This is a genomic window from Mycobacterium sp. KBS0706 (genome assembly GCF_005938675.2).
Lineage (GTDB): Bacteria > Pseudomonadota > Alphaproteobacteria > DSM-16000 > Inquilinaceae > Inquilinus.
Genome location: NZ_VCCH02000071.1, coordinates 1 through 43,170 on the forward strand (window position 1 = coordinate 1; position 43,170 = coordinate 43,170).

The 43,170-nt window shown below is 69.6% G+C and carries 41 protein-coding genes; 17 read left to right on the forward strand and 24 right to left on the reverse strand.

From position 1 onward, the window contains the following. Both FFK22_RS29605 and FFK22_RS29610 read right to left on the reverse strand, forming a co-directional pair. A partial coding sequence (locus tag FFK22_RS29605) for a helix-turn-helix domain-containing protein (RefSeq protein ID WP_143956890.1) occupies positions 1 to 289 on the reverse strand: 289 nt, incomplete at its 3' end. A 41-nt stretch (positions 290 to 330) separates the two neighbouring features. Continuing rightward, on the reverse strand, positions 331 to 1,194 hold the full coding sequence (locus FFK22_RS29610; RefSeq protein WP_138886851.1) for a hypothetical protein: 864 nt from the start codon (positions 1,192 to 1,194) through the stop codon (positions 331 to 333). A gap of 166 nt (positions 1,195 to 1,360) precedes the next feature. Here FFK22_RS29610 and FFK22_RS29615 point away from each other — a divergent pair, with 166 nt between their 5' ends. Then, entirely contained in the window at positions 1,361 to 2,497 is a 1,137-nt protein-coding gene (locus FFK22_RS29615; RefSeq protein ID WP_138886850.1) for a serine hydrolase, read from the forward strand. Here FFK22_RS29615 and FFK22_RS29620 read toward each other — a convergent pair. After that, the gene (locus tag FFK22_RS29620; RefSeq protein ID WP_221938954.1) at positions 2,494 to 3,993 is read right to left on the reverse strand and encodes a S10 family peptidase; all 1,500 of its coding nucleotides are present in this window, start codon (positions 3,991 to 3,993) and stop codon (positions 2,494 to 2,496) included. The two genes, FFK22_RS29615 and FFK22_RS29620, sit on opposite strands and share 4 nt — an antisense overlap. 213 nt (positions 3,994 to 4,206) lie before the next feature. On the opposite strand from FFK22_RS29620, the gene FFK22_RS29625 reads away from it, so the two are divergent. Next, positions 4,207 to 4,953, forward strand: coding sequence for a murein L,D-transpeptidase (locus tag FFK22_RS29625; protein ID WP_221938955.1), 747 nt, complete (start codon positions 4,207 to 4,209; stop codon positions 4,951 to 4,953). A gap of 4 nt (positions 4,954 to 4,957) precedes the next feature. On the opposite strand, the gene pseH is transcribed toward FFK22_RS29625, so the two are convergent. The 3 genes from pseH to FFK22_RS29640 all read right to left on the reverse strand — a co-directional run bounded on the left by pseH (position 4,958) and on the right by FFK22_RS29640 (position 9,055). Next, positions 4,958 to 5,512: a UDP-4-amino-4,6-dideoxy-N-acetyl-beta-L-altrosamine N-acetyltransferase gene (pseH, locus tag FFK22_RS29630; RefSeq protein WP_138886848.1), complete on the reverse strand. Its 555-nt coding sequence runs from the start codon at positions 5,510 to 5,512 to the stop codon at positions 4,958 to 4,960. 98 nt (positions 5,513 to 5,610) lie between these two features. After that, positions 5,611 to 7,647 (reverse strand): elongation factor G, encoded by a 2,037-nt coding sequence (locus FFK22_RS29635; protein WP_138886847.1) that lies wholly within the window; start codon positions 7,645 to 7,647, stop codon positions 5,611 to 5,613. Between the two features lie 121 nt (positions 7,648 to 7,768). After that, positions 7,769 to 9,055: an amidohydrolase family protein gene (locus tag FFK22_RS29640; protein ID WP_186002724.1), complete on the reverse strand. Its 1,287-nt coding sequence runs from the start codon at positions 9,053 to 9,055 to the stop codon at positions 7,769 to 7,771. 89 nt (positions 9,056 to 9,144) lie between these two features. Between FFK22_RS29640 and FFK22_RS29645 the strand changes: the two genes are divergently transcribed. Beyond that, entirely contained in the window at positions 9,145 to 9,615 is a 471-nt protein-coding gene (locus tag FFK22_RS29645; protein ID WP_138886845.1) for a GNAT family N-acetyltransferase, read from the forward strand. Between the two features lie 13 nt (positions 9,616 to 9,628). Here FFK22_RS29645 and FFK22_RS29650 read toward each other — a convergent pair whose 3' ends face one another. From FFK22_RS29650 to FFK22_RS29660, 3 genes are all read right to left on the reverse strand, one after another. Beyond that, positions 9,629 to 12,709: a calcium-binding protein gene (locus tag FFK22_RS29650; protein ID WP_186002725.1), complete on the reverse strand. Its 3,081-nt coding sequence runs from the start codon at positions 12,707 to 12,709 to the stop codon at positions 9,629 to 9,631. Positions 12,710 to 12,830: 121 nt separating this feature from the next. Then, complete coding sequence (locus tag FFK22_RS29655; RefSeq protein WP_138886843.1) at positions 12,831 to 13,661, reverse strand: helix-turn-helix transcriptional regulator; 831 nt, start codon at positions 13,659 to 13,661, stop codon at positions 12,831 to 12,833. Between the two features lie 151 nt (positions 13,662 to 13,812). Beyond that, positions 13,813 to 15,150, reverse strand: coding sequence for a PAS domain S-box protein (locus FFK22_RS29660; RefSeq protein WP_138886842.1), 1,338 nt, complete (start codon positions 15,148 to 15,150; stop codon positions 13,813 to 13,815). A 104-nt stretch (positions 15,151 to 15,254) separates the two neighbouring features. On the opposite strand from FFK22_RS29660, the gene FFK22_RS29665 reads away from it, so the two are divergent. Further along, positions 15,255 to 15,689 (forward strand): GNAT family N-acetyltransferase, encoded by a 435-nt coding sequence (locus FFK22_RS29665; RefSeq protein WP_306770191.1) that lies wholly within the window; start codon positions 15,255 to 15,257, stop codon positions 15,687 to 15,689. A 1-nt stretch (position 15,690) separates the two neighbouring features. Here the strand turns inward: FFK22_RS29665 and FFK22_RS29670 are convergent, their stop codons facing one another. The 4 genes from FFK22_RS29670 to FFK22_RS29685 form a co-directional block, all read right to left on the reverse strand. Continuing rightward, entirely contained in the window at positions 15,691 to 16,461 is a 771-nt protein-coding gene (locus tag FFK22_RS29670; RefSeq protein WP_138886841.1) for an anti-sigma factor, read from the reverse strand. Beyond that, complete coding sequence (locus FFK22_RS29675) at positions 16,458 to 17,009, reverse strand: sigma-70 family RNA polymerase sigma factor (RefSeq protein WP_138886840.1); 552 nt, start codon at positions 17,007 to 17,009, stop codon at positions 16,458 to 16,460. Before FFK22_RS29675 ends, FFK22_RS29670 begins: the two co-directional genes overlap by 4 nt. Positions 17,010 to 17,113: 104 nt before the next feature. Beyond that, positions 17,114 to 17,449, reverse strand: a complete 336-nt coding sequence (locus FFK22_RS29680; protein ID WP_138886839.1) for a cupredoxin family copper-binding protein — start codon at positions 17,447 to 17,449, stop codon at positions 17,114 to 17,116. A gap of 23 nt (positions 17,450 to 17,472) precedes the next feature. Further along, a complete protein-coding gene (locus FFK22_RS29685; RefSeq protein ID WP_138886838.1) occupies positions 17,473 to 18,414 on the reverse strand; it encodes a metallophosphoesterase in 942 nt (313 codons plus the stop codon). A 117-nt stretch (positions 18,415 to 18,531) separates the two neighbouring features. Between FFK22_RS29685 and FFK22_RS29690 the strand changes: the two genes are divergently transcribed. The 4 genes from FFK22_RS29690 (at position 18,532) to FFK22_RS29705 (ending at position 24,275) form a co-directional block, all read left to right on the forward strand. Continuing rightward, the gene (locus tag FFK22_RS29690; protein ID WP_138886837.1) at positions 18,532 to 18,966 is read left to right on the forward strand and encodes a VOC family protein; all 435 of its coding nucleotides are present in this window, start codon (positions 18,532 to 18,534) and stop codon (positions 18,964 to 18,966) included. Next, the gene (locus tag FFK22_RS29695) at positions 18,966 to 19,562 is read left to right on the forward strand and encodes an ASCH domain-containing protein (protein WP_138886836.1); all 597 of its coding nucleotides are present in this window, start codon (positions 18,966 to 18,968) and stop codon (positions 19,560 to 19,562) included. The genes FFK22_RS29690 and FFK22_RS29695 overlap by 1 nt, the downstream gene beginning before the upstream one ends. Positions 19,563 to 19,635: 73 nt before the next feature. Then, a complete protein-coding gene (locus tag FFK22_RS29700; RefSeq protein ID WP_186002726.1) occupies positions 19,636 to 20,100 on the forward strand; it encodes a GNAT family N-acetyltransferase in 465 nt (154 codons plus the stop codon). A gap of 464 nt (positions 20,101 to 20,564) precedes the next feature. Next, entirely contained in the window at positions 20,565 to 24,275 is a 3,711-nt protein-coding gene (locus FFK22_RS29705) for a vitamin B12-dependent ribonucleotide reductase (RefSeq protein ID WP_138886834.1), read from the forward strand. Between the two features lie 77 nt (positions 24,276 to 24,352). Here FFK22_RS29705 and FFK22_RS29710 read toward each other — a convergent pair whose 3' ends face one another. The 4 genes from FFK22_RS29710 to FFK22_RS29725 form a co-directional block, all read right to left on the reverse strand. Beyond that, positions 24,353 to 25,072, reverse strand: coding sequence for a class I SAM-dependent methyltransferase (locus tag FFK22_RS29710; RefSeq protein ID WP_138886833.1), 720 nt, complete (start codon positions 25,070 to 25,072; stop codon positions 24,353 to 24,355). A gap of 80 nt (positions 25,073 to 25,152) precedes the next feature. Continuing rightward, positions 25,153 to 27,327, reverse strand: a complete 2,175-nt coding sequence (locus tag FFK22_RS29715; RefSeq protein WP_221938956.1) for an amylo-alpha-1,6-glucosidase — start codon at positions 27,325 to 27,327, stop codon at positions 25,153 to 25,155. Continuing rightward, positions 27,324 to 28,388, reverse strand: coding sequence for a glycosyltransferase family 4 protein (locus tag FFK22_RS29720; RefSeq protein ID WP_221938957.1), 1,065 nt, complete (start codon positions 28,386 to 28,388; stop codon positions 27,324 to 27,326). The genes FFK22_RS29715 and FFK22_RS29720 overlap by 4 nt, the downstream gene beginning before the upstream one ends. Before the next feature lie 11 nt (positions 28,389 to 28,399). Continuing rightward, on the reverse strand, positions 28,400 to 28,684 hold the full coding sequence (locus FFK22_RS29725; protein ID WP_138886832.1) for a hypothetical protein: 285 nt from the start codon (positions 28,682 to 28,684) through the stop codon (positions 28,400 to 28,402). A gap of 300 nt (positions 28,685 to 28,984) precedes the next feature. On the opposite strand from FFK22_RS29725, the gene FFK22_RS29730 reads away from it, so the two are divergent. The 3 genes from FFK22_RS29730 to FFK22_RS29740 all read left to right on the forward strand — a co-directional run bounded on the left by FFK22_RS29730 (position 28,985) and on the right by FFK22_RS29740 (position 31,733). Continuing rightward, positions 28,985 to 29,449: a VOC family protein gene (locus FFK22_RS29730; protein WP_138886831.1), complete on the forward strand. Its 465-nt coding sequence runs from the start codon at positions 28,985 to 28,987 to the stop codon at positions 29,447 to 29,449. A 210-nt stretch (positions 29,450 to 29,659) separates the two neighbouring features. Beyond that, positions 29,660 to 29,947 (forward strand): hypothetical protein, encoded by a 288-nt coding sequence (locus tag FFK22_RS29735; protein WP_138886830.1) that lies wholly within the window; start codon positions 29,660 to 29,662, stop codon positions 29,945 to 29,947. 88 nt (positions 29,948 to 30,035) lie between these two features. After that, positions 30,036 to 31,733, forward strand: a complete 1,698-nt coding sequence (locus tag FFK22_RS29740) for an AMP-binding protein (protein WP_138886829.1) — start codon at positions 30,036 to 30,038, stop codon at positions 31,731 to 31,733. A gap of 136 nt (positions 31,734 to 31,869) precedes the next feature. Here FFK22_RS29740 and FFK22_RS29745 read toward each other — a convergent pair whose 3' ends face one another. Beyond that, positions 31,870 to 32,880: an aldo/keto reductase gene (locus FFK22_RS29745; RefSeq protein WP_138886828.1), complete on the reverse strand. Its 1,011-nt coding sequence runs from the start codon at positions 32,878 to 32,880 to the stop codon at positions 31,870 to 31,872. Between the two features lie 225 nt (positions 32,881 to 33,105). On the opposite strand from FFK22_RS29745, the gene FFK22_RS29750 reads away from it, so the two are divergent. Then, complete coding sequence (locus tag FFK22_RS29750; protein WP_143956891.1) at positions 33,106 to 33,408, forward strand: hypothetical protein; 303 nt, start codon at positions 33,106 to 33,108, stop codon at positions 33,406 to 33,408. A 141-nt stretch (positions 33,409 to 33,549) separates the two neighbouring features. After that, entirely contained in the window at positions 33,550 to 34,245 is a 696-nt protein-coding gene (locus FFK22_RS29755) for a TerC family protein (RefSeq protein ID WP_138886826.1), read from the forward strand. 63 nt (positions 34,246 to 34,308) lie between these two features. On the opposite strand, the gene FFK22_RS29760 is transcribed toward FFK22_RS29755, so the two are convergent. The 4 genes from FFK22_RS29760 to FFK22_RS29775 form a co-directional block, all read right to left on the reverse strand. Continuing rightward, on the reverse strand, positions 34,309 to 35,178 hold the full coding sequence (locus tag FFK22_RS29760) for an NAD(P)-dependent oxidoreductase (protein ID WP_138886825.1): 870 nt from the start codon (positions 35,176 to 35,178) through the stop codon (positions 34,309 to 34,311). 230 nt (positions 35,179 to 35,408) lie between these two features. After that, complete coding sequence (locus FFK22_RS29765; RefSeq protein ID WP_138886824.1) at positions 35,409 to 36,308, reverse strand: NAD(P)H-binding protein; 900 nt, start codon at positions 36,306 to 36,308, stop codon at positions 35,409 to 35,411. A 21-nt stretch (positions 36,309 to 36,329) separates the two neighbouring features. Beyond that, positions 36,330 to 36,830, reverse strand: a complete 501-nt coding sequence (locus FFK22_RS29770) for a hypothetical protein (RefSeq protein ID WP_138886823.1) — start codon at positions 36,828 to 36,830, stop codon at positions 36,330 to 36,332. Positions 36,831 to 36,896: 66 nt separating this feature from the next. Continuing rightward, positions 36,897 to 38,417, reverse strand: coding sequence for a serine hydrolase (locus FFK22_RS29775; RefSeq protein WP_221938958.1), 1,521 nt, complete (start codon positions 38,415 to 38,417; stop codon positions 36,897 to 36,899). A gap of 153 nt (positions 38,418 to 38,570) precedes the next feature. Here FFK22_RS29775 and FFK22_RS29780 point away from each other — a divergent pair, with 153 nt between their 5' ends. Continuing rightward, complete coding sequence (locus FFK22_RS29780; protein ID WP_221938959.1) at positions 38,571 to 39,881, forward strand: MFS transporter; 1,311 nt, start codon at positions 38,571 to 38,573, stop codon at positions 39,879 to 39,881. On the opposite strand, the gene FFK22_RS29785 is transcribed toward FFK22_RS29780, so the two are convergent. Beyond that, positions 39,878 to 40,171: a GYD domain-containing protein gene (locus FFK22_RS29785; RefSeq protein ID WP_138886821.1), complete on the reverse strand. Its 294-nt coding sequence runs from the start codon at positions 40,169 to 40,171 to the stop codon at positions 39,878 to 39,880. The genes FFK22_RS29780 and FFK22_RS29785 overlap by 4 nt on opposite strands. Positions 40,172 to 40,358: 187 nt before the next feature. Here FFK22_RS29785 and FFK22_RS29790 point away from each other — a divergent pair, with 187 nt between their 5' ends. After that, on the forward strand, positions 40,359 to 40,844 hold the full coding sequence (locus tag FFK22_RS29790; RefSeq protein WP_138886820.1) for a Pycsar system effector family protein: 486 nt from the start codon (positions 40,359 to 40,361) through the stop codon (positions 40,842 to 40,844). Here the strand turns inward: FFK22_RS29790 and FFK22_RS29795 are convergent. Then, the gene (locus FFK22_RS29795) at positions 40,841 to 41,083 is read right to left on the reverse strand and encodes a hypothetical protein (protein ID WP_138886819.1); all 243 of its coding nucleotides are present in this window, start codon (positions 41,081 to 41,083) and stop codon (positions 40,841 to 40,843) included. The genes FFK22_RS29790 and FFK22_RS29795 overlap by 4 nt on opposite strands. A 400-nt stretch (positions 41,084 to 41,483) precedes the next feature. Here FFK22_RS29795 and FFK22_RS43280 point away from each other — a divergent pair, with 400 nt between their 5' ends. Further along, a complete protein-coding gene (locus tag FFK22_RS43280; protein ID WP_186002727.1) occupies positions 41,484 to 41,630 on the forward strand; it encodes a hypothetical protein in 147 nt (48 codons plus the stop codon). Positions 41,631 to 41,744: 114 nt separating this feature from the next. Beyond that, positions 41,745 to 42,914, forward strand: a complete 1,170-nt coding sequence (locus FFK22_RS29800; RefSeq protein ID WP_138886818.1) for a sulfite oxidase — start codon at positions 41,745 to 41,747, stop codon at positions 42,912 to 42,914. Positions 42,915 to 43,170 lie beyond the last annotated feature (256 nt).

Consider the following 43,170-nt stretch of genomic DNA (forward strand, 5'->3'; position numbering starts at 1 on the left):
GGTCGGTCCAGCCCGGCTGCTCGGCCCGGCGCAGCAGCTGCGGCGGGTCGGTCTCGACCTCCGCGATCAGGCCGGACATGGTGCGGCCATAGGCGGTGCAGAGCCGGCCGAGCAGCGACGCGGTCGGGCTGGTCTCGCCGCGCTCCAGCCGCGACAGCGTCGCCCGGCTGATGCCGCTGCGCTCAGCCAGGGCATCGAGCGACCAGCCCTGCTCCGCTCGCAGCGCCGCCAAACGCGCGGCCAACCGGGCATCGACCGGCTCCAGTTCATTCGCGAGCTCACTTCTCATGATCGGGAAATTATCCCGATCATGAGAGGTACGCAAGACGCTTACGGCGTCGGCGGCGGGGCGAAACGCGGGTCGGGCGCGTCGGCCGGGAACGGCCGCGGCGAGGCGGCGACGATCTCGTTGGCCGGGTCGTCGAGCGTGAACAGCGCGACGCCGATGACGCCGATGTTGCGCGGGTCGCCCTGCGGCGTGTTGGCGGCATAGGCGTCATCCGGCGCGGAGAAGCGGAACGCGGCAACCTCGTCCTCGCTCTTGCGGAAGCCCTCGATCACCAGCATGTCGCCGGGGCGCACCACATAGCCGCGGTTGGCGATGGTGCCGGGCCGGCCGTTCAGCACGTCGAGCCCGTCGACCGTGGCCACGACCTCGACCGTCCGCCGCCCCTGATTGCTGAACGCCAGCCGGTAGAGGTCGCCGGAGCGGCCCTGGAGGCGGAGATCGCCGCCGCCGGTCGGCGTCAGGCGCATCGGCGTGCCCCTGGCGCCGAGCACCGAGAATTCGACGGTGCCGTCCGCGACCGGCAGGCTGCGGATCGTGCTGACCGGCCCCATGGTCGCGCTGCGGCGGCCATCGTAGCGGATCGTCACCTGCGCCTCCGGCCGGCTCGGCCAGAAACGGGCCAGGCTGACGAAGCGGATCGGCGACCGGATCTCCTCGCCCCAGCGCGTGCCCAGCCGCTCCCGCTCCGCGATCTCTGGGCGGGCGGGCTCGCGACTCCGTGGCTGGGACGACGCCGCGCCGTGGCCGCCCAGCGGCACGAGCCGGTCGGCCGCGGTCTCGGGCGCGGAAAATCTCGACACCGTCTCCTGTTGCAGCACCGCCTCTTCCACCGGCGGCGGCGACGACACGCAGGCGGCCAGGGCCAGCAGCAGCCCGGCCAGCAGAATCTTCGACAAAGCGCGCACGATCTCTCCCCCGAGACATCCAGCGCCGCATCATCCGTCCCGCTCTGCGGCGAAGCCGTGGCAGGGCGGAGGTGAATCGAAGGCCGAGCAATCCCGGTACAGTGGCGGGCCGGGGTCCCTGCTACCGATCGGCGGCGCGCCGGACCGCGCCCAGACGGAGACGACCATGCCGCTTCGCCGTGCCCTGCCCCTGATCGCCCTCCTCGCCTCCCCCGCCTCGGCCGCGGACGCGCCACCCGATTGCCGCGCGCCGGCGGTTCTGGACGATGGCTGGGCCGTCGCCGCCCCGGCCGATGAAGGCTTCGACCCGGCGACGCTCTGCGCCGTCGGTCCGGCACTCGACCGGCCCGAGGCGAACGCCCATGCCGTGCTGGTCGTGCGGCACGGCCGGCTGGTCTATGAGCGCTACTTCGCCGGAGAGGACCAGCGCTGGGGCCAGCCGCTGGGCGCCATCCCGCACGATGCGGAGACCAGGCACGACCTGCGGTCGATCACCAAGAGCGTGACCGCGCTGCTGGTCGGCATCGCCGTCGATTACGGCTGGATCAAGGACATCGACGCGCCGGTGCTGTCGCTGCTGCCGCAATATGCCGATCTGCGCTCCCCCGAGACCGACCGCATCACCCTGCGGCACCTGCTGACCATGTCGAGCGGGCTGGCCTGGAGCGAGGACCTGCCCTACAGCGACCCCCGCAACAGCGAGCGGCTGATGTCGGACGCGCCGGACCCGTACCGCTACGTGCTGGAGCAGCCCTTCGCCACGACGCTGGGCGAGCGCTGGGTCTACAGCGGCGGGTCGACGGCGCTGCTGTCGGCGGTACTGAAGCAGGTCTCCGGCCGGCCGCTCGACGTGCTGGCGCAGGAGGTGCTGTTCGCGCCGCTCGGCATCGCCGATGTCGAATGGGTGCGCTATCCGAATGGCGATCCGGTCGCCGCCTCCGGCCTGCGGCTGCGGCCGCGCGACATCGCCAAGCTTGGCCTGCTGGTGCTCGACCATGGCGCCTGGCAGGGCAAGCAGATAGTGTCGGCCGGCTGGATCGAGCAGTCCACGACGAAGCAGATCGCCGCCGAAGACCAAGTCGATTACGGCTTCCAATGGTGGCTCGGCCAGTCGCAGGTCGACGGCCGGAAGATCCGCTGGAGCGCCGGTGTCGGCTGGGGCGGCCAGCGGCTGTTCCTGGTGCCGGACCTGGATCTGCTGGTGGTGGTCACCGCCGGGCTCTACGACCAACCTGACCTGCAGGATCAGCTCGGCCGGACTGTGCTGGACCGCTATGTGCTGCCGGCCCTGGCGTCGCCCTAGGGCGCTTCCTGCTGGAGATAGAAGGCGGCGGCGTCGGCGGTGAAGGCGGTGCGGGCGGAGGCGTCGAAATAGAACATGTGCCCGCCCTTGTAGAGCTTGAGCACGACGCGCCCTTCCCGCCCGAGGGGCGGCAGGTGGTCGATCAGGTAGCGGCTGATGGAATAGGGCGTGACGATGTCGCTGCGGCCATGGGCCACCAGCACGTCGAGATCGGGGTTCAGCACCAGCAGCTGCCGCAGGTCCCCATCGATGCTGGCCAGGAGACTGCCGCCGGCTTCCCATTTCCATTTCCGGGCGATCTCCCGATTCAGCAGGTTGAATGTCAGCATGGTCTTGAAGCCGAGCACGTCGTGCGCATAGCCGACGAACAGGCCGCCGAGGGCCTGGGTGTAGCCGTCGAGCACCGGATCGGAACCGTCGTCCGGCGGGGCTTCGGGGAACGGATCAGGCGCGGATAGTGCGGCATCGTAGAAGCTGACGATCGCTGCCCCACCCTCGCCGACCTGATCGAGAGTGGTCTTGCCGATGAAGCCGCGTGAACGGGCGACAACATCGGGCGACAGCCCGGCGACCCGGGCCACGCGGGCATAAAAGGCGTCGGCCGCCTCGCCTTCGGGCGGCCGGCCGGCCAGGGTCGTCAGGTAGTCGGTCAAGGCGAAGTGTTCGGCCGTGGCCAGCGCTTCGGGCGTAAAGGCGTCGCGGCGGTCGAGCGCGGCGGCGGCGAGCGAGGGCAGCCGCAGCGCGGCCACCAGCGCGAACCGATCGGCGCCCACCTGCAGCCGGCCCTCCATGAACGGTGAGACCATGACGATACCATTGACCAGGACGCCCTGCTCCCGCTGCAGCACGCGGGCCACCTTCACGCTGCGGTAGCCGCCGTAGCTTTCCCCGAGGATGAATTTCGGCGAGGCGCCGCGGCGGTTCTGCGCCAGATACAGCGCGATCACCTTCGCCAGCGACTGGGCATCGGCGCGCTCGCCCCAGAACTCTTCCGCCTTGTCGGGCCTGGCGGCCCGGCTCCAGCCGGCGCCCACCGGATCGATGAAGACCAGGTCGGTGAAGGCCAGCCAGGTGTCGGGATTATCCTGCAGGGTCGCCCGGGCGGGGTCGCGCACGACATCGGGCGCGATCGCCCTTGGCCCGGCCAAGCCGAGCTGCAGATAGGCCGAGGACGCGCCCGGCCCGCCATTGAACACGAAGGTGATCGGCCGGGTGTCGGCAGGCGCATCATCCAGGACATAGGCGGTGGTGAAGACCGCGGCCGAACGGTCGCCGTCCTGGTCGAACAGCGGCATGGTCCCGGCGGTGGCGGTGTAGGGCAGCGTCCGGCCATCGACCGCAAGTGTATGGCGGGTGACGGCATCGGCCGGCAGCAGCGCCAGCACGCCGCCGGCCGGCTGCTGCGCCCGGGCTGCGACGGCCAGCAGCAGGACCAGCAGCCCGGCGAGGACCGATCGGAGCGGAATCCGGTACAGCATGATCACCTGTCGGGCCATATATTCATCGTACTTTACCACGCCAAATATCCCGATGAAATCCCGCATAATCCATGTTATAAATACATGAGCAAGCGGAACAAAGATAATCGATCGCTTTCTATTCTCTGCAACTGCGATTGTGCAGATCCGATGTCCGCGCGTTTCCTGCTTGCCGCCGCCCTGTCGCTCCTGATCTCGGGATGCGATCGGACGCCCTCCTCAAGCTCCACGATGCCCGAAGCGGCGTCCGGCGAAACCGCCGGCGAGGTCGCCCGCCTGCAGGCGGCGCTGGCGCGGGATGTGCCTGGCCGGATCACCGATGCGCCGGACGGCGAACGGCGCTGGGCGGCCCTGGCGCAGGCCGAGATCAAGGCCCGCGGCCAGACCATCCGCCGGCCGCAGCTGGTGATGGTGGTCGATCGGAACCCCGCCGTGCAGCAGATGCGCATCCTGCTGGCGCAGCCCTCCGGCGCCTGGCAGAGCCTCGGCGGCACGACGGTCTCGACCGGGCAGGAAGGGCGGCATGGCTATTTCATCACGCCGACCGGCGTGTTCCTGCACACGGACGAGATCCTCGACTGGCGCGCCGAAGGCACCTTCAACGCCAACGGCATCCGCGGCCTCGGACTCCAGGGCATGCGGGTGTGGGATTTCGGCTGGCAGACCGCCGAGCGCGGCTGGGAGGCTGAAGGCCGGGAATCGACCATCCGGCTGCTGGTGCACGCCACCGATCCTGACGTCCTGGAGCAGCGCCTCGGCCGGCCGGCGTCGAAGGGCTGCATCCGCGTCCCGGGCCCGATGAACGTCTTCCTGGACCGCAACGGCATCCTCGACGTCGATTACGAGGCGGCGGCGAAGACCGACCCCCGCTACGACGCCGTGCTGCGCCCGGACCGCACCCCGACGCCGCTGGCGGGCAACATGCTGGTGATCGTGGATTCCGCCGGGGGCTCCGTGGCCACAGCGCAGGCGCGGTAGCGACCTATTCCGTCTGCACTCCGCGCTCGCGCAGCATCGTCACCAGAGCGTCGCGCTGCGGCAGGTAGTCGTCGCGCAGCAGGCCCAGCAGATGCGCGTCGAGGAACTGGCCGCCCTTGCGCACATGCTGGCGCAGCAGCCCCTCCTCCTGGAAGCCGAAGCGCTTGTGCATCCGCACCACGCCCGGATTGCTGGTCAGCACCTCGCAGCACAGCTTGTTCAGCTTCAGCTCGAGGAAGACGTAATCCAGCACCTTGAGCTCGACCCAGCTGCCGATGCCCTTGCCGCGCAGGTCGCTGGCGCCGAGGTAGAAGGCCCAGGCGCATTTGCTGTTCTGCTGGTCGATGTCGACCAGGTTGGCCAGGCCGATCGGCTCGCCGCCGTCCTGTATGATCCAGTAGACCCGGCGCGGGTCGGCGATGGCGCGGGCGAACCAGGCATCGTGCTCCGGCCGCGTGATCTCATGGTCGGTGTATTGGTGGACCGCGACATGCGGCAGGTTCCGCCAGGTGAACAGCCGGTCGGAATCCTCCGGCTCCACCCGCCTCAGGCTCAGCATTTGCGCGGTCCCCGATCGTCGTCTTCGGTGCTGTGATAGGACGGGCCACTCGCCGCTGCCAAGGGCCGCGGCGAGTGATCGGACCCGACCGCCTCAGCCTATGCCGCCAACGCCCTCCGGCGCTCCTCCACCACCTGCTCGGCGATGCGGCCCATCAGCTCCTGCAGATGGTCGAAGCGGGCGGTGAAGCTGCCGACGCCGAGCGTGACCGAGCGCAGCTCGACCGCCAGGCCGTGCATCTCCGCCTCCGGCAACTGGCAGTCGATCAGGTCCCAGCCGGTCCAGCCCTCGCGCGCCGTCATGCCGAGGATCTGGCCGCGGCGGCTGGAGACGATGGCGTGCACCTTGGCGGTGTATTCCGCCGGCACCGCGATCGTCACCGCCTGGATCGGCTCCAGCAGCACCGGGTCGCAATTCGCCAGCCCCTCGGCCATCGCCATCTGCGACACGGTGCGGAAGGCCTGGTCGGAGCTGTCGACCGAATGGTGCTGGCCATCGGTCAGCGCCACGGCGAGGTCGACCACCGGGAAGCCCAGCGGGCCGCGCGCCATCGCCTCGCGCGAGCCCGCCTCCACCGCCGGAATATAGTTCTTCGGCACCGACCCGCCGACCACCTTGTTCTCGAACACGAAGCCGGTGCCGCGCGGCATCGGCCGGATCTCGACCTGGATGTCGGCGAACTGGCCGTGGCCGCCGGTCTGGCGCTTGAAGCGGGAATGCTGCTTGGTCGGCCGCCGGATCGTCTCACGATAGGCGGTGCGGGTCGGCACCGTGGTGACCGAGACGTTGAACCGGCTCTTCAGCCGTTCGACCGCGATCTGCAGCTGGATGTCGCCCTGCCCGGCCAGGGTCAGCTCGCCGGTGGCGTCGACGTGGTGCACCGACAGCGCCGTGTCCTCCTCGCACAGCTTGGCCAGCGAGGTGGTCAGCTTGACGTCGTCCTTGCGGTCCGACAGCGACAGCGCCACGGCGTGCACCGGCTCCGCCGGCTTCGGCCAATTCCAGGTCGCCTCGGCAGTGCCGTCGGCGCGCAGCGTCTGGCCGGTGGCCAGGTCGTCCAGCCGGGCGATGCCGACGATCTCGCCGGGGCTGGCCTCGGCCAGCTTCTGGTTCTCGCCGCCCTTCAGCCGGTACAGGCCGGAGATGCGGCGGCTGCCGAGATTGCTGTTGTCGGCCAGCCGGCCGCTCCACAGCCGCGCCAGGCTGAGCTTGCCGGTGTGCGGCTGGTGCTGGGTCTTGAACACGGTCGCGGCGAAGCCGCCATGGGCGTCGTAGCCGAGCCGGGTCGCCGCCGCCTCATGCGACGGGGCCTCGTGGCGCAGCGCCTTCCATAGCCGGGTGACGCCGTTGCCGTGCTCGGCCGAGCCGAAGAACACCGGCACGATCAGGTCCTGCTGCAGGTCGCGGGTGAGCTGGGTGTAGATCTCCTTCGGCGCCGGGATCTTGTCCTCGAGCAGCTGCTCCAGCAGCGCATCGTCGAAATCGGCCAGGGATTCGAGCAGGGTCTGGCGCGCCTCGTCCTGGCGCGGCTTGACGTCGCCGGGCGCCTCGATCAGGTCGGAGGACTGGTTCTCGCGCCATTTGTAGGCACGGCCGCTGACCAGGTCGACATAGCCGGAGACGCTGTCGCCGTCGCGGATCGGAACCTCGCGCAGCAGCAGCGGCCGGGCCGAGACCTGCTGCAGGGCGGCCAGCAGGTCGCGCATGCGGATGCCGGACCGGTCCATCTTGTTGATGAACAGGATGTGCGGGATCTCGTGCTCGTCGAGGAAGCGCAGTAGCGGGGCCAGGATCACGGCGCGGTCCGGGTCGGCCTCGGCCACCACTACGGCGATGTCGGCGACCATCAGCGCGGCCAGCGCGTCCTGGGCCAGCTCGACCGAGCCGGAGCAGTCGATCAGGGTCCAATCCTCGTCGAGATAGCGGCAGGAGGCCAGGTTCGGCTCGATCGTCATCTGCCGGGCGCGGGATTCGGGCGAGGCGTCGCCCACGGTATTGCCCTGGGCCACGCTGCCCTTGCGCGGGATCGCGCCGGCGCTGTGCAGCAGCGCCTCCATCAGCGTGGTCTTGCCGCTCGAATACGGCCCGACCAGGGCCGCGCTGCGGAATCTGGGGGCAGGGCGTTCCTGCGGCATGCGCATCCTCCCTTGTGCACGGGCCTGCCATGCCGACCGGGACGAATGCCCGATCACGCGGGCCCTTTTGGAGGGTCAGCATGACACTTCCGCGACGATCGGCACAGCCCCGATCGAAGGGTCAGGCGATCGACCCCGGCGCGAAGGTCGGCGCCACCGTGACCGGCCGGCCCGGCAGGTCCAGCGCCGTCACCCGCTCCGGCGTGCGGGCGATCAGGCGGCCGGCGCGCAGCACCAGGAGACGGGTCGCCTTCAGCCGCACCGCCTCGAACGGGTCGGCCGCCTGCAGCAGCACCAGGTCGGCGCGGCAGCCCGGCGCCAGGCCGTAGCCGTCGAGCTCCAGCACCTTCGCCGCCTCGGTCGTCACCGCGGCGAAGCAGCGGCCGATGGCGTCGAGCGAGGTCATCTGCCCGACATGCACCGCCATATGCGCCACCTCCAGCATGTCGGCCGACCCCATCGAATACCACGGGTCCATGACGCAGTCCTGGCCGAGGGCGACAGTGATGCCGGCCGCCATCAGCTCCGGAACCCGGGTCATGCCGCGGCGCTTCGGGTAGCTGTCGTGGCGGCCCTGCAGGGTGATGTTGATCAGCGGGTTGGCGATCGCCGCAACGCCGGCTTCGCGCATCAGCGGGATCAGCTTCGAGACATAGTAGTTGTCCATCGAATGCATCGAGGTCAGGTGCGACCCCGTCACCCGGCCACCGAGGCCGAGGCGATGGGTCTCCGCCGCCAGCGTCTCGATGTGGCGGGACAGCGGATCGTCGCTCTCGTCGCAATGCAGGTCGACCGGGAGCCCACGCTCCGCCGCGATCTCGCACAGCCGGCGCACCGAGGCGGCGCCATCGGCCATGGTCCGCTCGAAATGCGGGATGCCGCCGACCACGTCGACGCCGAGGTCGAGCGCGCGCAGCAGATTGCGCTCGGCGGTGGCGGAGCGGAACAGCCCGTCCTGCGGGAAGGCCACCAGTTGCAGGTCGAGATAGGGTGCGACCCGGCGCTTGACCTCGAGCAGCGCCTCGACCGCCAGCAGCCGGTCGTCACAGACATCGACATGGCTGCGGATCGCCAGCAGCCCTTGCGCCACCGCCAGGTCGCAATAGGCCAACGCCCGGGCGATCACCGCCTCCTGGGTCAGCTGCGGCTTCAGCTCACCCCACAGCCCGATGCCTTCGAGCAGCGTGCCGGACCGGTTCAGCCGCGGCAGGCCGAGCGACAGAGTGGCGTCCAGGTGGAAATGGGAGTCGACGAAGGGCGGCGTCACCAGCCGGCCGCCGGCGTCGATCTCGTCATCCGCCTCCGCCGCCAGGCGCGGCTCGACCGCGACGATGCGGCCGTCCTTGACGCCGATGTCGATGCCGGTCCGGCCGTCCGGCAGGTTGGCATTGCGCAGGACGAGATCCATGGCGGGGCTGGCCTTCGGGAATTTCAGTGAGAGAACGGCGCCGCCGACGATAGCATGCGGCCAGTGCATGGAAAGACGGGAGAGCACCCATGTTCCACACGACATGGGGCGAGATCCGCCGGGCCCGGCCGGACGAGGCGGAGGTGATCCGGACCCTGGTCCGGCGCGCCTATGCGAAATGGATCATCAGCGTCGGCATCGAGCCGAAGCCGATGCGCGCCGACTATGTCCGCGCCCTGGCCGAGCATGAGATCTGGGCGATCGACGGCATCCATGGCTGCATCGCCCTGATCGAACTGAAGCCCGAGCCCGACCATCTGCTGATCGTCAATGTCGCGGTCGACCCCAGCCACCAGGGCCACGGCCTCGGCGGCCGGCTGCTGGCCTTCGCCGAGCGCGAGGCCCGGCGGCGCGACCTGACCGAGCTGCGGCTCTACACGAACATCCGGATGTCGGAGAACCGCGCCCTCTACGCCGCCCGCGGCTATCACGAGACGCATCAGGAGCAGCGGGGCGCGTACACCATCGTGCACATGGCCAAGACCATCCCTGCCGCCTGATGCGCCCCGTCGCCTACAGCACGAAGTCGGCGGCGACCAAGCCGATGGCACCGGTCAGGTTGATCTGGAAATCGCTGACCTTGTCGCCGTTGACGTCGCCGGTGATGGAGGTGACGCCGCCGGCTACGGAATAGTGCAGCTGGCCCGCCACACCAGTGAAGGCGCCGGAGCCGATGAAGCTGAAGGCCTGATCGCCGGCGACGCCGCTGTTGGCGTCAATCCCCGACAGGTCGATGCGGTCTCCCTGGGCGTGGCTGAAGTCGAGGATGACGTCGGCATTGGCTCCGACCACGCTGTCGCCGAGGCCGGTGAACCGGAACTGGTCGGCCCCGGCGCCGCCGGTCAGCGTATCCTTGCCGGCACCACCGGTGAGGACGTCGTTGCCGTTCCAGCCCTGCAGCGTGTTGGCCCCGGCATTTCCGATGAGGGTATCGTTGCCCTGACTGCCGGAGAGATTCTCGATCCCGGTCAGGGTGTCGCCCTGGGCGTCGCCGCCGATGCCGCTGCCGGCGGCGAGGCTGACCGTGACCCCGATCGCGCTGTCGTAATAACTGGCGGCGTCGGTGCCGACGCCGCCGTCCAGCGCGTCGGCCCCCGCCCCGCCGCGGAGCACGTCATCGCCACCCCACCCCTGCAGAACGTTGGCGCCGCTGTTGCCGACGAGGGTGTCGCTGCCCTGGCTGCCGTTGACGTTCTCGATCCCGGTCAGGGTATCGCCCTGGGCGTCGCCGCCGCTGCCGGTGCCGGCGGCGAGGTTAACCGTGACCCCGACCGCGCCGTCGTAGTAGCTGGCGGTGTCGGTGCCGGCGCCGCCCTCTAGGATGTCGGCCCCGGCGCCGCCGCGGAGCACGTCGTTGCCGTTCCAGCCCTGCAGCGTGTTGGCACCGGCATTGCCGGTGAGGCTGTCATTGCCCTGGCTGCCGGAGAGGTTCTCGATTTCGGTCAGGGTGTCGCCCTGGGCGTCGCCGCCGGCGCCGGTGCCGGTGGCGAGGCTGACCGTGATCCCGACCGCGCTGTCATAGTAGCTGGCGGTGTCGGTTCCGGCGCCGCCCTCTAGGATGTCGGCCCCGGCGCCGCCGCGGAGCACGTCGTTGCCGTCCAGGCCCCGCAGCGTGTTGGCCCCCGCGTTTCCGACCAGGGTATCGTTGAGCTGGCTGCCGATAAGATTCTCGACCCCGATCAGGGTGTCGCCCTGGGCGTCGCCGCCGCTGCCGATGCCGGTGGCGAGGCTGACCGTGATCCCGGCCGCGCTGTCGGAATAGATGGCGGTGTCGTTGCCGGCGCCGCCGTCCAGCTTGTCGGCCCCGGTCCCGCCGCGGAGCACGTCGTCGCCATCCATGCCGTTGAGCGTGTCGTTGCCGGCCATTCCGGTGAGCGTATCGGCGCCGCCATAGCCGGACAGCACATTGGCCACGGCCGAGCCGGTCAGGACGTCGCCGAAGCCGTCGGTGCCGGCGATGTTCTCGATGTCGGCGCCGATCACATCGCCCTGGGCGTCGCCGCCGGACGCCGTCAGGGTCGTCAGGTTAACCGTCACCCCGGCCGGGCCGTCATAGCTGATGGTGTCGATGCCGGCTCCGCCGAGCAGTTGATCTGCCCCGGCGCCGCCGGTGAGGAGATCGTTTCCGTCGCCGCCGCTGAGCGTATCGTTGCCGCCCTGGCCGTCCAGCGCGTCGGCGCCGGCCAGACCTGTCAGCACATTGGCGACGGCAGAGCCGGTCAGGACGTCGTCGAAGCCGGTGCCGCGGACGTTCTCGATATCGACGCCGATGATGTCGCCCTCGGCCTCCCCGCCCGAGGCGGTGAGCGCGGTCAGGTCGATGATCACACCCTCCGCGCCGCCATAGGCGATGGTGTCGCTGCCGGCGCCGCCGAGCAGCCGGTCCGCCCCGCCCCCGCCCTGAAGCACATCGTTCCCGGCGCCGCCGTCGAGCTGATCGTCGCCTTCCAGGCCGTTGAGCGTGTCATTGCCGCCGAGGCCGAACAGGAGATTGCCCTGGACCGACCCGGTCAGGACGTCGTTGAACCCGTTCGTGCCCTGGATGTTCTCGATGTCGCTGCCGATGACGTCGCCCTGGGCGTCGCCGCCGATGCCGGCCCCGCCGATCGTCACCGTCACCCCGGCCGGGCCATCGTAGACGATGGTGTCGACGCCGGCACCGCCGTTCAGCGTGTCGGCGCCGGCCCCACCTTCGAGGACATCATTGCCGCTGGCGCCGTTCAGGTCGCTGATCCCGCCATGGAGCACGTCGTTCCCGGCCCCGCCGAAGAGGAAGTCGTTGCCGGCGCCGCCATCGATGTTGTCGTCGCCGTCCAGACCGTCGATCGTGTCTCCGCCGCCCAGGCCGCGCAGGGCGTTGGCCCCGGCCGACCCGGTCAGGGTGTCGGCGAGGTTCGAGCCGTCGATATCCTCGATGCCCGGGCCGATCACGTCGCCCTGCGCATCGCCCCCGGACGCCGTCAGCGTCGAGAGGTCGATCGCCACGCCGGCCGTGCTTGAGGCATAGGTGATCCGGTCCGTGCCGGCACCGCCGTTCAGCGTGTCCGCGCCGGCACCGCCCTGGAGGATATCGTTCCCGTCACCGCCGATCAGGCTGTCCGTGCCGTCCCCGGCCGTCAGGGTGTCGTCGCCGGCGCCGCCGTCGAGCGTGTCGTCACCCTGGCCCGCGACGTTCCCCGCGGTCAGCGTATCATTGCCGTCGAGACCGAAGAGGGTGTTGTTGCCGGCCCCGCCGACCAGCCGGTTGTCGGCAGCCGATCCGGTCAGCAAGTCGTCGAAATCCGATCCGTCGATGTTCTCCACATCGGCGCCGACCGCGTCACCCTGGGCGTCGCCGCCGCTGCCGGTGCTGCCGATCGTGACCGTCACCCCGGCGGCGCTGTCGCGGTAGTCGGCGGTGTCGACCCCGGCCCCGCCGTTCAGGAAGTCGGCCCCGGCTCCGCCGACAAGCCGGTCGTTCCCGTCGCCGCCGTTCAGGGTGTCACGGCCCCCGAGACCGGTGAGCGTGTCGTTCCCGCCGAGGCCGTTGATCGTGTCGTTGTTCGCCGTGCCGTCGAGGAAATCGATGAACTCGGTGCCGTCGATGACCGCCATGATGAATCCCTGATCGGAAAACGAGAATTTTCTGACCCAATCCTGCCGGAAAAGGATGCTAATGACGGTTCGTTTTGCAGTTATTTTATTGCGCGACTTCCTCGCCGGCCGGCCCCGGAGGCTAGCCGCCGATCGCGCCGCTGAGGAGCGCCATGGCGACCGCCTCGGCACGGCTGCCCGCGCCCAGCTTGCGCATGGCCGAGGCGACATATTCGTTGACCGTGTAGACCGACAGGGACAGCCGGCGCGCGGCCTCCTTGCTCGACGCGCCGCGGCTGATCCAGGTCAGGCAGTCGCATTCGCGGGGGGTCAGCGGCCACCGGCGCGCCGGAGGCGGCGGCAGCGCCGCGGCGGGCGCGGATGTCCCGACCGCGGCCAGCCCCCGTTCGATCCGCAGCGCCCGTCTGAGATGCGGCCCGATCGCGCGCAGCATCCGGACCTGGTCGTCATCCCAGTCGGCCCGGCGCCCCGGCCTCCAGACCGACAGCATCGCCGAGAGGTCCCGCCGGTCGAAATCCACCCAGTACAGGCCGTGGTCCTTGCCCTGCGGCCGCATGAAGTCGTTGTAGAACTCCGTGCGCCGATACTCCGCGTCCGGGATCAGCGCCGAATGGGCGAAGGTCGCGCCGGGCTCCAGCATCGGCAGCATCGGCAGCAGCGGCAGCAGCTGGCGGTAATGCGCCTGGTAGCGCTCGACATAATCGGGGTCGGTCTCGGTCGCCATGGTCGCGGGGCACGACGCGGCCGGACTGATCCGGCGCAGCACCACCGACTCCCCACCCAGCGCCGCGCCGAGCTGGCGCAGCACCGCAAACCAGTCCTCGTTGCCGATGCCGGCATCGTAGATCTGGTCGATCAGCCCGAGGACCGAGTGGTCGTCCGCCCGGGCGAAGACAGACGGTACATCGACCGCCGGCCGAGCCGCCGACCTGCCGATGGAACGGCCTTGCATGATATCCCCTCTCTCTCGCACGCCAGGCAAAACCCGGCGCTGCACATGCCGTGCATAAGAGAATACTGGATCCGGCCGGGTTCTGTCGCGGTGATGCAGCGCACACCCTGAGAACTCGCTCCGAAAACTCCTCCCGGTTTGGGAATGAGCCTTAGAACAGGCTGTCCAGCGGCCGCGGCCGCTCGACGGCGAACCCCTGGGCCTGGTCGATCCCCATCGCGCGCACCAGCGCCAGCGTCTCGTCGTCCTCGACCTGCTCGGCGATCGTCACGGCGCCGAGGCGATGGCCGATCGCATTGATCGATTCGACGATGGCGCGATCGACCGCGCTGGTCGCGATCTGGCGAATGAAGCCGCCGTCGATCTTCAGCCCGTCGACCGCGAACTGCCGGAGATAGGCGAAGGAGCTGAGGCCGCTGCCGAAATCGTCGAGCATCACGGCACAGCCGGCGGCCCGCGCCCTGGCGACGAACCGGCCGGCCGCCGCCTGCGCCGTCTCGGCCGGAAAGATCTCGGCATCGTGCCGGCCGATGACGTCGCTCCCCGCCCGCCCCATCACCTTCTCGACGGCCGGGTTGATCAGCAGATAGCGGCCGCCGCTGTCCTTGACGTAGACCAGGTCGGGCGTCCCCTTCATCACGGCCTGCAGCAGGGCCAGGGTGTCGTGCAGCCGCCGACTGCGCTCGATGTCCTCGGTGATGTCCCAGCAGGCGCCGAGGCCGCGCAGCACACTGCCGTCGGTGGCAAAGGCCAGCCGCATCGAGGCGCGGATGTGACGGGTCGTTCCCGACATCCGGTGCAGGACCCGGTAGTCGACACGGTACTGGACAGCATGATCGCGCTCGGCCGCCTCGTGGATCTGCGTGACCCTCGCCACATCCTCCGGCGGCAGCAACCGGTGGAAGCCGTCGGTGCTGCGGTCGAAGCTGTCCGGCATCACCCCATGCAGCTCATGCGTCCGGGCATCCCACAGGCGCTCGCCGGTGATGAAATCCACCTCGAAGATGCCGACGCCGCCGGCATCGAGCGCGAGCTCCAGCCGCTCGGTCACCCCGGCCAGCTGCGCCTCGGCCTGCTTCTGCGGGCCGGCATCGATGACCTGGAGGATGTAGCGGAACGGCGAATCTTCTTCCGCATCCAGCGAAGAGACGCTGACCAGCCCATGCAGGATGCTGCCGTCCTTGCGGCGATAGCGGCGCTCGACCCGATAGCCGTCAATCTCGCCGCGCTGCAAGGCATCGAGGCGACGGTGGACGTCGTCCCGCTCCTCCGGATGGATGACGTCGTCGACACCCAGGCTCGCGCATTCGTCCCGGCTGTAGCCGATCAGCGCGCACAAGGCGGGGTTGGTGTAGAGCCAGCGCCCCTCCTGATCGAGCAGCACCATGCCGATTGCCGCCTGGTCAATGATCCGGCGCAGCAGGTCCGCGCTGCCGGGAAGGACGGGCGGGCTCCGGTGCCCGGGGCTCCGTCCTGCAGAATCGTTCATGACGTCAATGCTCGCCGACGAGGGCACTCGCAATAGGCACGGCCTCAGGATAATCCGTTATGCCGAGAGACGGAAATCCGGAGCGGATGATGATGGATGTGACGATGCGAGCGGCCGAAGCGGCCGACCTGCCGGCGATCCTGCGGCTACTGGCGGACGATCCCCTGGGCAAGACCCGCGAGGCCGCGGTCGAGGCGCCCTACCAGGCCGCCTTCGCCGCCATCGCCGCCGACCCGAACCACGAGGTGGTGGTGGCGGAGCTGGACGGCCGGGTGGTCGGCTGCTTCCAGCTCAGCTTCATCCCCGGCCTGTCGCGCCGTGGCGCCTGGCGGGCGCAGATCGAATCCGTGCGCATCGAGTCGGCGCTGCGCGGCCAGGGCGCGGGCCAGGCGATGATGGACTGGGCGATCGCCCAGGCCCGGGCGCGCGGCTGCGCCCTGGTCCAGCTGACCACCGACAAGCGCCGGCCCGACGCCCACCGCTTCTACGCCAGGCTCGGCTTCGTCGCCAGCCATGAGGGCATGAAGCTGGAGCTGTAGGTCAGGGCTGCGGCATGCCCTGGGCGGCCGCGCCTTGCAGATAGGCGGCCTGAAAAGCTTGCAGCTCCGACAGGTCGATGTCGGCCACCGCCCAGAATTCCAGCCCCGACCGCACCCAGTGCAGCAGGCGGTACCCCTCCTCCGTCTCCGCCGTCACGGCGGCGTCCGCGGCGTCCGGGTTCGGCCAGACGAACAGGTTGACGATGTGTCCGCCGCCATGCCGGTAGACCAGCGCCGCCACCACCCGGCGGTCGAGATAATCGAGCCGCCCGCCCACCAGCGGAAAGCCCTGCGGCGCGAGATCGACCACCGGCGGGGCCGCATCGATCTTGCCGACGAACCAGGGCTTGACCGTGTGCCGGTCGGAGGACGGCACGTCGACCAGATGCTCGGCCAGCAGCGACCGCACATGGCTGTCGACCAGTTGCCGGGCGAGGTCGTCGCCGCTGCGCGGCAGCACCAGCAGCAGCATCAGCGCCATGGCCAGCGCCGCCGCGCCGGCCCCGCCCCAGCGCCAGTCGCCCAGGAAACGCCGCCACCAGGGAACCGAAGGAGGCTGCAGCGCCGCTTCGAGCTTCCGGCGCAGCGCCTCCGGGGCGCGATCGCGCAGCTCCGGGCGCCGCAACGCCATCCGGATCGCCTGCTGTCGCCGGTACTCCGCGGCGCAGGCCGGGCACTCCTTCAGATGGGCCTCGAAGGCCAGGGCGCCGACGACGTCGAGCTCGCCGTCCAGCATGCCGTGCAGCAGGACCGATTTGTCGGGGCAGCTCATCGCGCCTCCTCCACCTGGCGGGCCAGCCAGGCGCGCTTGACCAGCAGCCGGGCCCGCGCCAGGCGCGACATCACCGTGCCGATCGGGACCTCCGTGATCTCGGCGATCTGCTGATAGGTCAGGTCGTTCATCTCGCGCAGCACCAGCACCTCGCGGAACGGCTCCGGCAGCGCCTCGACCAGGGCGCGGACCACAGCCGCCTCGTCGATCCGGATCAGTGTCGCCTCCGGATCTTCCGGCGCCTGGCCCCAGGGATCGGCCGTGGCCTCGGCGATCGCGTCGTCGGGATCCGGCAGCGGCTCGCCCTGCTGCGCCCGCCGCGCCCGCAGCCAGGCGTAGAAGCAGTTGCGCAGGATCGCCAGCAGCCAGGGCCGCGCGTCGCCGCCGCCGAAGCCGTCGAAATAGCGCAGCGCCCGGGCGAAGGCCTCCTGCACCAGATCGTCGGCGTCGGTCGGGCTGCGGGTCAGGTAGCGGGCCAGCGTGTAGGCGTCGTCCAGGCAGGGCAGGACCGTGTCCCGGAACCGCTTCACCGCATCCGTCCCGCGCATCGGCCCGTCCCCGCCGGGGCGGGCCGCACCGCGCGGCCCGCCCCGGATCGCAGCATCCTCCCGCCCCGCCTTGGCGTCGAGCGGCCTGACAAGGCGAGGCCGGGTCACGGCGTCACGGTGATCCGGCCCGTCATATGCGGATGCAGGCCGCAGAAATAGGCGACGGTGCCCGGCGTCGACAGGGTCTGGCTGTAGCTGTCCCCGGTGTCGAGTGCCTTCGAGCGGAAGCTCTTGTCGACCGCCACCACCGTGTGCGGGATGTCGTCGCCATTGATCCAGGTCACCGTGGTGCCGGCGGGCACCGACAGCTCCGCCGGGGTGAAGGTGAAGTTGTCGATCCGGATGGTCACCGGCTGCGGCGCGGCCGCGGCGGCGCCGGTGCCGAGCAGCAGGACGAAGACGGCCACGGCGGCGCGGCGTCGCGAGAGCGATATCGGCATCATGGTCTTCCCAAGGCTGCAGGTCAGGACGCGCTGAGCGGCGAGTCGGTGATGGCGAGCGGCTTCGTGCCCTGCTGCACCGTGACCCGGGTGGTGCCGAGCAGGCTGCGCAGCCGGTCGGGCGGGACCGTCATCGGCCCCGGCGACGGCGCCGAACCGGGCGCCGGCTGCGGGAAGGCGGTCGACATCGCGGTGTGGAAGACGACGTCGCCCTCGACCTTCTGCATCAGCTGGTGGATATGGCCGTTCAGCACGGTGACCGAGCCGAAGCGCTTCAGATAGGACAGGGCCTGGGCGCCGTCCTCCGTGCCCCAGCCCCAGTCCTGATAGACGGTCCACAGCGGGATATGGGCGAAGACCACGATCGGGGTGCTGCCGGACTTGCCGCGCAGGTCGTCCTCCAGCCATTCCAGCTGGTCGTGGCCGAGATTGCCCAGGCCGCCGGCCTTGAGGTCGACGACGTTGACCAGCCCGATGAAATGCACGCCGCCGGAATCGAAGCTGTACCAGCCGGCGCCCTGGCTGCCGCGGCCGTAGCGGTCGCGATAGGCCTGGCCGGTGCCGTCGTCGAGCAGGTCGTGCTCGCCCGGGACATAGTGCACCGGCAGCCTGGCCCCGCCGATCACCTGGTCGGCGTCGTCGAACTCCTTCGGCTTCGACAGGTGGCTGATGTCGCCGGTGTGGATCAGGAAGTCCGGCTTCTGCGGCAGCGTGCCGATCCGCGCCACCGCCTCCTGCAGCGTGCCGAGCGCGTTCGGATTGGCCGGCTTGTCGAAGCCGACATGGCTGTCGCTGATCTGCAGGAAGGTGAAGCCGGAGGTCGGCGCGGCCATGGCCTCGCCGACCAGTCCGAGCGAGCGCGGCACGCCGCCGCTCAGCCCCCACAGCACGCCGGTGCCGGCCCAGACCATACAATGCAGCGCGCCGCGGCGGCCGATGCCGCCGGACTGTTCGCCATCGTTCATGACGGTGTCTCCTGTGCGGACGGGGTCGTCCGCTGGTGGAGATCGCGGGTCGGGCCGGTTTATTCCCGGGTCACGCGGAATCGGAGTTCGGCTAGGCTGACCGCCGGGGGACTCACCATGACCGCGCCCAAGCTCGTGCCGGAACTCTATGTCTCGGACATCGATCGCAGCCGCCGCTTCTACATCGGCGTGCTGGGCTTCGCCGTGCTGTACGACCGGCCGGAGGAGCGCTTCGCCTATCTGGTGCGCGAGGGCGCGGCCCTGATGCTGGAGCAGCCGGCCGATCCCGGCCGCACCTGGCTGGCCGGCCCGCTGGAGCAACCCTATGGCCGCGGCATCAATCTCCAGATCGAGGTCGGGGATCTCGGCCCGCTCCACGCCGCGGTGCTGGCGGCGGAGGCGCCGCTGTTGCTGCCGCTGGAGGAACGCTGGTACCGCTGCGGTGACGGCCTGGTCGGCCAGCGCCAGTTCGTGGTGCAGGACCCGGACGGCTATCTGCTGCGCTTCTGCCAGGATCTCGGGTCGCGGCCCCTGTCGCGGAGCGGTGGCTGATGCTGTTCAAGCGCCCGGTCCTGGACCGCATCGCCGCCGGCATGGTCACCCTCGCCTTCCGCCGCTGGCGCCGGCCGACGGTGCGGGCCGGCGGCACCTTGACCACGCCCGCCGGCGTGCTGGCGATCGAGGCGGTCGAGATCGTCACCGCCGACCGGGTCACCGAGGCGGAGGCGCGCTTGGCTGGATTCGCCGGCCGGGACGACCTGCTGGCCGACCTCGGACCAGCGGAGGGCGAGCTGTACCGCATCGCCTTCCGGCTGCAGGGCGAGGACCCGCGCATGGCGCTGCGGCAGCAGGACGACCTCACCGCCGAGGACGTCGCGGCGCTGCGCGAAAGGCTGGACCGGCTCGACCGCGCGGCCCGGCACGGCGCCTGGACCCGGGCGGTGCTGCGGCTGATCGGCGCGCAGCCCGGCACCCGGGCGCCGGAGCTGGCGGCCCATTTCGGCCGCGACACCGCGTCCTTCAAGACCGATGTGCGCAAGCTGAAGGCGCTGGGCCTGACCGAGAGCCTGGAGGTCGGCTACCGCCTGTCACCCCGGGGCCGCGCCCTGCTCGACCGGATTGCCGAGGGCCCCGCCCCTCGGTCTTGACGCTCGTGGCCTTGACGCCCTGGGGCCCTGCCCGCATGGTCGCGCCACTTCGGACGGAATCGGCAGGCCCGCCTTGGACGACGCCAGCCCAAGCAAGAACGGAGCGCTGACGCTGCGGCCGGCCACCGCCGCCGATGCCGGCACGCTGGCGGCGATCCATCGCCGGGCCCGCGAGTCGGCGGCGATCCCGAACCTGCACAGCCGCACCTCGATCCGCCGCTTCCTGCTGCGCACCGTCCAGCAGTCGCAGGTGATGATCGCCTGCCGCGACGGCGCGCCCGTTGGCTATGCCGCGCTTCACAATGGCTGGCTCGACCAGCTCTACGTCCATCCCGAGCATCACCGCCGCGGCATCGGCACGGCGCTGCTGGCCTGGGCCCGGCACGAGAGCCGCGAGTTGCGCCTCTATTGCTTCGCCCACAACGCCCGCGCCCTCGCCTTCTACCAGGCGCATGGCGGCGTGATTCTCAGCGAGGGCGACGGCTCCGACAACGAGGAAGGGCTGCCCGATCTGCTCCTGGGTTTCCTCGAAACCTGAGGAGTCCCGGGCAACCCCGTGATTCCCATGCTGAATCCGCATGCGGAACGACCTCAGGTTGAGCAATTCCGCGCTTGCGCTCGCCACTAAACTGACACAATATCTAGGGCCCTGGCACGGGAAACCACCCACGGGTAGGGCCAGCCACAAGAATCGGGTCTGTGGCGATTCTCTCGCGGGCGGGACCGGATCAGGGCCGGAAAGCCGCAGGCTGCTGCGGCTCACGGAAACTAATAACCGCTTCTTCACTGGGTATTCACTGGTCTATCCACCGGGTTATCCACAGAGAGAGCAAATTTTCCAATTTCAATACTTGTTTTTGACTTATGATGAAGGTTCTTTGACTGATCTGTGGCGGCTTGCTGACGCGAGTCGCTGAACGAGTTCGGCGCGGGGATGCGATCCCCGCTGGGTATCAGGCGGGGGTCGCGGGCAGCGCGACGGATGAAGGAGGACCGGGGGCCATGCGGATCGAACGGCGTTTCACGGCCGATGGGCACGACGCCTATGAAGGGATCGAATTCCGGTCGGCGACCAGCGAGATCCGCAATCCGGACGGCTCGGTGGTGTTCCGCCAGACCGACATCGAGGTGCCGGCGGAGTGGAGCCAGGTCGCGTCCGACATCCTGGCCCAGAAATACTTCCGCAAGGCCGGCATCCCGGCCCGGCTGAAGCGCGTCCGCGAGAAGGGCGTGCCCGATTTCCTGTGGCGCAGCGTCCCCGACGACAAGGCCCTGGCCGAGTTGCCCGAAGCGGAGCGCGTCGGGTCCGAGCGCAGCGCGACCCAGGTGTTCGACCGCCTGGCCGGCACCTGGGCCTATTGGGGCTGGAAGGGCGGGCTGTTCGATTCGGCTGCCGACGCCCGCGCCTATTTCGACGAGATGCGCTTCATGCTGGCGCAGCAGATGGCGGCGCCGAACAGCCCGCAATGGTTCAACACCGGCCTGCACTGGGCCTACGGCATCGACGGCCCGGCCCAGGGGCACTGGTATGTCGACGAGGCCACCGGCGAGCCGCGCCTGTCCGATAGCGCCTATGAGCGGCCGCAACCGCATGCCTGCTTCATCCAGTCGGTCGCCGACGACCTGGTGAACGAGGGCGGCATCATGGACCTGTGGGTCCGCGAGGCGCGCCTGTTCAAATACGGCTCCGGCACCGGCTCGAACTTCTCCAAGCTGCGCGGCGAGGGCGAGCGCCTGTCCGGCGGCGGCCGCTCCTCCGGCCTGATGAGCTTCCTCAAGATCGGCGACCGCGCCGCCGGGGCCATCAAGTCGGGCGGCACCACCCGCCGCGCCGCCAAGATGGTGACGGTCGACATCGACCATCCCGACATCGAGACCTATATCGACTGGAAGGTGGTCGAGGAGCAGAAGGTCGCGGCCCTGGTCGCCGGCTCCAAGCTCGCCCGCAAGCACCTGAACGAGGTGATGGAGGCCTGCCACGGCGCCTCCGACGCCGAGACCGGCGACCGCTTCGACCCGAAGCAGAACAAGGCGCTGAAGCGCGCCATCATCGGCGCCCGCAAGGCGATGCTGCCGGAGAACTACGTCCAGCGCGTCATCCATTTCGCGCGCCAGGGCTACACCGGCATCGAGTTCCGGGTCTACGACACCGACTGGGATTCGGACGCCTACCTCACCGTCTCCGGCCAGAACTCGAACAACTCGGTCCGCCTGACCAACACCTTCCTCGAGGCGGTGCAGCAGGACGGTGAGTGGCAGCTGATCCGCCGCATCGACGGCAAGGTGGCGAAGACGCTGAAGGCCCGCGACCTGTGGGAGAAGATCGGCCACGCCGCCTGGGCCTCGGCCGATCCGGGGCTGCAGTTCGACACCACCATCAACGAGTGGCACACCTGCCCGGACTCGGGGCGGATCAACGCCTCGAACCCGTGCTCGGAATACATGTTCCTGGACGACACGGCCTGCAACCTGGCGTCCCTGAACCTGATGACCTTCCGCCGCGCGGACGGGTCCTTCGACGTGCCGGCCTTCGAGCATGGCTGCCGGCTGTGGACCATCACCCTCGAGATCGCGGTGATGATGGCGCAGTTTCCGAGCCGCGAGATCGCCCGCCTGTCCTATGAGTTCCGCACCCTCGGCCTGGGCTACGCCAATATCGGCGGCCTGCTGATGGCGTCCGGCATCTCCTATGACAGCGTCGACGGCCGCGAGCTGTGCGGTGCCATCACCGCGCTGATGACCGGCGTCGCCTACGCCACCTCGGCCGAGATGGCCAAGGCGGTCGGCCCCTTCCCCGGCTACGGGAAGAATGCGGGCGCCATGCTGCGGGTGATCCGCAACCACCGCCGCGCCGCCTATGGCGAGGCCGACGGCTACGAAGGCCTGTCGATCGCCCCGGTGCCGCTGGAGGCCGATGCCTGCCCGGACCAGGATCTGGTCGCCGCCGCCCGCCGCGCCTGGGACCGCGCGCTCGGCCTCGGCGAGGCCCATGGTTATCGCAACGCCCAGGCCACGGTGATCGCGCCGACCGGCACGATCGGCCTGGTGATGGATTGCGACACCACCGGCATCGAGCCCGACTTCGCCCTGGTGAAGTTCAAGAAGCTGGCCGGCGGCGGCTATTTCAAGATCATCAACCGGGTGGTGCCGGAGGCGCTGCGCGTCCTCGGCTACGATGACGCCCAGATCGAAGCCATCATCCGCTACGCCGTCGGCCACGGCACGCTGGAGACTTCGCCGGCGATCGGCTGGGCCGCGCTGAAGGCCAAGGGCTTCACTCAAGGAGCGATCGACGCGGTCGAGCTGGGGCTGAAGTCGGCCTTCGACATCAAGTTCGTGTTCAACCGCTACACCCTCGGCGACGATTTCCTGACCGGGACGCTGAAAGTGCCGGCGGCGGCGCTGGACGATGTGACCTTCGACCTGCTGGCCTTCCTCGGCTTCTCCAGGGCCGAGATCGAGGCGGCGAACACCTGGTGCTGCGGCGCCATGACCCTCGAAGGTGCGCCGGAGCTGAAGGACGAGCATTTGCCGGTGTTCGACTGCGCCAACCCCTGCGGCCGCATCGGCAAGCGCTTCCTGTCGGTCGAGAGCCACATCCGGATGATGGCGGCGGCGCAGCCCTTCATCTCGGGCGCGATCTCCAAGACCATCAACATGCCGAATGCGGCGACGGTCGAGGATTGCAAGGACGCCTATCTGCTGTCCTGGCAGCTCTGCCTCAAGGCCAATGCCCTCTATCGCGACGGCTCGAAGCTGAGCCAGCCGCTCAACGCCTCGCTGCTCGACGACGACGCCGAGGACGAGGAGGAGAGCCTGGTCGAGCGCATCATCGAGGCGCCGGCCGGCGCCCGCGCGCCGATGGTGGCGGAGCGGATCGTCGAGCGGGTGATCGAGCGGATCGTCGACAAGACCGGCGTTCGGGGCAAGCTGCCGCACCGCCGCAAGGGCTACACCCAGAAGGCGATCGTCGGCGGCCACAAGGTCTATCTCCGCACCGGCGAATATGATGACGGCAAGCTCGGCGAGATCTTCATCGACATGCACAAGGAAGGCGCCGCCTTCCGCAGCCTGATGAACAACTTCGCCATCGCCGTCTCGATCGGCCTGCAATACGGCGTGCCGCTGGAGGAGTTCGTCGAGGCCTTCACCTTCACCCGGTTCGAGCCCTCGGGCCCGGTGCAGGGCAACGACGCCATCAAGATGGCGACGTCGATCATCGACTACATCTTCCGCGAGCTGGCGGTCTCCTATCTCGACCGCAGCGACCTGGCCCATGCCACGCCGGACGACCTGACGCCCGACACGGTCGGCAAGGGCGTCACCTCGGACGACGGCAAAACCCCGGCCGTGGCCTCGGCGCCGATCCGCAAGGTGGCGTCGACCGGCTTCGTCCGCGGCAATTTCCGGGTGTTCGAGGGCGGCAACGTCCGCGACGTCGCGGTCGCCCGGGTGGCCGAGATGCAGGAGCTGGTGAGCGGCGTGGCGACGGCGCTGCACACCGAAGGCGCCACCGCCTTGGCGCCGGAACCGGTGCAGCTGCGCAGCGCGGCGCTGAACGGCACGGCGGATCTCCGCCTGGCCAAGATCCGCGAGGCGCGGGCCAAGGGCTATGAGGGCGACCCCTGCCCCGAATGCCAGAACATGACCCTGGTGCGGAACGGCACCTGCCTTAAGTGCGAGACCTGCGGCGGCACCACCGGCTGCAGCTGAGGCCCGGAGGGGCGATAGGAAGCGAGAAGAAAAGACGAGGCCCGCCAGCTAGGCGGGCCTCGTTGCTTTTGAAGCCGTCAGGCCGGCCTCCGCCATTCCATGACGTAGCAGTACGGAGCGCGCCTATAACGCTCCGCCGTAGCCGGATCGGCGTCGGCCGTCGGCTCCGGCTCGGCGAAGATGCTGAGGATCAGGCCCTGGGCGAGGAACGCCGCCATGTACCGGCCGAGCGGACGATGCCAGTTGTGGATGCGGATGCCGCGCCAATCGGCCCAGTACATCCGCTCCTCGAAATAGCGGTCGACCGGGAAGTGCAGTGGCCGGCCGGCATCGTCGCGGACCCAATGGGCGCGCTCGCCGGCGGCGGTGGTGAAGCTGGACAGGTTGGCGATCAGCAGCGTGCCGCCCGGGCGCAGCACCCGCGCCATCTCCGCGGCGGCGGCGTCGAGATCCGGGATGTCGATCAGGCTCAGATAGCTGACCACCAGGTCGAAGGCACCGGAGTCGAAGGGCAGGCGCTCGGCCCGGCCCTCGCGATAGTCGCCCTCGGGACCCAGCTCACGGGCCCGGCGCAGCAGCGCCGCGGTCGGGTCGAGGCCGACCGGCCGGATGCCGTGGCCACGCAGCATCCGGCAGAACCGGCCCTCGCCGCAGCCGACGTCCAGCGCCGTGGTGAAGCCGCGCCCGGCGACCCGCCCGGTCATCGCCGGGTCGAGCACGAAGCGGCGCGTGAAGTCGCCCCGCTCGCCCATATCGGCGATCCAGGCCTCCGCCGACTCGGTCCAGCCATTGTCCATGGATCAGCCTCCACCCCTTCCCGGCCATGCTAGCGCAGGGCGGCGGCCGGGTCAGGCAGCATCAGGCGCGACAACCAGCCTCACATCCGCGCGATGATCTCGATCTCCGGCGGGCGGGTGCTGCTGGGAGAGACCACGACCTGGTCGCCGATGCGCCGGAAGGTCAGAGTGACCTGCCGTTCGCCGACGGGCAGCGCCTCGACCGTCAGCGTCTCGATCCCGTTCGGCAGGCGCGGGCGGTCGATGCGGATGCGGTTGCGGGCTCCGTCGACCTTGAGGCCGAGGCAGGCCTGCAAGGTCATGAACACCGCGCCGGAGGCCCAGGCCTGCGGCAGGCAGGCCACCGGATAGGCGATCGGACCCTCGCCGCGCACCCGCGGGAAGCCGCAGAACAGCTCCGGCAGTCGCATGTCGAAATGCACGGCGGTCTCGAACAGGCCGCTGAGCAGCCGCACCACGCCGGCGCGCTCGCCGTAGCGCGACAGGCCGGCGGCGCAGAGCGCCCCGTCATGCGGCCAGACCGAGCCGTTGTGATAGGACATCGGGTTGAAGTTGGCCTCGCCGCGGGCCAGGGTGCGGACGCCCCAGCCCGAGTCGAACGGCGTGTCGAGCAACTGCCGCGCCACCCGCGCCGCGCGGTCCGCCGACGGCAGGCCGCAATAGAGCAGGTGGCCGGCATTGGAGGCGCGGACGCGGCAGGGCTGGCCGTGGCCGTCCAGCGCCAGGGCGTAGAAGCCCAGATCCTCCATCCAGAACCGCTCTTCGACCGCGACGCGCAGCGCCTCGGCCCGCACCCACCATCGCGTCGCATCGTCGTCCAGCCCGCGCTGGGCCGCCAGGTCGCCCATGGTGCGGAAGGCGGCGAAGGCGTAGCCCTGCACCTCGACCAGCGCGATCGGCCCGTCCGGGAAGCGTCCATCGGCATGGAAGACGGAATCGTAGCTGTCCTTCCAGCCCTGGTTCGACAGCCCCTTCTCCGAGCTGCGGGCATAGTCGAGGAAACCGCCGGGGTTGCCGTCGGCCACCCGCTCGACCCAGCCGATGGCGCGCAGCAGCGCCGGCCACAACTCGTCGATCAGCGCCGTGTCGCCGGTGCGGCTGGCATAGGCGCCGGCCAGCATGACGAAGAGCGGCGTGGTGTCGACCCCGCCATAGTATTCGGCGAAGGGCAGCTCGCCGAGCGCGACCATCTCGCCCCGCCGCGCCTCGTGCATGATCTTGCCGGGCTGGGCGTCCTTGAAGGCCGAGGCCTCCAGCGCCTGGCGCGCCGCCAGGAAGCGCAGCACGCCCCGCGCCAGCGCCGGGCTCAGCCACAGCGTCTGCAGCGCGGTGATGATGGCGTCGCGGCCGAAGGTGGTCGAGAACCAGGGGATGCCGGCATAGGGATAGGGCCCGGTCGGCAGCTCGGTGACCAGCAGCGACAGGTCGGCCCGCGACTTCTCGATCCAGTCGTTGAACAGCCGGCCGGAGCTGCGCAGCACCGTGCCGTAGCGCGACAGGGTCCGCATCCGCCGCTTGGCCTGGGCGCAGGCATGGCGGAACCGCGGCCGGCTTGGCGCCTCTGGCGCCTCCTCGGCTCCGACCTCGACATAGAGGTCGAGGGCGCCGTGGCCCGGCAGGCGGAACAGGAACTCCGCGGTGTCGCCGTCGAGCCGCTGCGGCGTCTCCGAGAACCGGATCACCGCCTGGCGCCCAACCTTGTCCAGCCCGGTGTAGCGCAACACAGCCGAGTCGCCGCGCACCTCCGGCTCGGCCACCCGGCCGCGATGCAGCCGCGAGGCGCCGCGCACCTCGAACATGTCGTGGAAATCCGCGCCGAAGCGGATCGCGAGCGGCACCCGGACCTCGGCCTGGCCGAAATTCTCGACCCGGAGCTGCTCGTACAGCCGGTCGTTCCACAGCAGCCGCGACCGCTGCAGATGGATCGCCCCGTTCGGCAGCCCCTCGTCGCCCAGCGGCGACGGCGTCCGGTTGGTCGAGTGGCTGGTGAAGACGGCGTTGTCCTGGCTCAGCCCGGCGCCGAGCAGCGACGGCAGCTCGCCGCCGAGCAGGACGACGAAGCGGGACAGGATGCGGGTGTCGTTGTGGAACAGCCCGTCATCGTCGCCGGCGATGTTGCCGAGCGCGTCGGCGACCAGGAAGGTGTCGCCGTGCTTCAGCGCATACATGCGCAGCGGCACGCGCCGGGCCGAGGCGTCGGGCGGCGGCGCGGGATCCGGAACGGGCTCTTCCGGAACGAGCTCGGGCCGGCTCACTCGGCGGCCAGCAGGGCTGGGGCCACGCCGTCGCCGGCCAGGCGGCCATACAGCTCGAGATAGCGCTCGGCCATCACCCGGCTCGAAAAGCGGCGCTCGAAGGTCCCGCGGATCTCGCCGCGGTCCAGCGCCGGCAGGCGCCCGACCGCCGCCACCGCCTCGTCCATCGACCGGACGATGAAGCCGCTCACGCCATGGTCGATCACCTCCGGCACCGAGCCGCAACCCCAGGCGATCACCGGCGTGCCGCAGGCCATGGCCTCGATCATCACCAGGCCGAAGGGCTCGGGCCAGTCGATCGGGAAGATCAGCCCGGCGGCGTTGCCGAGGAACTCGGCCTTGGCGTCGTCGCCGATCTCGCCGATGAACTCGACCAGCGGGTCGGACAGCAGCGGCTCGATCGCCTCCTTGAAATAGATCCGGTCGGCGTCGTCGACCTTGGCCGCGATGCGCAGCCGGCGGCCCGAGCGGCGGGCGATCTCGATCGCTCGGTCCGGCCGCTTCTCCGGCGAGATCCGGCCAAGGAAGGCGAGATAGTCGCCCTTCGGCGCAGGCGTCGGATGGAACAGCTCCTCCGCCAGGCCGTGATGGACCGTCGCCGCCCAGTTGGCGTCGGCCAGCGGCAGGCGCTGGGAGTCCGAGATCGAGACCAGCGGATAATCCGGAAAGCAGCGATAGGCCTCCGGCAGGTCCTTCAGGTCCAGCCGGCCGTGCAGGGTGGTCACGGTGCGATGGGCGATCGCCTCGAACAGCGGGAAATGGATCAGGTCGACATGGAAATGGATGACGTCGAACTCGTCGGTCCGGCGCCGCAGCTCGTGCAGCATCGACAGATGCGCGGCGTAGTCGGATTTCAGCGGGCTGGGGTCGAGGCGGAAGGCCTGGTCGCGCACCGGCACCAGCGTGGCCCGCGTGTGGGCGTCGGCGCTGGAGAACAGCGTCACGTCATGGCCGAGGTCGACCAGCGCATCGGACAGATGGGCGACGATCCTCTCCGTGCCGCCATACAGCCGCGGCGGCACCGCTTCGTAGAGGGGAGCGATCTGGGCGATCTTCATCATCGAACCTGCGGCTACGACTGCGGACCGGCGCCTGCCCCGGTGGGATGCACCGCGCGCCGCAGCGCCGCGGCGGCCGGCGCCGGCTTGCGTGACGTGCCCACGCGATCGGGCGGATACGCCTCGCGCAGCGCCTCGGAGACGAAGGTGTTGACGAAATCGGCAGAGGCGTCCGGGTGGGTCCGGCGGAACACGTCGAGCGCCTTCTCGCACGCGGCCCATTCGTCCGCCCCGGCCTCGCGGCTGGAGCGATAGGCAGCGACAACTCTTGCGCTGGTGGATGATGCCGAACCGGTCATGCTGGTCCTTTCTCTTCCAGGGGCGGCCCCGTCGCCGGGGCATGCTGATCGCGAGCGTCGCCGGGCGCCGCTTCGACCGGGAAGGGGCCCTGCCGTCCCGCTCGCATGGATGAGGTCGACGCGCTTTCCAACCGGTGTGGGGGCGATCTTGTTCCGAGGCTGCGATGAATTTCTCGCCAGGCCGGCCGCTGCCAAAAAATTCGCCAGGGCTGTCGGATCCCGTCGGCGCCATACGTCCTTGCATCAGAACCGGCATTTCCGGCCGGTCCGAGAGCTCAAACCCAGGAGAGGAACGCCGCCATGCAACCCAGTTCGCAAGCGATCAAGCCCTACCTGTTCTTCGACGGGCGCTGCGACGAAGCGCTCGAATTCTACACCCGCGCCCTCGCCGCCAAGGTCGAGCAGGTGTTCCGCTTCAAGGACGCGCCGCCACCGCCGCCGGATGCGCAGCCGCAGGAGGGCTGCGGCCCGGTGACGCCCGAGATGGCCGAGAAGGTGATGCATGCCTGCGTCACCATCCGCGGCACGACGCTGTTCGTCTCCGACGGCATGTGCCAGGGCAACGCCGAGTTCAAGGGCGTCTCCCTGGCCCTCGAAATGCCGACCGACGCGGAGGCCGAGAAGACCTTCGCCGCCCTGTCCGAGGGCGGTCAGGTGCAGATGCCGATGGGGCCGGCCTTCTTCGCCTCGCGCTTCGGCATGGTGGCCGACCGCTTCGGCGTGTCCTGGATGGTCACCTCCCCGGCCCCCGCGCCGGCGGCCTGACCGGATGGCAGGGGACGGCGCCACGGCGCCCTCCCCCTCCCCATCCATCGATACCGGGCGGCAGGGTTGTCGTCCGTGGGCGTTGACGCCCCCATCCAAGCCGGTCTAGTCCGGGCGGCGAACGGGCCAGCCTGCCCGTTCGCCGAGGCTTCGGTTGTCCCTGCGCGGCTCCGGGCCATGTCATTCCGGAACAGAACGCTTGGAGTCCCCATGAGCCAGGAAGCGAACGGCGATCCCGGCCTGCTTCTCTTCACCTCCCTTTGCATCGGCCTGCGCGACTGGGCGCAGACCGGCTCGGGTCCGGTGCCGCGGCAGCGGCTCAACTGGAAGCACGCCACCGACCTGCTGCGGCAGGGCCGCGACGAGGAGGCGGAGGCGGAGATGCGGCGGAATGACCCGCTGACCGCCGCCGAGGAGGACGAGGCCCGCCGCTTCGACCTCCGCGCCTTCGACAAGGCGCTGGTGGCGGCCAATGACGAGCGCGGCTGGATCGAGTAGCCGCCCGCGGGGCGTTTTCGGCCTGCGCAAGCGGCAGCCCGCCCGCTAGACTGCCCGCAAACAGCGAGGCGGATCGGGAGGCGCGCCCATGGTCAGCGGACCGAGCTATGTCAGCGGCATCGCCGAGGCGCCGCTGCTGGGCGAGACCATCGGCCAGGCGCTGGACCGCGCCGCCGCGCGCTGGCCCGACCGGCCGGCGCTGATCGACCGGGCCCAGGGGGCCCTCGGCCTGCGCTGGAGCTGGCGCGACCTCGCCGAGCGGGCCGATTCCTTCGCCGCCGGCCTGCTCGCCCTCGGCCTGCAGCCCGGCGACCGCATCGGCATCTGGTCGCTGAACCGGGCGGAATGGGCGCTGACCCAGTTCGCCGCCGCCAAGGCCGGGCTGATCCTGGTCACGGTCAACCCGGCCTACCGGCTGCATGAGCTGGAATACGCCCTCAACCTGGTCGGCTGCGCCGCCCTGGTCACCGCCACCGCGTTCAAGACCAGCGACTATCTCGGCATGCTCAACACCCTGGCGCCGGAGCTGGCGGCGGCCGAGCCGGGCCGGCTGCACGCGGTGAAGCTGCCGACGCTGCGCAGGATCATCCAGATCGGGGGGACGGCGCCGGGCACCATCCCCTTCGACAACGTCGCCGGCCTGGGCGGCGCGGCCGAGCGGGACCGGTTGGCGGCGTTGGCCGGCACGCTGCAATTCGACGACCCGGCCAACATCCAGTTCACCAGCGGCACCACCGGCTCGCCCAAGGGCGTGACCCTCAGCCACCATAACATCCTGAACAACGGGTACTTCGTCGGCCGCGGCCTGGCGCTGGGCGAGCAGGACCGGATCTGCATCCCGGTGCCGCTGTACCACTGCTTCGGCATGGTCATGGGCAACCTCGCCGCCGTCACCCATGGCGCCGCCATGGTCTATCCCGGCGAGGGCTTCGACCCGCTGGCCACCCTGGCCACGGTGGCGGAGGAGCGCTGCACCGCGCTGTACGGCGTGCCCACCATGTTCATCGCCATGCTCGACCATCCGCGCTTCGGCGAGTTCGACCTCGGCAGCCTGCGCACCGGCATCATGGCCGGGTCGCCCTGCCCGATCGAGGTGATGAAGCGGGTGGTCGGCCAGATGAACATCGGCGAGATCACTATCTGCTACGGCATGACCGAGACCAGTCCGGTCAGCTTCCAGAGCGCGGTCGACGACACGCTGGAGCGGCGGGTGTCGACCGTCGGCCGGATCCACCCGCATCTCGAGGTCAAGATCGTCGACCCCGAGGGCCGGATCGTGCCGCGCGGCGTGCGCGGCGAGCTGTGCACGCGCGGCTATTCGGTGATGCGCGGCTACTGGGACCAGCCGGACAAGACGTCGGAGGTGGTGGACGCCGCCGGCTGGATGCATTCCGGCGACCTGGCGGTGCTCGACGCCGAGGGCTTCTGCAACATCGTCGGCCGGATCAAGGACCTGGTGATCCGCGGCGGCGAGAACGTTTATCCGCGCGAGGTCGAGGAGTTCCTGTACCGCCACCCGAAGATCCAGGACGTGCAGGTGTTCGGCGTGCCCGACCCGAAATACGGCGAGGAGCTGTGCGCCTGGATCCGCATCCGCGAGGGCGAGGGCCTGACGGCGGAGGAGGTGCGCGGCTTTTGCGACGGCCAGATCGCGCACCAGAAGATCCCGCGCTACATCCGCTTCGTCGACGCCTTCCCGATGACCGTGACCGGCAAGATCCAGAAGTTCCGCATGCGCCAGGCGATGGAGGAGGAGTTGGGTCTGAAGGCGGCTGAGACGGCTTGAAAGACCGCCCGCCCACTCCTTATCTGTCATGCCCGGGCTTGACCCGGGCATCCAGGGAATGTCGAGGCCGCTCTGGGTGGCTCCTGGATTGCCGGGTCAAGCCCGGCAATGACAAGAAGGGGTACGTGCCTCTCCCCTACTCCACCCGCGGCACCCGGCCCTCGATCGGATAGGCCGGGTCGTTGTAGCCCGGGCTCGAGGGATGCCCCGTGACCACCAGCCGGTCGACCAGCGCCTCGTCCTCCGCCGTGAAGGCATAGTCCAGCGCGCCGAGATAATCCGCCCACTGCTCCTCGGTCCGCGGGCCGGCGATCGGCGCGGTGACGATGCGGTTGTTCAAGAGCCAGGCCACCGCGAACTGCCCAGGCGTGATGCCTCGTCCCCGCGCGTGCTCCGCCAACTCGGCGGCGATCGCCAGGCTCTCCGGCCGCCACTCCGTCTCCAGGATGCGCTTGTCCTGGCGGCCGGCGCGGGTGTCCTCGCCCGGCGCCGACCCCGGCCTGTACTTACCGGTCAGCACGCCGCGGGCCAGCGGGCTGTAGGGCACCACGCCGAGCCCGAAATAGGCGCAGGCCGCCAGATGCTCGGTCTCCGGCATCCGGTTCAAGAGGTTGTAATAGGGCTGGCTGACCACCGGCCGCTCGATCCCGGCCTGGTCGCACAGCCGGCAGATCTCCGCCACCCGCCAGGACCGGTAGTTCGACACGCCGAAATACCGGATCTTGCCCTGGCGGATCAGGTCGGCCAGCGCCGACACCGTCTCCGCCAGCGGCGTCGTCGCATCCTCCTTGTGCAGATAGAGGATGTCGACCGTGTCGGTGCCGAGGCGGCGCAGGCTGTCCTCCACCGCGAGGAAGGCGCGGCGGCGCGACAGGCCGCGGTCGTTCGGGCCGTCGCTGGTCGGGTTCGCCAGCTTGGTCGCCAGCACCCACCAGTTGCGGTGGGTGGCGATCGCCCGGCCGACGATCTCCTCCGACCTGCCGCCGGTATAGACATCGGCGGTGTCGATGAAGTTGATCCCCGCCTCCCGCGCCTGGTCGGTGATGCGGGTCGCGGTCGGCTCGTCGGTCGGGCCGCCGAACATCATGGTGCCGAGGCACAGCGGCGACACCTTCAGCCCGCTGCGCCCGAGGTTGCGATAGTCCATCGGCCTTGCTCCTTCCGCCTGCGCGAGACCGGGATCATGGCCCGAAACGGCGGTCCTGCCTCTCCCGTCGAGCGCAAGGCAGCCGTGCCTGCGCGCCGGCACGGCTGGGCGCTTGACATGGCGGGAGCCCCCCTCGAATGTAAAAAATCCTGAAATTAGACCTGTCGAGAGAGGCCCGTTCTGCGTCAGTCCCGCCTCCATAGCGGCCTTTCGCAGGTCTTGCTGGTGCTGTTCGCGCTGCTGCTGGCGATCGTGGCGCCGACCGTCGACGCGCCGTTCACCGGCAGCGAATTCGGGAATTGTCTCTCGGAGCCCGACGATCCGCAGGGCGACGCTGCGATCCTCGTCAACGCCACGCTCAGCGTTGCCGAAGATCCCGAGGAGGAAGCAGCCCGGGAAGACGCGACCTTCCTCGCCCTCGCCGGTCTTCCCTGCGCCGCAGGTGCCGACTACCGGGCGACCGATGCCTGGCGTCCCTCTATCCCTCGCCCGTCGGCCCATCCCTGTACAGGTCCTCCGATGCTCTGAAGCGATGGCGGTCAGGCGTGCCTTGCGGTGCGCCGGGTCGCCTCGTCCGCGACACCCCGCGACCTGCGGCCACCAGGAGCCGCACGCCGGCCGGAACGTCGCGCATGCCGCCCCTGCGGCACGCCTTCGGAGTAGGTTCCCATGGAAAGTCTCGGCCCCGAGCTGCTCAAGCTCGTGCAGATCATCTGGATCAACATCATCCTGTCCGGCGACAATGCCGTCGTCATCGCCATGGCCTGCCGAGGCCTGCCGGCGGACAAGCAGCGTCCCGGCATGGTGCTCGGCGCCCTCGTCGCGGTCGTTCTGCGCGTCGTCTTCACCGTCGTCGTCGCGGCGCTGCTCTCGACGCCGTTCCTGAAGATCGTCGGCGGCTGCCTGCTGCTGTGGATCTCAGTCAAGCTGGTGCTCGGCGAGGACGAAGAGGGCGGCGGCGCGGTGCAGCAGACCGCCCAGCTCTGGCACGCGATCCGCACCGTTGCGATCGCCGATGCGGTGATGAGCCTCGACAATGTCCTGGCCATCGCCGCCGTGGCGAAGGATTCCGCCACGCTGCTCATCACCGGCCTGATCATCTCGGTGCCGCTGATCGTCGCCGGCGCGGCGGTCATCATGACGCTGCTCAGCCGCCTGCCGATCCTGGTCTGGGCCGGAGCCGCGCTGCTCGGCTGGGTCGCCGGCGATATGCTCGTATCCGACCCGTGGCTGCTCGGGACCCTCGGCGAAGAGCTCAGCCAGCGCATCGAACTCCCTGCCGCCGCGATCGGCGCGGTCTTCGTGGTGGCGCTCGGCTATGTTCTCAGCCGTCGCGCCGCCAGGCACAAGGAACAGGAGGCCTGAGGCTGCACCGGCCGGACGCGCGGGCCGGGGACGCCGCGTTCGGCCGATGGATCGGCGCCGGCATCACGCCGCCGCGTCGGCCTTGCCGGTCGCCAGGAAGGCGTCCAGCGCCGCGATGTCCCGCTTCTCTCCGGCGACATCGGCGGCCAGCCGCTCATACAGCCCGGCCATGCCCTCGTAGATCAGGCGCGCCGGGTCGTCGCGGCCGAGGAAATCGGCGATCTCGCGCATCTCGGCGACCCAGCGATAGGCCTTGGCGTACATGTCCGGCACCGACCGCTCGAACTTCGCCAGCAACTGCGGCTGGCTGTCCGCCAGCTCGGCATGCAGCGCCGGCCCGGCGCCAGCCTGCTCGGCCGCCAGGATCATGGCGGCGGCCAGACCGGTCAGGCCCTTGTTGATGCCGGCATAGCTCATCTTCAGCGCCGAGGCGGCGCCGACCGGCCCGTCCAGCACGCGGATGCGCAGGCCCAGCTCGCCGAGCACGCCGAGCCGCGCCGCCTCCGGCCCGGCCAGGTACAGCACCGGCCCGGACCCTTTGGGTCCGCCGGGCGCGGGCGGCCCGCCAATGATGCCGCCATCGGCGAAGCCGGCGCCCGTCGGCGCGACAATCGCGGCGATGGCCTGCACGGTCTCGACATTGACCGCGTTGCAGTCGACATAGACCGGCTTGCGGGGCGCTGCGCGCAGGGCCGGCGCCAGCCGCCCGGCCAAAGCCACGGCCTCGCCGGGCGGCACGATCGACAGGACGACGTCGGCCGCGGCGACCGCTGCCTCGTCGGCCGCCTGCATGCCGGCGGCCCGGGCCCGTGCAACGGTGCCGGCGCTGCGCCCGTCGAGCAGGGTCGGGACGGTCGCGCCATGGTCGGTCAGGCGCCGGGCGATGCCGCTGCCCATCGCCCCGGGGGCGATGACGGCGATGGTCGGTTTCATCGGATGTCCTCCGCTCTGCCGGCGGCCGCCCCTTCCTGGCCCCGGCCGGAAGATCATGGCGCGATCCGCAAGGCCCGTGAACCCTCAGAGACCGTTTGAGAATGCGCTGGCGTGAGTCGGCTGGTGGTGGTTTCGAGAACCGGCGCGCAGCGGACGTTATAGTCCGTGAGCACCGGAAGCGCAGAAACCGCCATCAGACGGCCTCGCCAGCAGCATTTCCAAACGGTCTCTCAGCCGGCAGGAACGACCAGCGGCAGAACCTGCCCGGCGGACAGCGGCGTCATCTCCAGGGTCGAGAACCCCGGCATGTCCGGGTCGGCGACGGTGTCGAACTGCATCAGCTCCACCTGGTTCCGCGCGATCCGCGGATGCGGCAGCTGCTCCGCGATCAGGGCCAGCGCCTGCCAGGCCGGGAACGGCACCGGCAGCAGAAGCGGCCGGCGGCCGACATGCCGGGCGACCAGTTCGATCAGCTCGCGATAGCGATAGACGGCCCCGCCACCGAGCTCATAGGTGACGCCGCCCTGCCCCGCCATCGCCCGGACGACCGCCGCCGCTACATCCTCGACATAGGCCGGCTGCAGCTCAGTCCGGCCGCCGCCGAACAGCGGAAAGACCGGCGCCCGGCGCAGCATCCGGGCCAGCGGCACCAGGAAGGTGTCGTCCGACCCTATCATGGCGGCCGGTCGGACCAGGATCGTCTGCGGAAACGCCGCGCGCACCGCCTGCTCGCCTTCGCCGCGGCTGCGGATATAGGGCGAGCGCGAGGCAGGATCCGCTCCGATGCCGGAGACATGGACCAGGGTCTTCACGCCGGCCCGCTGCGCCTCCCGCGCAATCCGGGCGGCGGCGTCGACATGGATGGCGCGGAAGGTCAACCCGCCACGCTCGACATAGAGGCTGACGGCATTGACCACGGCCTGGGCGCCGGCGACGGCCGCTGCCACCGAGCGGTCGTCAGTCACATCCGCCTGAACCGGCTCGACCGTGCCGTCACCGGCGCGCGATGGATCACCGCCGGGGTGCCGCGATGCGGCCCGGACGGGGAAGCCCTGCTCCGCCAGCTGCCGCACCACGCGCCGGCCGAGAAAGCCGGTGCCGCCGAACACCGTGACCCGCGGTTTGATCATCGGGTGCTCAGCCGCCAATCTTCACCGCGCGCCGCCGATGTAGGAGCGGACGCGCGGCCGGCTGCGGCCGACGTCGCGGCGCCAGACCGAATCATCCTCATTGGCCGCGGTCAACGGCACCACCGGGCCGGCCCAGCCGCCGGCGCGCCAGCGGTCCTCGCGCGCATCCATGTCGACCGTGCCCTCGTCGTCCAGGATGTCGAGCACGCGGTCATGCTCCGCATCCGTGACCTGGACTGTGACCATGCAGGAGCCGCGGTGGAGGTGCTCGCCATAGGTGAAGCGCTCGTCATCGGGGAAGAACAGGCCGCGCAGCGATTCCAGGACCCCCATCCGCTGCCGCGGCGTGGGCACCTCTTCGTTCCAGACCTCGGGATCACCCTTGGGGTCGACCTCGTCGCCCGGAACCAGGCGGATCCGGTCCTTCGAGATGCGCGTGGCGATCAGCCGCTCGACCGCATCCTCCGCATCCTTCGGCGAATCGAACAGCGCAGTGACATTCCATTGACGGGCCTGCTGCATCGCATCGTCTCCTCGGCAGCCCCTCCGCCGAGAGAACGGGATGCGGCCCGCCGCCGTTCCGCGCCCCTAGCCTCTCCGGAAGCGCAGCACCCGGCTTCGGTTCATCGCCAGCCGGACGGTGTCGCCCGCGAAGGCCAGGCCGATCCGCTGCGGCCAGGGCGCGTCGCGGCCCTCGGCCAGCAGCCGGCCGCCGCCCAGCGGCAGCAGCGCCGACGACGTGCGGATCGGACCGGTGCCCATCTCCAGTCGCTCACCGGCGATGGTGAAGGCGGCGTGGTGCTCCGGGCACAGCCATTCGCCTTGCACCCGGTCGAGCACGCCGTCCGGCGCGATCGGGCGGAAGCGGCGCCCGGCATGACCGATCTCCCCTTCCACCACCTCGCCGGTCCAACGCAGCCGCATCGGGAAATGGGCGGAGAGCGAGACCGACCAGCCCTCCTCGCCGCGATAGAGGGTTTCGCCGGTGCCGAGGAAGCTGGCAACCCCGTCCTTCAGCTCGAGCCAGTCCGGCCCCTGCTCGGCCACATAGAGCCCGTCCGGGATCGCGGTGCCGCGCTGCGGCAGTTCCTCGCCGAGCAGCGCCGCCATCAGCGTCATCGCCGTGCCGTGCGAGACCGTGTCCTCGCGATTGGAGACGACGGCGGCGCCGACGCCCAGCTGCGGGTCCAGCAGGAAATAGGTCTTGTAGCCGAGCAGCGAGCCGCCATGCCCGACCAGCCGGCGTTGGCCGAGCCGCGACCAGGCGAGGCCCAGCCCGTAAGCGGTCGGCCGCCCGTCGGCGAGAGTGCGCGGCGCGCCGAGCCGGGCCAGCACGCCCTGCCCCGGCCCGCGGTCGGCCAGCACCGCCTGCTGCCAGCGCACCAGGTCGCGCAGACTGCCGGTCAGGCAGCCGGAGGCCGAGAGATGCTGGCCCGAGGCGGCGAGCTGCCAGGCGCCGCTCGCATCCTTCCAATAGCCGGGCCCGAGCCCGCGGACCGGGTCGAACCAGGTCTCCGGCACGCGGAAGCCGATGCCGAGCGGCCCGGCGATGCGGTCGCGCACCAGCCCGGCGAAGCTCAGGCCCCGGCGCAGCAGCGCCGCATCGACCAGCCGGTAGCCGGTGTTGGAGTAGGAGATCTCGTGCCCGGACGGGAAGTTCAGCTCGGTCAGGCGGTACAGGAAATCGAGGCTCTCCTCGCGCCCCACCGCCGCCCCCTGCGGCACGCCGAGCAGCGACAGGGTCTCGCGCAGATCCGGCAGGCCGCCGGTCATGTCGAGGGCCCGGCCGACCGTGACCATGGCCAGGTCGCCGCGTAGCCCCGGCAGCAGCCGGCCCAGCGGTTCGTCCAGGCCGATGCCGTCGCCCTTGCTCGCCTGGGGGCACAGCGCCAGCGCCGCAAAGACGTGCTTGGTGACCGAGGCGTAGCGCACCACGGTGTCGCCGGAGAAGGCGTTGCCGCCGGCCAGGCTGTCGACCCCGCCGCAGGCCTCGGCCCGGATCTCCCGCGCGTCGAACACGGCGACGCCGCCGCCCGGCTCGCCCGGTCCCCACGCCGCGGCGATCCCGGCCGCCGCCTCCGCCGCCGCCGACCAGCGCAGCTCGCCCATCATCGCCTCCCGTCTTCGCCGGATTCGGCCTGCGCCGTCCGATCACGCCCCGTTATAGGCAGGATCACAGGTTTTGGCTTCCTCGATCGGCGATCCGTTCCTACGCTCGGCGGCGAGTCGCAGGACCCGCTGGGTCGAAAGGGGAGGACCGACGTGCCGGACGCCGATCGCGAGGCGCTGTACCGCAAGGTCAGCCTGCGCCTGATCCCCTTCATGATCCTGCTCTACCTGGTCAGCTTCCTCGACCGGGTGAATGTCGGCTTCGCCGCCCTGACCATGAATGCCGACCTCGGCATCACGCCCTATGTCTTCGGCTGGGGCGCCGGGATCTTCTTCTTCGGCTACTTCCTGTTCGAGGTGCCGAGCAACGTGATCCTGGAGAAGGTCGGGGCGCGGCTGTGGATCTGCCGGATCATGGTCACCTGGGGCCTGATCTCGGCGGCCATGGCCTTCGTCCAGGGGATCTGGGGCTACACCATCCTGCGCTTCCTGCTCGGCGCCGCCGAGGCCGGGTTCCTGCCGGGCATGATCCTGTACCTGACCTACTGGTTCCCGGCAGCGCGGCGGGCCCGCTTCGTCGCCCTGTTCATGGCCGCGGTGCCGCTGGCCAGCGCCATCGGCGCGCCGATCTCCGGCATCATCCTCGACGCCACCCATCTCTGGTTCGGGCTGAAGGGCTGGCAGTGGCTGTTCATCATCGAGGGGCTGCCGGCCTGCCTGCTCGGCCTGCTGGTCCTGGCGTGGCTGCCGGACGGCCCGGCCAAGGCGCCCTGGCTCGACGATCGCGAGCGCGCCGCCATCGCCGCCGACCTGGCGCGCGACCGCGCCGCCGCGCCGCACCCGCCGCTGCACGACCTATGGCCGGCGCTGGCCGATCCGCGGGTGCTCCTGCTCGGCCTGGTCTATTTCGGCATCGTCATCGGGCTCTACGGCATCGGCCTGTGGCTGCCGCAAATCGTCAAGGGCATGGGCTTCACCACCCTCCAGACCGGCTGGATCATCGCCCTGCCCTATCTGGTCAGCGCCGGCGCCATGCTGCTCTGGGGCCGGCACAGCGACCGCACCGGCGAGCGCGTGCTGCATGTCGCCCTGCCGGCCCTGGTCAGCGCCATCGGCTTCGCCGCCAGCATCGCCACCTCGTCGAATGTGCTGTCGCTGGTCTGCCTCGGCGTCGCCGCGGTCGGCATCTACGCCACGCTCGGGCCGTTCTGGACCATGCCGCCGGCGTTCCTCGGCGGCACCGCCGCGGCCGGCGGCATCGCCCTGATCAACTCGATCGGCAATCTCGGCGGCTTCGTCGGGCCCTATGCGGTCGGCTGGATCAAGGACTCGACCGGCAGCTTCACCGCCGGCATGGCCCTGCTGGCCGCCAGCCTGGCCGCCGCCGCCGCGATCGCCCTGCTGATGGCGCGGCACTTGCGCGCCGCGCCACCGGCATCCGCCCGCGAGCGCTCGGCCGGCTAGCCGACCGAGTTGATGATCTCGCGGTAGGCCGCTTCCGGGAACGCCTTCAGCGTGCTGGTCCGGACAAAGCCCTGACGGCCCGTCATCAAGGTGAAGCGGGCCGCGACGGCATCGTCCGGCGCGTCATAGACGAGCACGAAGTCGTGCTCGCCCATGGTCATGTAGAAGGCCTTGAACTGGCCGCCCATCTCCTGGAGCAGAGACTTGGCCGCGTCGAGCCGCTTCGGCGAGTCGGCAACGGCACGGATCCCGGGCTCGGTCCAGTCGCCGAGCAAGACATAGGTTGCCATGATTGCACTCCCTGTCCGGCACCGGGAGGCGCTTGACGTGGAGCCTGAGCCCCGCGGGCCGGCTGCCAATACTAGCACCGCCCGCGAGTGGCGCGCAGAGGGCTATAGGGTGTAGGCGGCTTGCCATTTCCCGGCTCAGCCTTTATTCCCAACCGGGTATTTCTATCGTGGAATTGTCCAGCCTCAGATGAATGCCGCCGAACACATCGACTACCTGAAGACCATCAACCAGACCTTCCAGGAGCAGATCAAGATCGCCGACCAGAAGGCGGCCTACATCTTCACCTTCCTGATCGCGCTGGTGGCGTGGTCGCCGGAGATGCGGTCGGTCTTCACCTGGACCAGGATCGTCCCCTTCCCCTCCGCCAAATGGGTCCTGTGCCTGGCCCTCGTCGTCGCGCTGGCCGCTGGGCTGGTCTGCGTCGCGCTGGTGCTGCTGCCACGCAAGCGCAATGGCGGCGCCTGCCTGTACTGGGCGGCCTGGCCCCAGGCCGGCGAGCGGCTGGATCACGCCTCCCGCCGCACCGAGCCCGGCTTCATCGCCGCGGAATACACCGCCAACGCCCGCAACCTGGCGGCGATCTGCCAGGCCAAGTACCGCTATGTCGCCTGGGCGTTCAGATGCCTGGCCGTGGTCATCCTCTGCTATGTGCTGCTGATGGCGACCGGCTAGAGATACTTCCCCTCCATGATCGCCAGCGTGTAGTCGCGATAGCTCATGCCGAGCTCCTCGGCCCGGGCCAGGCGGCGCAGCGCCACCTCGCGCGGCGGCGTCTTCCACGCGGCGGCATGCGCCTTCTTCCAGCAGAAATGCCGCCAGGACGGCGCTGAATCCGGATGCTCCTCCTCCAGCGGCGGACCGCCATTGTGGCCGAGGCCGAAGAGGAGCTGCGATGGCGTCGAATCTCTCATATTCGGGATAATATCTCCAAATCGAGAGAACGCCAGCGCCAGAATCCATCCTGCCGTCAACCGAAGGCATGGTGGAGCCTGGCGCGCGCTCTTGGATGATGGGGCATCCGAGGCTGGACATCCGCGATTCGATGGACTGCCAGGCATTCCCGGCACAGTTGAGGAAGAAATTTTGCAGACATTGATCACGAATCTTCGTGACTGGTAAAATAAATAGGCGCATCGTTATCGATGGACGAAGTAAAAATTCTCAACCCTGGGAATTAATCCATGCTGACCATCGACAGATGAAAACACCTCGCATCGCCTAGACTACAGACTAGGGCATTTCGGGGCTAGATCGCTACTTCAATAGACATCATATGCTGTTGGCTCAACTGAGAACCAATAGAGAGATGTCGTGCGCTCGGCCGATTTGGGCCATGTGCCGGCAGTGGAGCACGGTCTGAACGGAAATCAGGTCGACATGGCCGCCTTCAGAAAGGAGATCGACGGCGGTGCCGTGTTGATGCGTGAGGCAATTAAGGCGACCGAGGCAGCGAAGTAGCTGATCAGGGCTCGGAGGGTCGACGAGAGGGCCAAGCCGGTCAGCCAGGAAGCAGCGCATATCGGCAACCAGGTGTCCGGGTGGGCTGCGCCCCAAAATAGGGAGGAGTTGTCAGTGGAACAGCTACAGCGTCGGCAATTTCTGCTCAGCACCGGCACAGCAGCCGGGTTATTGCTACTGGATCGTTACGGTTCGGCCGCGTTTGCGCAAGAAGTGGGTAAGATCGTCCCTTGGTCGGATCAACCCCCGCCCGTGCCGCCGCCAGCTCAGGCAGTTATCAAGAATCTCGGATCTTGGGAAAGCCTCGACACTTGGATCACACCGAATGACAAGTTCTTCAGCATTGGTCATTACGAGTGGCCAAAGATCAATCCAGCCAAATGGAAGCTCGAGGTCGGTGGAAATGTCGGCACGCCGCTCAGCCTCACACTTGACGATCTGAAGGCCAAGCCGCGCCAAAGCGTCAACTACACATTAGAGTGCTCGGGAAATAACGGACTTCCATTCTTCACGAGCGGGATCGGCAATGCTGAATGGGGCGGCACTTCGCTCGCAGACATCTTGACGGCGGCACGGGTCAAGAGCAACGCCATCGAGATTGTGTTCTTTGGTGCCGATCAGGGAACCGAGGTACTGCGTGCGGGCACGCCGCTGGAGCTGACGTTCACTGCGAATTTCGCGCGCGCCATGTCGATCAAGGACGCGATGAATCCGGCGAATCTGCTCTGCTACGAAATGAACGGAGAAGCGCTGCCGACGGACCACGGTGCGCCGGTACGCCTGATCGCACCGGGCTGGTACGGCGTTGCCAACGTCAAATGGCTGCGCCGTATCGAAGTGCGCGACACGCCATTCATGAATCGCTTCATGGGGCGCGACTACGTCTCCGTACGCGAAGAGCGGCACGATGGAGAAACTGTCGTTGTGGAAAGCTCCGTGGGTCCGTGCCTGCTGAAGTCCGCTCCGGCGCGGGTGACGCTGAACGACGGCCACTATCGCATCGCCGGGATGGCGTGGGGGCCTGTGCCGATCGCCGCCGTCGAGGTCAAGGTCGATAGTGGCCCCTGGGCGAAGGCCGCGCTCGAGAAAGCGGACAAGTCGCCGTTTGCGTGGCGCTTCTGGCACCTCGACTGGCCGGCCACGCCCGGCGAGCACGCAATTACCTCTCGCGCCATAGATACAGCCGGCAATGTTCAGCCTGCGATGGACGATCCGCTGATCGCCAACAAGAAGACCTATTGGGAGAGCAACGGACAGATTACGCGGCACGTCCGGATCACGTGACAGGAATCACCGATAGTCGTATCCGAGGAAACCGGCCATCGGAGGGCGCCCTTTTTCGCGCAAATCGTGGCTGATCAGTCCCGAGGCGTGACAGCGCCTTTATCGCGCAAAGCCTACAGGCGCCGGCACCGCGAATAGGGCGTCCGCTACCGTTCGGAGCGGTCATTAAGCGATCTCGGCCGCAGCTTCCGCTTCCTGCCCATCCCCGCCCGCCAAGCCCGCGGCAGGGTGCCCGAAAGCAGCCATCATGCCGGGC

What these genes read in the sequence shown, in the direction of transcription:
- FFK22_RS29620 (WP_221938954.1), bottom strand. Translation starts at nt 3,993, where the DNA reads ATGGCCCGACAGGTGATCATGCTGTACCGGATTCCGCTCCGATCGGTC.
- FFK22_RS29790 (WP_138886820.1), top strand. Translation starts at nt 40,359, where the DNA reads ATGAATGCCGCCGAACACATCGACTACCTGAAGACCATCAACCAGACC.
- FFK22_RS29720 (WP_221938957.1), bottom strand. Translation starts at nt 28,388, where the DNA reads ATGATGAAGATCGCCCAGATCGCTCCCCTCTACGAAGCGGTGCCGCCG.
- FFK22_RS29640 (WP_186002724.1), bottom strand. Translation starts at nt 9,055, where the DNA reads ATGGATCTCGTCCTGCGCAATGCCAACCTGCCGGACGGCCGGACCGGC.
- FFK22_RS29755 (WP_138886826.1), top strand. Translation starts at nt 33,550, where the DNA reads ATGGAAAGTCTCGGCCCCGAGCTGCTCAAGCTCGTGCAGATCATCTGG.
- FFK22_RS29670 (WP_138886841.1), bottom strand. Translation starts at nt 16,461, where the DNA reads ATGAGCTGCCCCGACAAATCGGTCCTGCTGCACGGCATGCTGGACGGC.
- FFK22_RS29710 (WP_138886833.1), bottom strand. Translation starts at nt 25,072, where the DNA reads ATGGACAATGGCTGGACCGAGTCGGCGGAGGCCTGGATCGCCGATATG.
- FFK22_RS29730 (WP_138886831.1), top strand. Translation starts at nt 28,985, where the DNA reads ATGCAACCCAGTTCGCAAGCGATCAAGCCCTACCTGTTCTTCGACGGG.
- FFK22_RS29735 (WP_138886830.1), top strand. Translation starts at nt 29,660, where the DNA reads ATGAGCCAGGAAGCGAACGGCGATCCCGGCCTGCTTCTCTTCACCTCC.
- FFK22_RS29770 (WP_138886823.1), bottom strand. Translation starts at nt 36,830, where the DNA reads ATGCAGCAGGCCCGTCAATGGAATGTCACTGCGCTGTTCGATTCGCCG.
- FFK22_RS29695 (WP_138886836.1), top strand. Translation starts at nt 18,966, where the DNA reads ATGCTGTTCAAGCGCCCGGTCCTGGACCGCATCGCCGCCGGCATGGTC.
- FFK22_RS29765 (WP_138886824.1), bottom strand. Translation starts at nt 36,308, where the DNA reads ATGATCAAACCGCGGGTCACGGTGTTCGGCGGCACCGGCTTTCTCGGC.
- FFK22_RS29675 (WP_138886840.1), bottom strand. Translation starts at nt 17,009, where the DNA reads ATGCGCGGGACGGATGCGGTGAAGCGGTTCCGGGACACGGTCCTGCCC.
- FFK22_RS29665 (WP_306770191.1), top strand. Translation starts at nt 15,255, where the DNA reads ATGCGAGCGGCCGAAGCGGCCGACCTGCCGGCGATCCTGCGGCTACTG.
- FFK22_RS29705 (WP_138886834.1), top strand. Translation starts at nt 20,565, where the DNA reads ATGCGGATCGAACGGCGTTTCACGGCCGATGGGCACGACGCCTATGAA.
- FFK22_RS29655 (WP_138886843.1), bottom strand. Translation starts at nt 13,661, where the DNA reads ATGCAAGGCCGTTCCATCGGCAGGTCGGCGGCTCGGCCGGCGGTCGAT.
- FFK22_RS29650 (WP_186002725.1), bottom strand. Translation starts at nt 12,709, where the DNA reads ATGGCGGTCATCGACGGCACCGAGTTCATCGATTTCCTCGACGGCACG.
- FFK22_RS29635 (WP_138886847.1), bottom strand. Translation starts at nt 7,647, where the DNA reads ATGCCGCAGGAACGCCCTGCCCCCAGATTCCGCAGCGCGGCCCTGGTC.
- pseH (WP_138886848.1), bottom strand. Translation starts at nt 5,512, where the DNA reads ATGCTGAGCCTGAGGCGGGTGGAGCCGGAGGATTCCGACCGGCTGTTC.
- FFK22_RS29795 (WP_138886819.1), bottom strand. Translation starts at nt 41,083, where the DNA reads ATGAGAGATTCGACGCCATCGCAGCTCCTCTTCGGCCTCGGCCACAAT.
- FFK22_RS29660 (WP_138886842.1), bottom strand. Translation starts at nt 15,150, where the DNA reads ATGAACGATTCTGCAGGACGGAGCCCCGGGCACCGGAGCCCGCCCGTC.
- FFK22_RS29615 (WP_138886850.1), top strand. Translation starts at nt 1,361, where the DNA reads ATGCCGCTTCGCCGTGCCCTGCCCCTGATCGCCCTCCTCGCCTCCCCC.
- FFK22_RS29775 (WP_221938958.1), bottom strand. Translation starts at nt 38,417, where the DNA reads ATGGGCGAGCTGCGCTGGTCGGCGGCGGCGGAGGCGGCGGCCGGGATC.
- FFK22_RS29645 (WP_138886845.1), top strand. Translation starts at nt 9,145, where the DNA reads ATGTTCCACACGACATGGGGCGAGATCCGCCGGGCCCGGCCGGACGAG.
- FFK22_RS29760 (WP_138886825.1), bottom strand. Translation starts at nt 35,178, where the DNA reads ATGAAACCGACCATCGCCGTCATCGCCCCCGGGGCGATGGGCAGCGGC.
- FFK22_RS29725 (WP_138886832.1), bottom strand. Translation starts at nt 28,684, where the DNA reads ATGACCGGTTCGGCATCATCCACCAGCGCAAGAGTTGTCGCTGCCTAT.
- FFK22_RS29690 (WP_138886837.1), top strand. Translation starts at nt 18,532, where the DNA reads ATGACCGCGCCCAAGCTCGTGCCGGAACTCTATGTCTCGGACATCGAT.
- FFK22_RS29680 (WP_138886839.1), bottom strand. Translation starts at nt 17,449, where the DNA reads ATGCCGATATCGCTCTCGCGACGCCGCGCCGCCGTGGCCGTCTTCGTC.
- FFK22_RS29785 (WP_138886821.1), bottom strand. Translation starts at nt 40,171, where the DNA reads ATGGCAACCTATGTCTTGCTCGGCGACTGGACCGAGCCCGGGATCCGT.
- FFK22_RS29625 (WP_221938955.1), top strand. Translation starts at nt 4,207, where the DNA reads ATGCCCGAAGCGGCGTCCGGCGAAACCGCCGGCGAGGTCGCCCGCCTG.
- FFK22_RS29685 (WP_138886838.1), bottom strand. Translation starts at nt 18,414, where the DNA reads ATGAACGATGGCGAACAGTCCGGCGGCATCGGCCGCCGCGGCGCGCTG.
- FFK22_RS29745 (WP_138886828.1), bottom strand. Translation starts at nt 32,880, where the DNA reads ATGGACTATCGCAACCTCGGGCGCAGCGGGCTGAAGGTGTCGCCGCTG.
- FFK22_RS29740 (WP_138886829.1), top strand. Translation starts at nt 30,036, where the DNA reads ATGGTCAGCGGACCGAGCTATGTCAGCGGCATCGCCGAGGCGCCGCTG.